The organism is Rufibacter ruber (assembly GCF_001647275.1).
GTDB classification, from domain to species: Bacteria; Bacteroidota; Bacteroidia; order Cytophagales; family Hymenobacteraceae; genus Nibribacter; species Nibribacter ruber_C.
Map to the genome: position 1 here is coordinate 1 of NZ_LRMM01000032.1, position 50174 is coordinate 50174.

47 protein-coding genes and 1 riboswitch are annotated in these 50174 nt (G+C 52.7%); of the genes, 22 read left to right on the plus strand and 25 right to left on the minus strand.

The window, feature by feature from the left end:
- Positions 1-31: 31 nt before the first annotated feature.
- Positions 32-163, plus strand: coding sequence for a hypothetical protein (locus tag A8O25_RS23840; RefSeq protein WP_338152749.1), 132 nt, complete (start codon positions 32-34; stop codon positions 161-163).
- 75 nt (positions 164-238) lie between these two features.
- On the opposite strand, the gene hpf is transcribed toward A8O25_RS23840, so the two are convergent.
- The 4 genes from hpf to A8O25_RS13120 form a co-directional block, all read right to left on the minus strand.
- Positions 239-538, minus strand: a complete 300-nt coding sequence (gene hpf, locus A8O25_RS13105; protein WP_066835586.1) for a ribosome hibernation-promoting factor, HPF/YfiA family — start codon at positions 536-538, stop codon at positions 239-241.
- A gap of 26 nt (positions 539-564) precedes the next feature.
- On the minus strand, positions 565-1443 hold the full coding sequence (locus tag A8O25_RS13110; protein WP_066835588.1) for a tyrosine-type recombinase/integrase: 879 nt from the start codon (positions 1441-1443) through the stop codon (positions 565-567).
- Between the two features lie 74 nt (positions 1444-1517).
- Complete coding sequence (gene rpsU / locus A8O25_RS13115) at positions 1518-1712, minus strand: 30S ribosomal protein S21 (RefSeq protein WP_066835594.1); 195 nt, start codon at positions 1710-1712, stop codon at positions 1518-1520.
- Between the two features lie 86 nt (positions 1713-1798).
- The gene (locus tag A8O25_RS13120; protein ID WP_066835661.1) at positions 1799-2938 is read right to left on the minus strand and encodes an acyl-CoA dehydrogenase; all 1140 of its coding nucleotides are present in this window, start codon (positions 2936-2938) and stop codon (positions 1799-1801) included.
- Positions 2939-3287: 349 nt separating this feature from the next.
- On the opposite strand from A8O25_RS13120, the gene A8O25_RS13125 reads away from it, so the two are divergent.
- The 13 genes from A8O25_RS13125 to uvrB all read left to right on the plus strand — a co-directional run bounded on the left by A8O25_RS13125 (position 3288) and on the right by uvrB (position 17610).
- Positions 3288-4019, plus strand: coding sequence for a polysaccharide biosynthesis/export family protein (locus A8O25_RS13125; protein WP_241499020.1), 732 nt, complete (start codon positions 3288-3290; stop codon positions 4017-4019).
- 24 nt (positions 4020-4043) lie between these two features.
- Complete coding sequence (locus tag A8O25_RS13130) at positions 4044-6473, plus strand: GumC family protein (protein ID WP_161947747.1); 2430 nt, start codon at positions 4044-4046, stop codon at positions 6471-6473.
- Between the two features lie 80 nt (positions 6474-6553).
- Complete coding sequence (locus tag A8O25_RS13135; RefSeq protein WP_241499021.1) at positions 6554-7231, plus strand: tyrosine-protein phosphatase; 678 nt, start codon at positions 6554-6556, stop codon at positions 7229-7231.
- A 23-nt stretch (positions 7232-7254) separates the two neighbouring features.
- Entirely contained in the window at positions 7255-8217 is a 963-nt protein-coding gene (locus A8O25_RS13140) for an NAD-dependent epimerase/dehydratase family protein (protein ID WP_277620016.1), read from the plus strand.
- A 61-nt stretch (positions 8218-8278) separates the two neighbouring features.
- Positions 8279-9679, plus strand: coding sequence for a tetratricopeptide repeat protein (locus A8O25_RS13145; protein WP_066835602.1), 1401 nt, complete (start codon positions 8279-8281; stop codon positions 9677-9679).
- 7 nt (positions 9680-9686) lie between these two features.
- Positions 9687-10469 (plus strand): phosphosulfolactate synthase, encoded by a 783-nt coding sequence (locus tag A8O25_RS13150; RefSeq protein WP_066835666.1) that lies wholly within the window; start codon positions 9687-9689, stop codon positions 10467-10469.
- 25 nt (positions 10470-10494) lie between these two features.
- On the plus strand, positions 10495-11133 hold the full coding sequence (locus tag A8O25_RS13155) for a DedA family protein (protein WP_066835604.1): 639 nt from the start codon (positions 10495-10497) through the stop codon (positions 11131-11133).
- A 36-nt stretch (positions 11134-11169) separates the two neighbouring features.
- Positions 11170-11907, plus strand: coding sequence for a shikimate dehydrogenase family protein (locus A8O25_RS13160; RefSeq protein WP_066835605.1), 738 nt, complete (start codon positions 11170-11172; stop codon positions 11905-11907).
- Between the two features lie 562 nt (positions 11908-12469).
- Positions 12470-13045: an RNA polymerase sigma factor gene (locus A8O25_RS13165; protein ID WP_241499022.1), complete on the plus strand. Its 576-nt coding sequence runs from the start codon at positions 12470-12472 to the stop codon at positions 13043-13045.
- Positions 13026-14639: an outer membrane beta-barrel protein gene (locus A8O25_RS13170; RefSeq protein WP_082893621.1), complete on the plus strand. Its 1614-nt coding sequence runs from the start codon at positions 13026-13028 to the stop codon at positions 14637-14639. The genes A8O25_RS13165 and A8O25_RS13170 overlap by 20 nt, the downstream gene beginning before the upstream one ends.
- A 93-nt stretch (positions 14640-14732) precedes the next feature.
- Complete coding sequence (locus A8O25_RS13175; RefSeq protein ID WP_066835609.1) at positions 14733-14951, plus strand: hypothetical protein; 219 nt, start codon at positions 14733-14735, stop codon at positions 14949-14951.
- A gap of 45 nt (positions 14952-14996) precedes the next feature.
- The gene (locus tag A8O25_RS13180; protein WP_153042739.1) at positions 14997-15353 is read left to right on the plus strand and encodes a hypothetical protein; all 357 of its coding nucleotides are present in this window, start codon (positions 14997-14999) and stop codon (positions 15351-15353) included.
- Between the two features lie 223 nt (positions 15354-15576).
- Complete coding sequence (uvrB, locus tag A8O25_RS13185; protein WP_066835613.1) at positions 15577-17610, plus strand: excinuclease ABC subunit UvrB; 2034 nt, start codon at positions 15577-15579, stop codon at positions 17608-17610.
- A 675-nt stretch (positions 17611-18285) separates the two neighbouring features.
- Here the strand turns inward: uvrB and A8O25_RS13190 are convergent.
- From A8O25_RS13190 to A8O25_RS13200, 4 genes are read right to left on the minus strand one after another with little or no spacing between them, the layout of a single operon-like run.
- Complete coding sequence (locus A8O25_RS13190; protein WP_241499023.1) at positions 18286-20079, minus strand: xanthine dehydrogenase family protein molybdopterin-binding subunit; 1794 nt, start codon at positions 20077-20079, stop codon at positions 18286-18288.
- On the minus strand, positions 19992-20534 hold the full coding sequence (locus A8O25_RS23845) for a hypothetical protein (RefSeq protein ID WP_241499024.1): 543 nt from the start codon (positions 20532-20534) through the stop codon (positions 19992-19994). The genes A8O25_RS13190 and A8O25_RS23845 overlap by 88 nt, the downstream gene beginning before the upstream one ends.
- Before the next feature lie 12 nt (positions 20535-20546).
- Positions 20547-21530, minus strand: a complete 984-nt coding sequence (locus A8O25_RS13195) for an FAD binding domain-containing protein (protein ID WP_066835615.1) — start codon at positions 21528-21530, stop codon at positions 20547-20549.
- Positions 21527-22180: a (2Fe-2S)-binding protein gene (locus tag A8O25_RS13200; protein ID WP_066835617.1), complete on the minus strand. Its 654-nt coding sequence runs from the start codon at positions 22178-22180 to the stop codon at positions 21527-21529. The genes A8O25_RS13195 and A8O25_RS13200 overlap by 4 nt, the downstream gene beginning before the upstream one ends.
- Positions 22181-22417: 237 nt before the next feature.
- On the opposite strand from A8O25_RS13200, the gene A8O25_RS13205 reads away from it, so the two are divergent.
- A complete protein-coding gene (locus A8O25_RS13205) occupies positions 22418-22951 on the plus strand; it encodes a GNAT family N-acetyltransferase (protein WP_066835619.1) in 534 nt (177 codons plus the stop codon).
- 382 nt (positions 22952-23333) lie between these two features.
- On the plus strand, positions 23334-23645 hold the full coding sequence (locus tag A8O25_RS22695; protein ID WP_082893623.1) for a hypothetical protein: 312 nt from the start codon (positions 23334-23336) through the stop codon (positions 23643-23645).
- A gap of 62 nt (positions 23646-23707) precedes the next feature.
- On the opposite strand, the gene A8O25_RS13215 is transcribed toward A8O25_RS22695, so the two are convergent.
- Positions 23708-25915 (minus strand): B12-binding domain-containing radical SAM protein, encoded by a 2208-nt coding sequence (locus A8O25_RS13215; protein WP_066835621.1) that lies wholly within the window; start codon positions 25913-25915, stop codon positions 23708-23710.
- A 464-nt stretch (positions 25916-26379) separates the two neighbouring features.
- Between A8O25_RS13215 and A8O25_RS13225 the strand changes: the two genes are divergently transcribed.
- Together A8O25_RS13225 and A8O25_RS13230 are read left to right on the plus strand one after the other, a co-directional pair.
- A complete protein-coding gene (locus tag A8O25_RS13225; RefSeq protein ID WP_082893624.1) occupies positions 26380-27468 on the plus strand; it encodes a DUF748 domain-containing protein in 1089 nt (362 codons plus the stop codon).
- A 4-nt stretch (positions 27469-27472) separates the two neighbouring features.
- Entirely contained in the window at positions 27473-28162 is a 690-nt protein-coding gene (locus A8O25_RS13230) for a hypothetical protein (protein ID WP_153042740.1), read from the plus strand.
- 123 nt (positions 28163-28285) lie between these two features.
- Here A8O25_RS13230 and A8O25_RS13235 read toward each other — a convergent pair whose 3' ends face one another.
- Positions 28286-30058, minus strand: a complete 1773-nt coding sequence (locus A8O25_RS13235; RefSeq protein ID WP_153042741.1) for a hypothetical protein — start codon at positions 30056-30058, stop codon at positions 28286-28288.
- Between the two features lie 207 nt (positions 30059-30265).
- Here A8O25_RS13235 and A8O25_RS13240 point away from each other — a divergent pair, with 207 nt between their 5' ends.
- Together A8O25_RS13240 and A8O25_RS13245 are read left to right on the plus strand one after the other, a co-directional pair.
- Positions 30266-30556, plus strand: coding sequence for a YciI family protein (locus A8O25_RS13240; RefSeq protein ID WP_066835629.1), 291 nt, complete (start codon positions 30266-30268; stop codon positions 30554-30556).
- A 559-nt stretch (positions 30557-31115) separates the two neighbouring features.
- Positions 31116-33782 carry a cation-translocating P-type ATPase gene (locus tag A8O25_RS13245; RefSeq protein WP_066835631.1) on the plus strand — a complete coding sequence of 889 codons (2667 nt, stop codon included), beginning with the start codon at positions 31116-31118 and terminating at the stop codon, positions 33780-33782.
- Positions 33783-34021: 239 nt separating this feature from the next.
- On the opposite strand, the gene A8O25_RS13250 is transcribed toward A8O25_RS13245, so the two are convergent.
- The 13 genes from A8O25_RS13250 to A8O25_RS23850 form a co-directional block, all read right to left on the minus strand.
- Entirely contained in the window at positions 34022-34549 is a 528-nt protein-coding gene (locus A8O25_RS13250; protein ID WP_066835633.1) for a hypothetical protein, read from the minus strand.
- A 169-nt stretch (positions 34550-34718) separates the two neighbouring features.
- A complete protein-coding gene (locus A8O25_RS13255; RefSeq protein ID WP_066835635.1) occupies positions 34719-35252 on the minus strand; it encodes a hypothetical protein in 534 nt (177 codons plus the stop codon).
- 86 nt (positions 35253-35338) lie between these two features.
- Entirely contained in the window at positions 35339-35827 is a 489-nt protein-coding gene (locus A8O25_RS13260; RefSeq protein ID WP_153042742.1) for a hypothetical protein, read from the minus strand.
- Positions 35828-36168: 341 nt separating this feature from the next.
- Positions 36169-36381, minus strand: a complete 213-nt coding sequence (locus tag A8O25_RS13265; protein ID WP_066835639.1) for a heavy-metal-associated domain-containing protein — start codon at positions 36379-36381, stop codon at positions 36169-36171.
- Positions 36382-36426: 45 nt separating this feature from the next.
- Entirely contained in the window at positions 36427-38664 is a 2238-nt protein-coding gene (locus A8O25_RS13270) for a heavy metal translocating P-type ATPase (RefSeq protein ID WP_066835641.1), read from the minus strand.
- Positions 38665-38824: 160 nt separating this feature from the next.
- Positions 38825-39901: a flavin-containing monooxygenase gene (locus tag A8O25_RS13275; RefSeq protein ID WP_066835643.1), complete on the minus strand. Its 1077-nt coding sequence runs from the start codon at positions 39899-39901 to the stop codon at positions 38825-38827.
- A 574-nt stretch (positions 39902-40475) separates the two neighbouring features.
- On the minus strand, positions 40476-40859 hold the full coding sequence (locus A8O25_RS13280; protein ID WP_066835645.1) for a four-helix bundle copper-binding protein: 384 nt from the start codon (positions 40857-40859) through the stop codon (positions 40476-40478).
- Between the two features lie 114 nt (positions 40860-40973).
- Positions 40974-41912: a cation diffusion facilitator family transporter gene (locus A8O25_RS13285; RefSeq protein ID WP_066835647.1), complete on the minus strand. Its 939-nt coding sequence runs from the start codon at positions 41910-41912 to the stop codon at positions 40974-40976.
- A 220-nt stretch (positions 41913-42132) separates the two neighbouring features.
- Complete coding sequence (locus A8O25_RS13290) at positions 42133-42462, minus strand: four-helix bundle copper-binding protein (RefSeq protein ID WP_066835649.1); 330 nt, start codon at positions 42460-42462, stop codon at positions 42133-42135.
- 322 nt (positions 42463-42784) lie between these two features.
- Positions 42785-43351: an AraC family transcriptional regulator gene (locus A8O25_RS13295; RefSeq protein ID WP_066835651.1), complete on the minus strand. Its 567-nt coding sequence runs from the start codon at positions 43349-43351 to the stop codon at positions 42785-42787.
- A 105-nt stretch (positions 43352-43456) separates the two neighbouring features.
- Positions 43457-43762, minus strand: a complete 306-nt coding sequence (locus tag A8O25_RS13300; protein ID WP_066835653.1) for a hypothetical protein — start codon at positions 43760-43762, stop codon at positions 43457-43459.
- Positions 43746-44387: a thioredoxin family protein gene (locus tag A8O25_RS13305; protein WP_066835672.1), complete on the minus strand. Its 642-nt coding sequence runs from the start codon at positions 44385-44387 to the stop codon at positions 43746-43748. Before A8O25_RS13305 ends, A8O25_RS13300 begins: the two co-directional genes overlap by 17 nt.
- A 175-nt stretch (positions 44388-44562) precedes the next feature.
- Entirely contained in the window at positions 44563-45105 is a 543-nt protein-coding gene (locus A8O25_RS23850) for a hypothetical protein (protein WP_241499025.1), read from the minus strand.
- Positions 45106-45373: 268 nt separating this feature from the next.
- Here A8O25_RS23850 and A8O25_RS13315 point away from each other — a divergent pair, with 268 nt between their 5' ends.
- On the plus strand, positions 45374-45721 hold the full coding sequence (locus A8O25_RS13315) for a hypothetical protein (protein WP_066835655.1): 348 nt from the start codon (positions 45374-45376) through the stop codon (positions 45719-45721).
- A 186-nt stretch (positions 45722-45907) separates the two neighbouring features.
- Here A8O25_RS13315 and A8O25_RS13320 read toward each other — a convergent pair whose 3' ends face one another.
- Positions 45908-46960: a YncE family protein gene (locus A8O25_RS13320; RefSeq protein WP_066835676.1), complete on the minus strand. Its 1053-nt coding sequence runs from the start codon at positions 46958-46960 to the stop codon at positions 45908-45910.
- 38 nt (positions 46961-46998) lie between these two features.
- Positions 46999-48927, minus strand: coding sequence for a TonB-dependent receptor (locus A8O25_RS13325; protein WP_066835657.1), 1929 nt, complete (start codon positions 48925-48927; stop codon positions 46999-47001).
- 108 nt (positions 48928-49035) lie between these two features.
- A riboswitch (cobalamin riboswitch) is annotated at positions 49036-49236 on the minus strand.
- Positions 49237-49400: 164 nt separating this feature from the next.
- Between A8O25_RS13325 and A8O25_RS13330 the strand changes: the two genes are divergently transcribed.
- Positions 49401-50141, plus strand: coding sequence for a DUF4919 domain-containing protein (locus tag A8O25_RS13330; protein ID WP_066835659.1), 741 nt, complete (start codon positions 49401-49403; stop codon positions 50139-50141).
- Positions 50142-50174 lie beyond the last annotated feature (33 nt).

The following is a 50174-nucleotide window of genomic DNA, read 5'->3' on the forward strand; positions in this document are numbered from 1 at the left end:
TGATTTTCTCTGAGCTGCCGCCTACGGCCACATGGGCCGCCAACCGGGTACCAAGAAAGTGCAGTACACGGTGAACGGAAAGTCTGAGGAGCGTGAGTTTGAAACCTTCACCTGGGAAAAACTGGATTACGTAGATAAAATCAAAACTGCCTTCAACCTGTAAGAAGTGCGTTTCTGACCTGTTTTAACGAAAAGAGCCCCAAAACGGGGCTCTTTTTATTTATGGTGTATTCAGTGCTTAGTGGGTGGCAATTTTCTCTTTGTACCTGATAAGCTGCTTCTTCATGTCATCTACCGCTTTGTCTGTGGCGGTTTCAAAAGTGTTGGCCTCCTCTTTGCAGAAGAGGGTGGCACCGGGAACAAACAGTTTGACCTCCACCAGTTTGTTATCTGTCGTTTCTGTGTTCTGTACGCGCAGTACTACTTCGCCGCTTACAATCCGGTCAAAGAACGTGTCAAGTTTGTCAAGCTTCTTTTGCAGAAAGTCTAGCAAGCTTTGGTCGGCAGTGAAGTGCACAGATCTGATTTGTAGTTTCATAGTTTACTTCTTTAGGGTGATACTAGTTAAGCCTTTGGGTGAGCCTTCTCAAAGACGGCTTTGAGTTGCTCAATAGAGTTATGGGTGTACACTTGGGTGGCCGCCAGGCTGGCGTGGCCAAGTAAATCTTTGATGGCCACCAAGTCGGCTCCCCGGTTAAGTAAGTGAGTGGCAAATGAGTGACGTAGCACGTGCGGGCTGTTTTTGGCAGCCGTAGACACCATGCCCATGTACTTTGTCACCACCCGGTATACATACTTTGGATAGAGCGGTTCCCCTTTATCCGTAACGAAGAGGAATGAAGAATTGTTATCTGGAAAAGCAGTTTGACGCAGACTCAGGTAGTTCTCTATTACTGCCGTCAATGAGGTGTTGAGGGGGAGAATTCGCTCTTTGTTGCCCTTGCCCAGTACTTTAAGGGTGCTGGCGGAAAGGGAAAGATCAGAAATCTTGAGGCCAAGTAATTCTGCCAGGCGCATGCCGGTCCCATACAGCAGCTCCAGAATGAGCCGCTCGCGCTGGCCTTTGAAGGTGTTGGGGAAGTCTCCCTGGTCCAATACCTGGGTAAAGGTGTCTTCAGGAATGAATGCCGGGAGTTTTTTGGCCAGTTTAGGAGCCTTGATCCGGAGGGTAGGGTTGTTTTGAGCCAGGCCCCTTTGCACCATAAAGCGGAAATAGGAGCGAAGGGAGGCAATCTTGCGGTGAATAGTACGGCTGTCCAGCTCCTTCTGCACCAGTGATACCACCCATGACCTGATAATGGCGTGGTTGGCCTCTTTGATGTCCTCCAAGTGGTAAGTCTCCTTTAGGTATTCTTGAAACTGCTGAAGGTCAACCTGGTAAGAGGTGATGGTGTGCGGGCTGAACCGCTTTTCGTACTGAAGGTATTTAAAAAATAATTCCATAAACCAGAGGTGCCTACTGGTGCAGGACTTCCCTCTAATTTATGGAATTACCACGTAAGTTCTAAGAATAACGACTAGTAGTTGTCGTTGGCGAACAGTTGTTGCTTATACACAGCTCTTTCTTTCTGCTTTCTCTTTGTTACAGAGGGCTTCTGGAAGAAAGTTCTGGCACGCAACTCTTTCAACACGCCGGTTCTCTCAAATTTCTTCTTAAATCTCTTTAAGGCTTTGTCTACAGACTCGTTATCCTTTACGTTGATGATGATCATATAAATTGATTGATTTTAAAGTCAATTGTTTTTAAGGAGTGCAAAGATATTGACAAATCTTCTGACAGTCAATAGCTAACTCCCAATTATTTTAATACGGCTCTGGAAATAACAAGTTTTTGGATTTCTGAGGTGCCTTCACCAATGGTGCAGAGTTTGGCATCACGGTAGTATTTCTCAGCCGGATAGTCTTTGGTGTACCCGTAGCCGCCAAAGATTTGCACGGCCTCATTGGCTGCCCGCACACTTACCTCAGAGGCATATAATTTAGCCATAGCTGATTCCTTGTTCACATTCTCCCCTCTGTCTTTCATGGCGGCGGCTCTGTAGGTGAGCAATGCCGCTGCTTCTATCTCAGTGGCCATGTCTGCTAATTTGAAGGCAATGCCCTGGAACTGTGAAATAGGCTTGTTGAATTGATGGCGCTCTTTTGAATATGCAAGAGCCGCTTCATAGGCACCTTGGGCAATTCCCAGACTCAGGGCGGCAATTGAGATTCTACCTCCATCCAGCACTTTCATAGATTGGATGAATCCTTCGTCTACTTCGCCCAATATGTTCTCATGCGGTACGCGGCAGTCTTCAAAGATCAACTCAGTTGTCTCTGAAGCACGCATGCCTAATTTGTCTTCTTTTCTTCCGGCACTGAAGCCTTCTGTAGGCTTCTCTATCACAAAGGCTGTCATGCCGTGTGAGTCGCCCACTTCTCCTGTGCGCGCAATCACTACGGCAATGTTGCTAGACTTGCCGTGGGTAATGAAGTTCTTGGCCCCGTTCAGGGTCCAGTGATCCCCGTCTCTTACCGCCACCGTACGCATGTTACCGGCATCTGAGCCGGTATTAGGCTCAGTTAAGCCCCAGGCGCCAATCCACTCAGCCGAAGCCAGCTTAGGGAGCCACTTCTTTTTCTGCTCTTCATTGCCAAACTGCAGAATATGGCCGGTACAGAGCGAATTGTGGGCTGCCATTGACAGGCCAATAGAGCCATCTATTTTAGACAACTCTGCAATAGCGGTTACGTATTCGAGGTAGCCAAACCCAGACCCGCCGTATTCTTGTGGTACTAGTACGCCCATCAATCCCAGATTGCCTAACTCCTTGAACACATGAATTGGAAACTCCTGTGACTCATCCCATTTCATCATGTCCGGTTTGATAGACTTTGCCCCGAAATCTCGGATCATATCAGCAATCATCTGCTGGTTTTCTGTAAGGGTAAGTTGCATGTTGGTAGGTGTTTTGTGGGGTTTAGAGTCTAAAGATACAAGGTTTATGGTTGCCAAGCTAACGTATGTTAGGTTAAATTGTTGCCAATTGGCAAGTAGCGGGCGGCAAAGGCGTTTTGAGGAGAAGCCGGTAAGGTTAAATCTTCCTGCTGGGGGAATTTTGGCGTACCCATTACTTTTAGCTTACTTTGTACTTGGCTTTGTCTGCTTTGGATAACTAGATACCGCATACTTTTACTAAAATATCTTTATAATGTCTCACTTCTCATTGCTAAGGCATTGCATACAATTACTCCTTGTTGCCATCATTGTTTCCCTTGGCTCCTGCAATGTGTACCGGCAGAATATAATGTTTAAAACTGACGGAGATGTAAATTCTGAACTTCTAAAAGCCTCTGTAACTGTGGCTACTCAGAATTATCAGATACAGCCCAATGACATTCTTGATATTAAAATTTATACGAACAAAGGAGAGATATTAGTTGATCCCAATAACTTCCTGCGCATTGAGCTAACCCAAGGGAGCAACGGTGGCTCTAGTAATCAAAATAGGAATCAACAAGTTGAGCAGCCTTCTTATGTGGTACAGCCAAACGGGGAGGTGAAGGTACCTATGATTGGGTATATAAAAGTTTCTGGTTTGACCGTTGCCCAAGCTGATAGCGTGTTCCAGAGCCAGTTTGAAACTTATTATAAGGGGACCTATGTTTATACACAAGTAGTCAGCAGAAGAATAGTAGTGTTAGGTGCTGCTGGGGGGAAGGTTGTGCCTCTTACGAACGAGCGGATGAATCTTGTAGAGGTAATAGCTTTGGCAGGAGGTGTTCCCGATAATGGGAAAGCCCATAACATAAGGCTGATCAGGGATATAACTTCTGATAAGCCTATTGTGCAGGTGATAGATCTTTCTACTATTGCAGGTGTTCAAAGAGCCAGTTTATATGTAAAGCCAAATGACGTGGTGTATATAGAACCGGTTAGGAGAGTCTTTAATGAGTCTCTTAGAGATGCATTAACAGTGTTAGGCGCAGTATCTAATATTCTCACCACTTATTTGGTGATTGAGAATTTAGTAAAATAAAATTTCAATAGAATTTCAATGAGTGTGAAAACAGCCAATGATCTAGATGAGTTAGATCAGCGCTTGGTGTCTGCTGATGCAGAAGTTGAGGAAGATAGTGGTGCAAGCATAGATTTTGTTACTCTTTGGCATGTCATCCGTAGGAGCATTCCCTGGGTCATTCTCTTGGTATTACTTGGATTAGCTGCATCATATATGTTCTTAAGATATACGAAGAATATATATGAGTCTTCGTCTGTTCTTAAGCTGGAAGAGCAGTCTGAAGCAACTGTTCTTGGCCTTGGCGCCACCAGTGCAGATGCTGAGATAGGTAAACTGCAAGGGGAAGTTGATTTAATCAAGTCTGATTTAGTCTATGAAAGATTAAAGCAGAGTATGCCCTTGCAAACCAGCTACTATGTAAAAGCCCGTGTACTTGATGCCGAGCTTTATAATGAAAGCCCTTTTCAGGTATCATACAATGGGGGCAGTTTCAGTCTGTTTGATAAAAAGATCTTTGTTGATTTTTTATCTAAAGCAAAGTTTACTGTTAAGGTGGGAGAGGATGGTAAGGCTTCCACATATCAGGTGGGCAGCCCTGTTTCTATTGATGGGAATAATTTTATATTAACTACCACCTCCTCTTTTGGCGCCAGTTCAATTGGTCAAACGTATTTTTTTATTGTACGAAGCAATAAAGCCTTGAAGAGTTATTTAGATAATAACTTATCAGTTGCTATCATTAATCCAGACGCTAAAACTCTGTCTATCTCTTTCAAAGATAACAATAGGTACAAAGCCAGGGATATTGTAAATAAACTGGACACTGTGTACCTCCAGCAAAAGCTTGCGAGAGGCAATCAAGCCAGCCAACAGACGGTTGATTTCCTAAATGAACAATTGCAAGAGACTCAGGATAATCTAAGGAAAGCCGAGTTTGACATGGAGTACTTTGTCAAGCAAAATAAGTCATATGACGTACGGGCTGGCTTAGAAGAAGCTATGGGCCAGATTCAGCAACTTGAACAGCAAAAGCTTGATCTGAGATTTAAAAGTTCATTGCTTCTAGATCTGCAGCAAAAGATTCAGAAGAACGAGGATCTGAGTCTGGTGATTTCTGGTATGCAATTGCAGCAGCAGCAAGACCCTCAGCTACTTGAGCAGGTAACTACTTTGAATGAGTTGCAAGCCCGTAGGAGAAAAGCCTTGACTACTACGCAAGGGACTACTGCTGCTGATAATCTCCTGGAGTCGCAGATCAGATTTGCCCAGAATAGAATAGCAACCTTGGTGCAGGAAGGTAAAAATTTTATTCAGACCCAAATCAACAACATAGACAAGCAGCAGTCTCTGTTAACGGGTAAGATTTTACAAATGCCTACCCAGGAAACGGAGAGAGCAAGGCTTACTCGTATTCTAGGTATTTATGAGAAGTTCTACCTGCTCTTAATGGATAAGAGAGTAGAATATGGCATTTCAATGGCAGGTACTACCCCAGATTTTCAGATCCTGTCTCCTGCCAGCCTGCCAAGCGAATCTGATCCTGTGTATCCAAATGCCTTTTTAATTTATGCAATTGGGTTAGCTGGCGGCCTTTTTTTAGGAGTGGGATTGATTGCAGCTCGTTATCTCATGCATAATACGGTGACCAATGTGCGTGAGCTGGAAAGAAACACCTCTGCGCCAGTGTTAGGGATTGTACCCTCTTATGACAAAGAGAAAATGCCGGTTTCCAAACTGGTAGTCAATCAGAATCCTAAATCGGCGTTGAGTGAGTCTATCAGGTCTATCCGGACAAACCTGGAGTTTTTGAGTTCAGGAAAGAAGAAGCGCATCATTTCTATCACCTCTACCATTAGTGGGGAAGGGAAGACGTTTGTTGCGTCCAACCTAGGTGGGATTATTGCTATGTCAGGTCAGAAAGTAATACTGCTTGACCTGGATATGCGTAAGCCAAAAGTACATATTGCTCTAGATGGTGATAACATCAAGGGAATGAGTACAATACTTATTGACAAGCACACTATTGCAGACTCAATTCAAAGAACCTCTATTGCGGGTTTAGACTTTATTTCTGCAGGCCCTACTCCTCCCAATCCCTCAGAACTGATCATGTCTCAACGGTTTGATGAGATGCTGCAGGAGTTGCATCAGGAGTATGATGTCATCATTGTAGATAGCCCGCCGGTGGGGCTGGTGACAGACGGGGTGCTGATTATGCGAAAAGCAGATATTCCATTATTCATTGTGCGGGCTAATTATTCTAAGAAGGCCTTCTTAAAGGGAATTGATAAGGTGATTCGTACCAATCAATTGCACAACATGGCAACTATCTTAAATGATACCCAAAGTGTAAACATGTATGGCTACTCGTATGGCTACGGCTACGGGTATGGCTACGGTTACGGGTATGGGTATTATGAAGAAGAGGCAAAACCTACTTTCTCCAGTAAAATAAAATCCTTGTTTAAATAGTCTTCATGTGGGAGGGTCTTAAGCGCTTGTTCGGGGGAACCCCTGAGGTGACATCATCTTATGCCGGGCTAGTTGCAGATATGCATTCGCATTTGTTGCCGGGGCTGGATGATGGTGCCGCCACGCTGGAAGACTCGCTTCAGTTGCTGGAGGTATTGCAGCGGTTGGGGTTCAAAAAACTTTGCATGACTCCCCACATTATGGGGGACTTCTACCGGAACACACCCAGTGGGGTTAGAGAAAAACTTAACCTTCTGAAAGAGGCCACTGCTGCAAGGGGGCTCCCGCTGGAATTAAGCTGCGCTGCGGAGTATTATTTAGATGAGTGGTTTCTGGAAAAGCTGGAAGGGCCGGAAGACCTGCTCTCATTTGGAGGTGACAGAAAATTCCTTCTGATAGAAACATCCTATATTAATGAACCAGCTCAGCTTAGGCAACATGTGTTTGCCATTCAGGCGGCAGGTTATACGCCTGTTTTGGCCCACCCTGAGCGGTACACCTACTTTTACGGGCGGCTTGATGAGTTGCTGTCGCTTCGGGATGTAGGGGTATTGTTTCAAATAAACACCAATTCTATTAGTGGATATTATTCAAAGGGAGCCAGAGAAGTGGCTAAACAGCTGATTCAGCGACAGGCAGTGGAGTTTTTGGGGACCGATACCCACTCTATGAGACATACCCGGGTTTTGGAGCGTACGTTAGCTGAGCCTCTGCTGGCACAAGCGCTTAAGCTTCCTCTTTTGAATTCTACCCTTTAATTCCTCCCTCTTTGAAAAAAGTTTTGCTTACCGGAGGCACAGGTCTGATAGGCCATTTCCTTTTAATGCGGTTACTGCAGGAGGGGCACACTGTGAAAGCGTTGGTCAGGAATACCGTAAGTGAGGTCAGGCACAGTAACCTGGAATGGCTGCAGGGAGACATATTGGACCCTTTGTTGATAAGAGATTTAGTAGCAGAGGTAGATGAGGTGTACCATTGTGCTGGGTTTGTGTCATACGCTCCGCAGGATGTGGGGCTTTTGCAGCAAATAAATGTGGCCGGAACTACAAATGTGGTAGATGCCTGTTTAGAAAACCCTTCTGTCCGGTTGTGTTATGTGAGCTCTATTGCGGCTATTAACAGAAGGAAAGGGGAGAAAGTGATTCAGGAGAAGGCACAGTGGGACCCCGCAGTTGAACGGTCTGCCTATGCCGTCTCTAAGCATTATGGGGAGATGGAGGTATGGCGCGGTGTCTCAGAGGGTTTGAAGGCTGTCATTGTGAACCCCTCTATTGTTTTAGGGCCCCGTGACTGGAGCCGTAGCAGCACGCAGCTTTTTAAATATGTGGCAGAGGAGCGGGCCTTCTACAGCCATGGCTATGGCAACTTTGTAGATGTACGGGATGTAGTAGAAGCAATGGTGCGGTTGATGAACGGGAAACAATGGGGCGAGCGGTTTATCTTGAATGGTCACCAGCTCTCCTATGTGGATTTCTTTCGGCAAGTGGCACAGACCATGAATAAAAAGGCACCTTACCTATTAGTGCCAAACTGGATCACCGAGTTGGTATGGCGGGTAGAAGCAGTGAGGGGGAAATTAACAGGAACTAGACCTCTAATTACAAAAGAAACAGCCCGTATAGCCAAAGAAGAACACTTCTATAGTAATGAAAAAGTAAAAGAAGCAACTGGAATGTCTTTTCGGCCGTTGCAGGAAACCCTGCTTTGGTGTAGTCGGCAGTTAGTTTCTAAAGGTTCTGCTTAAACCTGGAAATTGTGAATGTGAACGCTGGGTAGCACCAGTAAGTGAAGCGAAACTAAATTAAATGAACGATAATTTCAATGAATTCTCTGGCGAAGATTTAGACCTGATTCAGCGGTTTGAAAGCATGCAGGAGAATAATGGGGCTGTGTTCTTTGATCTTTCAGATTTTGAGACGATCATAGACTACTATGCCAATAACTTTAATTACAGCCAGGCCCTCAAGGCCTGTGACGCTGGTATTGCCCAGTATCCGTTCTCATCAGAGTTGCTCATAGATAAAGCCCAGGTGTTAGCTATGTTGGGCGCGTTTGATGAGGCTTTGGCTCTGGTTGAAGAAGTGGCGCTAAGAGAGCCCCAGAACGAAGACATTGCCCTTACCAGAGGAATCATCTTTAACCAGAAGGGTGATTTTGCGTTAGCCATTGACTGTTTCAAAGAGGCTGCTGAAAACTCAGAGGTCAAAGACGACATCTTCTTTAACATTGGTTTGTCTTATCAGAGCTGGGGTAAGTTCAAATCAGCCATGAAGTACTATAAGAAGAGCCTCAGCCTTAACATTGAGAATGAACTGGCGCTACAGGAACTCCTCTATTGTTTAGAAATCACTGGAGATGGTGAGCAGGTGGTTTCCTTCTTTCAGGAGTTTGTAGACGCAGATCCTTACTCGGCCATGGCGTGGTTCAACCTTGGGCTTACCCACAGCCGTCTGGGCAATTATGAAAAGGCCATTGCCGCCTATGAGTATGCCACCCTCATCAAATCTGATTTTGCCGCCGCCTTTGTCAATATGGCCAATAGCTATGTGTACTTAGGCGAGTTCTCAAAAGCCATTGAAGCATTCAAAGCGGCTAATGAGCTTGGTGAGCCCAATGCAGACATTCTCTGTAACATAGGAGAATGTTATGAGAAGCTGTCACAGTGGGATCTGGCCCATAAGTATTATCAAAAAGCTATTGACCTTTCTCCGGAAATGGACGAGGCGTGGTTTGGCATAGGCATTGTGCTGGATCTGCAGGGAAGATGGCTGGAGGCGGTGCATTATTACCGCAAAGCACTCACCTTCTATGCTGAGAACCCTGATTACTGGCTCGCCCTGGCCGCGGCTGAGTACCAGTTGGGGAATATCATCTCCAGTGTAGAAGCCTATGAGCAGGCAAGTATTCTGGCTCCTGAGAATAAAGATATCTGGCTTAACTGGTCTATCATCTTGTATGAACAGGGCAATTATGAAGGCGCTATTGACTTATTGCAGAATGCAGTAGAACTCCAGCCAGACGAGGCCGAACTTCACTACCGGCTGTGCGCGTACAGTTTAGCGGCAGGAAAATATAAACAGGCATACAATTATTTGGAAAATGCCTTAATTTTGAATTTTGAGAAGCATACGCTTTTATTTGAATTCTTTCCTGAACTTGAGTCGCAGAAAGCCCTGGCGCGCCTGATTGACCAATACCGCAAATAGTACCTTCATGAATTACGAACTTACCCAAGTACCCGAACGCACCGCTAAACCTAGAGAAAGTGGTTTTACCATGGCCATGGACAAAGGACTTAGCCTCAGAGAGGCTGAAAACTTTGTAGAAGTGTCTGGGGAGTTTGTAGATATTGTGAAGTTAGGCTGGGCTACCTCTTATGTGACCCCTAACCTGGATAAGAAAATCGCCATTTTTCATGAGGCGGGAATTCCTGTGTACTTTGGAGGCACCCTCTTTGAAGCCTTTATTGTACGGGGGCAGTTTGATGATTACCGTAGGCTTCTAGATAAGTATAACCTTTCTTACGCAGAAGTTTCTGATGGTTCCATTGATATGGACCATGAGCTGAAGTGCAAGTATATTAGAACCTTGGCTGAACAGGTGACAGTGTTGTCTGAGGTAGGTTCTAAAGATGCTGAGAAAATCATCCCGCCTTATAAATGGATCAGCCTGATGCAGGCTGAACTGGACGCTGGTGCCTGGAAGGTAATTGGGGAGTCAAGGGAAGCTGGCAATGTAGGGCTCTTTAGATCAACAGGGGAGGTAAGAAGCGGTCTGGTAGAGGAGATCCTGACAAAGATTCCGTTTGAGAAGATTATCTGGGAAGCCCCTCAGAAAGCACAGCAGGTGTTTTTTATAAAATTGCTGGGTGCCAATGTGAACTTGGGGAATATAGCCCCCAATGAGATCATTCCCTTGGAAACCATACGCTTAGGCCTGAGGGGAGATACCTTCAGCCATTTCTTAGATACCAAGTCGCTGGAGAAACTAGTATAGTCGTTACCCTTATTCTTTTCCCCTCATGGAGCTTCTCCGGCAGTTTTTAGATTTCTTTCTTCATCTTGACCAACACCTGAGCCAGATCATCTCTGAGTATGGCGTCTGGACCTATATTATTCTGTTCCTGATTATCTTCATTGAAACAGGGGTGGTGGTCATGCCTTTTCTGCCGGGAGACTCCCTGCTTTTCGCGGCCGGCGCCTTTGCCGCCACGGGTGTGCTGAATGTCTGGTTGCTGTTGCTGCTGCTGTTTATTGCTGCTTTCCTGGGAGATACACTCAATTACGCCATCGGCAATTATTTTGGCCCCAAAGTGTTCAGGCGAGATTACCGGTTCTTAAAGCGGGAGCACCTGCTCAAGACCCAGGCCTTTTATGACCGGCATGGGGGCAAGACAATCATCTTTGCCCGGTTTATTCCCATCATCAGAACCTTTGCCCCTTTTGTGGCGGGGGTAGGCACCATGAAGTACAGCAAGTTCCTGTCTTATAACGTGATTGGGGGCTTTTTATGGGTGGTGGGCTTCATTGCGGCAGGTTTTGTGTTCGGCAACATTCCGGCGGTTAAGAAAAATTTCACCCTGGTGGTGTTTGGGATTATCCTGGTCTCCGTGATTCCGCCTATCTATGAGTTGGTGAAGCAGAAATTCAGCAAGCGTTAAAAACAGGTAGATAGAATTCTGCCAGTCATTTCTTCTATGGAAAACGAATATGGTTTGGTTGGCTACAAACTCAGCCACTCTTTTTCCCAGAGCTATTTTACAGAGAAGTTCAGGACAGAAGGTATCGTCAACAGCGTGTACCATTTGTTTGAGCTGAACAGCATTCTGGATTTCCCCCGGTTAATTGCCAGCCACCCTAACCTGAGGGGGTTAAACGTTACTATTCCCTACAAAGAAGCTATCATCCCTTTTCTAGACGGGTTAGAAAGTGCGGCCGCTCAGATAGGGGCAGTCAACGTCATTAAGTTTGAAAACGGCAAACTGATAGGGCATAACTCAGACTACCAGGGGTTCATGCAGTCTCTGCAGAACTTCTATCCCTGCTATCCGCACTCCCAGGCGCTGGTGTTGGGCACGGGCGGTGCCGCCAAAGCAGTGCTGGCCGCCCTAGAGTACCTGAACATCTCCTACAGGTTGGTTTCCAGAACCAGCCAGGCAGGCATGTTAACCTATGAAGAGCTTACCCCCGGTGTCATGGCTTCGGTTTCTTTGATCATCAATGCCTCGCCGGTAGGTACGTTCCCCAAGGCAGATGTGGCTCCTGCCATACCGTATGAACTGCTGTCTTCTCACCATTACCTGTATGACCTGGTGTACAACCCCGCTGAAACGCTTTTCCTGAAACTTGGAAAGGAGAGGGGGGCCAAAACCAGCAACGGCTTTGAGATGCTGTGCTTACAGGCAGAAGTAGCCTGGGAAATCTGGAACAGTTAGTTCTGTTTTTCGGGCATGTTTTCAGAAAACAGCGAAAAACAGAACCAAAGATATTGCCCTGGAAGTGCCTGAGTTCATCAGAGAGAAGTACGGGTAATCCGCCAGCAGAGCTAGCCTTGCCTATATAGCTACAGGTGAGGAGGCTGGTTTGTCAAGCCCTTTGGGAGAACAATAGAAAGAGCCGTAGGCTATAATTTTATATGAAGCGAAATTTTTAAACGAAAGGAATACAATATCAAAGCTGTTTAGAGATTTCTGGCTTATCCAGGGCACAGGCATTTGCTGGTGCGGTACGGGAGCACCCTGTTTCTGGGCTGTTTTCTGAAAAGTAGCCCAGAAACGTCGGCCACGGCAAATGCCAGCGCCCTGGATAAGCCCTCCCAGACAGATAAGGGAGAAACTCTGAACAGGTTCATTTTATAAAATACACTTCTGCCGTTCCTATTCATGGACAAGCTGCACTAGAGCGCATCAAGAATTTTTTCAATTCTTTCTGGCCTCATGCAACCTTTGCTCCCGCAAGGGAATCTCAGGAATAGATGAGCATTCAGTAAACCCCCTGTTGAAACTTTTTCAGTCACAGAATCCTACCGAAGCCGACCTTCTTAAAGAGGCCATTGCCGGTAAAAGGGAAGCACAGCGCCTGCTTTACCAACGCTACGCCAGCAAGATGCTGGCTGTGAGCAAGCGCTACGCCCGTACAGATTTTGAGGCTGAAGATATTCTGCAGGATGCCTTTATGAAGGTGTTCACCCATCTGAAAAATTTTAAAGGGGAGTGTCCTGTAGAGTTCTGGATTAAAAGAATTGTGATCAACACCGCCCTTAAGCACCAGCGCAGCAACCGCCACCTAATGGTCACCGACCAGGAGGAGGAATGGGAGGAGGCCTCTGAGCAGGACTGCTTTGATAGTCAATACGGTTATGAAGAATTATTGGAACTAGTACGAGAGTTGCCGCCCCGGTATCAGGCTGTTTTCAACCTGTATGCCATTGAGGGTTTCTCCCACAAAGAGATTGGGGAGATGTTAGAGATCACTGAGAGTACTTCTAAGTCACAATACTCCCGCGCACGTGCCAGCTTACGCCAGGCGCTCCTGCGGTTAACACGCCAGTACCATGAAAAAGTCACCGGCTGAAAGAAAGACAGACAGATCAATGGAGGACATTTTCAGAGAAGGCTTTGAAGGTGTTGAAAGCATGCCGTCCTCCAAAATCTGGGAGAACCTGGACCGGGAGCTTGACAACCAGGAACTGAACCGCTATAGAAAGCAGGTAATCTGGTACAGATCAGTTGCCGCCGCGTGCCTGCTGCTGCTCTGTGCCTCTGGTCTGTTCTTTTGGCGCTACCAACCCGCCGGTTCCAACCAATTGGGAGATGCCGCTTTAGTTGCAACACCTGGAGCTGAAGACCCACTGGGAGCAGTGGCCGTGGAACAAAGGGACTTGTTACATCCCCCACGTCAGGCAGAGGGGCAGGTGGCTTCTGTTTCTGAGCCGTTTTCTGAAAAACAGGCCAAAAACAGAAAAATTCCGCAAGCCCCACCAACCGCTCTCGCACTGACCGGCAAAGGGTTTTCTTCACAAGCAGTTCTGGAAAAAGGTACTGTTAACAAGGCTAACGCAAAAAGGAATACTAGGGAAGCCGTTGTGGTAGCATCTGTTTTTGAGGAAAAACAGGCCCCCATAAGGGGTATTGCAGGCGAGAAAACAGAAATATCAGGGGCAGAAGTGGCCGTGGGGGCGTTGAAAGCGGCCCCTGAACCTACAGGAGCCATGGCCGGTGCACCAGAAAGAAACCCTACAGCCTTGGGGGCAGACTCACTTTCAGTACCCAGAGCCGCCACAATTTTGGCACAGAAGAAGGCAGAGGTGGCAGAGGGCTTGAACCCCACACCTGAACCTGCGGGCAAGAAGGAAGACCAGCAAGGCCCCCGCGGGGGAAGATGGAGCCTGGCCATGGCCTATGTGCCTCAGTACGCCTATACTCCGGCCTCCTTGGGTTCTAATGCTGCCCAGGCAGACGCCCCCCTTAACATGGCTGCCCAGCCCCGGCTCTATGAACAATACCAGGAGGCGGTAGATGAATATAACAAGACCTATACCCCCGGCTACTCTTACAGCGCCATGGTAGGGGCAAGTTATAAACTGAATGATAAATGGCAGGTAGAAGGGGGGCTGTTGTACTCTCAGAACGAAGCCAGCACCCATCATACCCTGCTCATCAGAAGCAATGGCATGCGAGAGAATTCCCTCCAGGCCGGGTTGGTAGTTGCCAAGGCAGAAGCTATCTTCAGCAATGCCACCAGAGAAATGGCAGGCGGGAATGTCATGTCCATCACCCGTACAGACGAGTACAACATCAAGTACAAGTTCCAGCAAGTGGGGGTGCCTGTCAGGCTTGCCTACAGACATGACATTAATAAGCTTTATGCGTTTGCCTCCGGCGGGTTGAACCTGAGTCTGATGATCAGGAACAGTATCACCCCAGACAATGAGATGGTGGAGGCCGTGCAGTACAAGTTTCAGGATGAGGAGTCACCGTTCAGGGCATGGCAGTGGGCCGTGGCTACCTCAGTGGGCTTGGGGTATGACCTCAACAGAATGATGAGTGTGGTGGCTGGGCCGGAACTGACCTACTCTATCACCCCCATTTTGAAAGGAGATCAGCAAAGCACAGACAACTACAAAATAGGAGTAAGTGTTGGCGCCAGATGGCGTATCTCCAGATAATAGAAATAACCAGGCATTATACACACCGCATAGGGGTTTCCCTTAAGTTGTTTGTCTTATAAAAAGATAGCCAGATTTTATTACGTTTTTGCAATGAATACTACTTACACTCTCTCAAAAGTGGTGAGAACTTGGCTGCTGCTGCTTTCTGTGCCTTTATACATGGGAACAGCTGCTCTTTGGATGAAAGAGGAGATTAAATTTGTGCTGGGGGAGAAGGAGGAAACAACGTTTGCTCTTTCTCAGAAAGAAGAGTTTCCCAAACCTGTGGTCACGAAAGTCTCACAGGCGAAAAGAGTGCTGGTGCCTTAACTGTTCCTTTTTCATAGAATCTGGTAAGTAGAAGAATACGCGTACATGCACAAAATAAAGGGAAGTCTTGCCTGCTTGCTGTTGCTCATAGGGGCAGCCGGGTGCAGTGAAGAGGAAGTGGCAAGTGACTGTTATCCCGCAGTGGTGAAAGATCAGGGTTGCGGAACCGTGTTGGCCATTCTGGATGTAAGGGCTGCTGAGGTGCTGGGGGTAAAACCCAAGGATGATTCTGTGTGGGTCAATACATTCAGTCTGCCGCCGGTGTATCAGGTGCCAGGCAAGAGGTTATTTGTAAGGGTAGCCAACGTGCCCAAGAATGAAACCCCCTCCTGCCCGGGTTTTATTCCCGTTGTGTACCCCCACGTACGACTCCTGAGCTTTCAGGAGGCCCCTTGCCAGTAGACACAGTTGCCTTTTAGCAGGGCCAAAGTGAGAATACGTTCAAACACTAAGATAACCTCTACATACAAACCTATATTGCAAAAAACGCCGCTTTACCCAAAGCGGCGTTTTTTGCTTCATTTGAGAAATATAACCCAAAAACGCTACTTTCTTTAGCAAATGCTAAACTCTATTGCGGCAGTAGGTGTTATAAAACGTTACCTTTGAGTGTAAATCTTCACGTATGAAGTTCCAATTAACATCAGAATTCAAACCCACCGGCGACCAGCCCCGGGCCATTGCCCAACTGGTGGAGGGTGTCAATAACGGCGAGCCCGCCCAGGTACTGCTGGGCGCAACCGGCACCGGTAAAACCTTTACCGTAGCCAATGTGGTGCAGCAGGTGCAGAAGCCCACGCTGGTGCTGTGCCACAACAAAACCCTGGCCGCGCAGCTGTACGGTGAGTTCAAACAGTTCTTTCCCAACAACGCGGTGGAGTACTTCATCTCGTACTATGACTACTACCAGCCCGAGGCCTACATCGCTTCCTCTGATGTCTTCATTGAGAAAGACCTGGCCATCAACGAGGAGATTGAGAAGCTGCGGCTGCACGCCACCTCGGCGCTGTTGTCTGGGAGGCGAGATGTGATAGTGGTGGCCTCGGTGAGCTGTATCTACGGTATCGGTAACCCAGAGGAGTTCGGGAAGAACGTGATTCCGTTGGCGCCGGGCATGAAGGTGAGCCGCAACAACCTGCTCTACCAGTTCGTGTCCATTCTCTACAGCCGCACCGAAGTAGAATTCACCCGCGGTACGTTCCGGGTGAAGGGCGATACCGTGGATATTTTTCCGGCCTACGCCGATTTCGCCTACCGCATTTACTTCTGGGGCGACGAGATTGAGTCTATCCAGCGCATTGATCCGCAGTCTGGCAAAAAAATAGCGGATGAGGAGAGCATTTCCCTGTTCCCGGCCAACCTCTTCGTGACGGGCAAAGACACGCTTAACCAAGCCATCAACGAGATTCAGTTTGACATGGTGGCCCAGCACGAGTATTTCCTGAAAGAAGGTCGTGACGGGGAAGCAAAACGCATCAAGGAGCGTACCGAGTTTGACCTGGAGATGATCAGAGAACTGGGTTACTGCTCCGGTATTGAGAACTACTCGCGCTACTTTGACCGCCGCGAGCCGGGTGCTCGCCCGTTCTGTCTACTGGATTACTTCCCCGATGATTTCCTGATGGTGATTGACGAGAGCCACGCCACCTTGCCGCAGGTGCGCGCCATGTGGGGCGGTGACCGTTCCCGTAAAACCGCGCTGGTAGAATACGGCTTCCGGCTACCCGCCGCCATGGACAACCGTCCGCTCACCTTCAACGAGTTTGAGAGCGTGATGCACCAGGTCATCTTCGTGAGCGCCACGCCCGGCGATTACGAGATCCAGAAATCTGAAGGCGTGGTGGTGGAGCAGATCATCCGCCCAACCGGCCTGCTGGACCCTGAGATTGAGATCAGGCCCAGCCAGAACCAGATTGACGACCTGCTGGATGAGGTGGACAACCGCATCAAACGCGGTGACCGTATTCTGGTGACCACCCTCACCAAACGCATGGCCGAGGAGCTCACCAAGTACATGGAGCGCCTCAACATCAAGGTAAAATACATTCACTCCGAGGTGAAGTCACTGGAGCGGGTGGAGATCCTGCGCGAACTGCGCCTGGGTATTATTGACGTGCTCATTGGCGTAAACCTGCTCCGCGAAGGCCTGGATTTACCCGAGGTTAGCTTAGTCGCCATCTTGGATACCGACAAAGAAGGCTTCCTGCGCGACCAGCGTTCCCTCATCCAGACCATCGGCCGCGCCGCCCGTAACGAGAACGGCAAAGTACTCATGTACGCCGACCGTATCACCGGTTCCATGCAGCGCGCCATTGATGAAACCAACCGCCGGAGAGCCACCCAGATGGAGTACAACCTGGAGCACGGCATTACGCCGCGCACGGTGTACAAATCCAAGGAAGCCATCATGGAACAAACCTCCGTGGCCGACTCCAATAAACGGGAACCTAAGGTGTACGCCGGTCCAGACGAAAGCCTGATGTCGGTGGCCGCTGACCCGGTGGTGCAGTACATGAAGAAGGACGAGCTGGAGAAAGTGATCAAGAAAACCGAGAAGCAGATGGAAGCCGCCGCCAAAGAGCTGGACTTCCTGCAAGCTGCTAAGTTCAGAGATGAACTGGCCGAACTCCGTAAGCTGTTGAAAAGCAAACGTGACTAGTGCCAAGCTCCTATTTTAGGCCTGAAATCAGAAAAGCAGCCTTAAAACGGAGTTGGCGGAGACACTCGCAGGAGCTGCGCACACTACGAGGTCGTTTGAGTCACCGCTTTTGCTGTTTCAAACCTCACAGGTTTTTAAAACCTGTGAGGTTTTTTTGTGTGATAAGCAGAACCCACCCAGAAAATGGTTTATTCATGCCGCTAAGATTTACCAACGGTGCCTGCTCCAAAGACCTCGTAGCGTGCGCAGCTCCTGCGAGCGTCTCCGCCAACAGCCTCTCTGATTAACTCAGAAAGTCAGGGAAGACACCTCCACGCCATAGGAAGAAACTCCGTTTTTGACCTGTTTTCAGAAAAACACCTCCAAAACAGAAAGCCTAACTGGCGCGAGTCTTCAGACTCGTGACAAAGGATGAAGCGAGTCTCCAGACTCGCCGGGAACCACAGGCATTTCTTTCCGTTGCGTTATCTGCCGCTGAAAAGATTGCTCCATGCGCACTTTCGCTGCCAGGCAGCGAGGAGAGTCAGAGACTCCCCGGTATCCGGAGACACGAGTCAGAGACTCGCGCCAGTGGTTAGCAATTGACAATTGCTGTTTTGGAGCCGTTTTTCCAAAAACAGGCCAAAAACGCAAAAGCCCCCTCTCCATGGGAGAGGGGGTTGGGGGTGAGGTCACTTAAATCAACTTATCCGGCGTGATAGGTAACTCACGAATCCGTTTGCCCGTGGCGTTGAAGATGGCGTTGGCAATAGCGGGGGCTACGCCGATGATCGCGATCTCGCCGATGCCTTTGGTGCCGTTCGGGTTGTTGATGAGGTCCGGTTTGTTCACAAACAACGACGAAATATTGGGTGCGTCGGCGTGGACGGGCACGTGGTACTCAGCTAAGTCTTTGGTCACGTACCGCCCGAATCGGTGGTCCATCACGGCGCCTTCGGTGAGGGCCATGCCGATGCCGCCCACTGCGCCGCCTATCATTTGGTTGCCGGCCGTCTTGGCGTTGATGATGGTACCGGCATCGGCGCAGGAAACCATGTTGGTCACTTTGATCTGACCCGTGAGCGGATGCACCTGCACCTCGGCGAAATGCACTGAGTAGGAGTACATGGAGTATTTCTGCCGCAGGCTGGCATCGGGGGTAGATTCCTCGGTAACTTCCAGCTCCGGTAAATTCTGCTGCTTCAGGATATCGGCGAACGAAAGCCGCGCCGAAGGGGAGGCCGTCATGGAAACGTAGCCGTCTTTGAACGTGAGGTTCTCCACGGTGGCGCCTTTGAAGCTGGTATCGGCGTTGCCGGCCACCATGCTGGTCAGCCGCTGCTTGAGTGCTTGGCTCGCGGCATGCACCGCCGAGCCAACTGTAGCCACCGTCGCCGACCCGCCCTGGCTGGGCGAAGGTGGGTACAAAGAACTACCCAACTCAAACACAATCTTCTCAGGCGGCAACCCCAGGTTCTGCGCGGCAATCTGCACCATGGCTGTTCCAGTGCCCGGACCAATATCCGTCGTGGCGCTTTGCATCACCAGCGTGCCGTCTTTGTGCAGGGTAGCTTTCACTTTGGCCCGACCGCGGTTCGCCCCGAAGGTGCCCACGCCCATGCCGTAGCCTACCAGCCATTCGCCGTTTTTCACCATGCCGGGTTTGAGTTGGCGTTTGCTCCAGCCAATCCGTTCGGCCCCCATCTGCATGGCTTCTTTGAGGTATTTGGTGGACCAGGGCAGGTTTTTCTCGGGGTCTTTGTCGGTGTGGTTAATCAAGCGGAATTCCAGCGGGTCCATGCCCAACACAAACGCCATCTCGTCCAGCGCACTTTCCAGGGCGAAAGCCCCGGTGGCCTCGCCGGGACCGCGCATCCAGATGGGCGTGCTCACGTCCAGCGGCAGGATGCGGTAACGGGTGGTCACGTTGGGGCTGGTGTACATCATGCGCGTCTGTTGCAAGGTAGACTCGGTGAACTCCTCGTAGGTAGACGTCTGCCCGATGGCCTCGTGCGTGATGGCGGTGATTTTTCCGTCTTTGGTGGCGCTCATGCCCACCTTCTGCCAGGCGTGCGGCCGGTAGCCCACCATGGTGAACATCTGCTCGCGCGTCAGCATCAGTTTCACGGGGCGGTTTACTTTTTTTGCGGCCATGATGGCGGCGGTCTCGTGCGGCCAGGTGTGCAGCCCGTTCCCGAAGGCCCCGCCCACAAACGTGGCAATCACCTTCACGTTCTCCACCGGGATTTTCCAATCTTTGGCAAAAGCGTTCTGCGTACCCATCACGGCCTGGGTTTTGTCATAGACGGTGAGTTTGTCGGCGGCCTCCCAGTGCGCGATGATGGACTGCAACTCCATGGGGTTGTGGAATTCCGTGGGAATCACATACTCGCTTTCAATCTTCAGCGGCTCGGTTTTATACGCGTCTTCTTTGCCGCGCACGTAATCACCCAGCGGGTGTTTGGGGTTGCGTTTGGCGGCGGTGGGCAAGAACGCTTGGCAGTGTTCTTGTTGAAATCGGTGGCGTGCTTTTCCTCGTTGTACTGCGCTTTCACCAGCTTGGCTGCGTACATGGCGCGCTCCAAGGTGTCGGCTACCACTACGGCAATGGGGTGGTCGTTGAAGTTGATTTGGTTGTCAATGAAGAGCTGGAGCGGCTGCCCCACAGGCTTGGGCTCAGTAGGGTGCGCGGCCTGCGCGTAGCCGGGCACTTTGGGCGCATTCTGGTAATGCAGCACCGCCAGTACGCCCGGCGCATTCTCGGCTCGTTTGGTATCCAGGCTTTTGATGCTGCCTTTGGCGATGGTGCTGCCCACCAACACGGCGTGCGCCATGTTGGGCAACTCGTATTCAGCGGAGTATTTGGCGGCACCCGTTACTTTCAGGCGACCATCTACCCGGTCCATGGGCTTACCAACGGTATCTTGGAAGAAATAATCTTTCATAAGGAAGAAGTGTTAAGCAACGCCCGATGCGTTTTTCAGGGCCTGTACAATGGTGTTAGGGCCTAAAGTGAGTTTGAATTTATTGTGTTCAAAGGCTTTCGCGCCACGCATGGCCAGCTGGGCGGCTTGCCGGAAGGTGGCTTCAGTGGCGGGTTTCCCGGCCAGAAACTGTTCGGCCTCGTTCAGTCGCCACGGTTTGTGCGCCACGCCGCCCATCGCCAACCTAGCCGATTTGATGGTACTGCCGTCCAAGTCCAGCGCTGCCGCCACCGAAACCAGGGCAAAGGCATATGAGTTGCGGTCCCGCACCTTGAGGTAATTGACGTTTTTGGTATAGGGGTTCTCCGGAACATCCACGGCCATAATCAACTCGCCTTGTTGCAGGTTGGTGTGGATTTGGGGCGTGTCGCCGGGCAGGCGGTGGAACTCCGCGAATGGGATTTTTCTATCGCCTTTGGGGCCGGAAACCAGCACGACGGCATCCAGCGCCACTAACGCCACGTTCATGTCTGAGGGGTTCACGGCAATGCATTTGTCACTGTGCCCGAAGATGGCATGCATGCGGTTGTAGCCTTCCAGCGCGCCGCAGCCGGTGCCCGGTTCGCGTTTGTTGCAGGGCATGGCCGTGTCATAGAAATACGGGCAGCGCACGCGTTGCATCATATTCCCGCCCACGGTGGCCATGTTCCGGAGCTGCGCCGAGGCGCCCGCGTTCAAGGCCTGCGCCAACAGCGGATGTTTCTCCAGCACCAGTTTATCCTCGGCCACGGCTCCGTTCAGCGCCAGAGCGCCAATGCGTACGTTTCCGTTTTCCCGCTCTATTTTCCGGAGCGGCAATTTGTTGATATCCACCAGTTTCTCGGGGTTCATGACGCCGCGCTTCATGAGGTCCACCAGGTTGGTGCCTCCGGCAATGAACACCGCCGACTGGTCTTTGGCTACCGTGTCAATGGCCGCCTTGGGTTTGCTGGGCTTTACGTATTGGAACTGAATCATACCCGCTGCCCTCCGTTTTTAACTTCTTTGATGGCGTTCACAATGTTGGGGTAAGCGCCGCACCGGCAGATGTTCCCGCTCATGTACTCACGGATTTCCTCGTCAGAATCGGCGTGGCCTTCCCGTACGCAGGCTACCGCGCTCATAATCTGGCCCGGCGTGCAGTAACCGCACTGGAAACCGTCATGCTTGATGAACGCTTCCTGCATGGGGTGCAGTTTGTCGCCGTTGGCAAGGCCCTCAATGGTGGTCACTTCTTTGCCGTCTACCATGGCCGCCAGCGTTAGGCAAGACAGAACGCGCTGTCCGTCTACGTGCACGGTGCAGGCGCCGCACTGGCCGTAGTCGCAGCCTTTCTTGGTGCCGGTCAGGTGCATCTGTTCGCGCAGCAAGTCCAGCAGCGTGGCCCGCGGCTCTATAGACAGTTTGTGTTTTTTGCCGTTAATGCCTAGCGTCACTTTCACCTGCTCAAACACGGCGGCTACTTTCTCCTCAAACTTCAGTTCGGCGGCTTTGATGGCTGCGCTGGGAGCCAGGGCCAGGGCCGTCAAGAGCGAGGATTGCTTCAGGAACGTGCGTCGGGCATCTGAATGTTGAGGCCCGTTCTCCTCTTCAGGAAGTTTTTTTTCGGGGAATTTATCGGAAGACATATAAATGTGCGGTGGATTTCTGGTTTAACCTACTAGTATACGCAGGTACGTCCTTAGAAAGTGTATAAATAAGGACTGAATCCAGACGAATTTCCACCGCTCAAATACTTGTTACGGGATTCCAGTTTGGGGCTGATTTCAGAAAAACGGCCCCTAAACGCAACGCTGACCTCGGTTTATCCGGAGCGGGATTCTCCTTTGATATTCTGGCCTGTATCTTTGGGTAAAAAACGCCGTATGTCCGCTCACTCCACCAATACCTTCACCTTCCGCCGCGGCACTTCCGCTGATGCATCTTTGCTCGCCGATTTAGGCTGGCGCACCTTTGATGAGACCTTCGCGGCCTACAACAAACCCGAGGACATGGAAGCCTTTCACTTTACCATGTACACCCCGGAACTTCAGGCCGCTGAACTAGCCGACCCGCACACCACGTTCCTGATTGCTGAAGCCGAGGGCGAGGCCGTGGCCTACGTGAAATGGAATACCGCCCCGGCTCCCGCCGAAATCTCCGGAAAAAAGCCGTTCCAGATCAGCCGCCTGTACCTCCTGCAAGCCTGGACCGGCCGAGGGCTAGGCGATACGTTGATGAAAATGAGCTTAAAACGCGCCCAGGAGCACGGACATGACGTGGTATGGCTCACCGTGTGGGAAAGCAACGACCGCGCTATTAGATTCTATCAGAAATACGGGTTCCAGGAAGCCGGAGAGCTGGAGTTTGTGCTGGGTGAAGATGTGCAGCGTGATCTGTACATGCAGCGATGGGTATAAGCTAATGGCGCAGACGCTCGCAGGTCCTCCGGACGCTACGAGGTCTTTGGAGCAAACGCTTTCGGTTCTCGTATAGTGATAGATGCAAAAGACGAAGGATTTAGAGCCTTGTAAGTTCTACCATATTTATACGCGAGGCAATAACAGCGAATCAGTTTTCGTAAATCAAGAAAGCTACTTGTATTTCCTGCAGCTATACCGGAAATATGTAGCCCCGTTTGTGCATACCTACTGCTATTGTCTGTTGCCTAATCATGTGCATTTTCTGATTCAGGTCAAGGAAGCGGAGGCTTCTTAAAGAGAAGCGAGCAAAACCAAGAGTTCATTCCGGTAAGTCATCAAAGGCAATGGGGGACATTTACTTAACGCTTTCACAAAAGCGATGAACATCCGCTATGGGAGAGTAGATAGCCTGTTTCAGAAGCGCTTCAGAAGGAAAGAGGTTACCTCCGAGGCATACTTTACACGCCTGATTTTCTACATTCATTTCAATCCACAGCACCACGGCCTGATTCAGGACTTCAAGGATTGGCCCTATTCGTCCTATCATAGCCTCTTATCTAAGAAGACCACCAATCTTGAGCGAGACACAGTTTTAGAATGGTTTGGCGACAGGGAACACATGGAGAGATTCCATCGAGAAGACGCTGATTTCCGCATCATTACCCCTCTTATCGAAGAAGACGAACTGTAATACCGCCTACTCAAAAGACCTCGTAGCGTCCAGAGGACCTGCGAGCGTCTGTGCCAACCTCCTCATACCACCAATAACCCGCGCTCCCGCAAATCCAGCCACGTATCCGTAATCAGAAACTCCTGGAAGGTGAATTGCTGCCCCTCAGGGTAATCAGATGCTAGGTCTTTTAAAAGATATTTGGTGCCGAGGTCTTCTGACAAACGTGTGAGCCAGGTGTGCAGCCATTGGCCCACTTCGGGCGAGGTGCGGATTTCGTATCCCTCGGTTTTCTCCGTGAAGGTGAGCAGGGCGTTCTGGAAGGTGCGGCCTTTCTTCGTTTTGGTCACTACTTCTAGTTCAGGCGCATTGCCCAGCCACAACACCCGAAGGTTCTGCTTCTCAGAATCAGGTTTACCTATAGCTTCCACGGCTTGCGCAATCATATTTCTTGGGTGCGAGGCCCGTGGAACCTTGAAATCAAACCAGAACGAAAGCGGTTCTTCCAACCCGATGCCGTGCATGTAGTTGTACAGTGCCTTCGCCAAACCCGCGCCATAAAGTTCATGGTCCGCGCCTTGCGGGTCCTCGTGCCAGAGGTCATTATCTGCAAACAAACCGGGCTCCGGGCCAACTTTCACCACGCCGTATTTCTCGGGATTCTTGCCGACGGGGCTGTGGGCGGTCATGGAGAAACGGTGCCAATAGCCAGACTGAATCACGTTCTGGGCAAACAACTGCCGTACCACTTCCAGAGAGTCAATGGTTTCCTGCGCGGTCTGCGTGGGGAAGCCGTACATTAAATACGCGTGCACCATGATACCCGCGGCGGTGAAATCACGGGTCACGCGGGCCACCTGCGCGATGCTCACGCCTTTCTCCATCTTCGCCAGCAAACGGTCTGAGGCCACCTCCAACCCACCCGACACAGCAATACAGCCGCTTGCAGCCAGCAAACGACACAAATCAGCGGAGAAGGTTTTCTCGAAGCGGATGTTGCCCCACCAGGTAATTTTCACGCCTCGGCGGAGCAGTTCAATGGCTAATTCGCGCAAGGCCAGGGGCGGGGCGGCTTCGTCCACGAAGTGGAAACCGGTCTGGCCCGTCTGCGCGATAATCTGTTCAATACGGTCCACCAGCAGCGTGGCGGGCGCGGTCTCGTAGCGGGAAATATAGTCTAGGGTGATGTCACAGAAGGAGCAGCGTTTCCAGTAACATCCGTGGGCCACGGTGAGTTTGTTCCAGCGGCCGTCACTCCAGAGGCGGTGCATGGGGTTGAGCACCTCCACCACGCTCAGGTATTCAAGCAGCTTTAAATCTGTATAATCGGGGGTGCCTACCTCGGTGTGCGGAATATCGGCATCGGCGGAGCCGTTGATGTATTGTACTTCGCCGTTCAGCAACAGGAAGGTGCGTTGCAGTTGCTCCACATTTCGCTGGCCCTGGAAAAACTCTAGCAAGCGCAGCCACGGGCCTTCGCCGTCATCTAAGGTAATAAAATCGATGTATTTGAAAATGCGGGGCTCGCGCAGGCTTCTTAATTCCGTGTTGGGGTAACCGCCGCCCATGAGCGTTTTCACGTGCGGATACTTCTGCTTGATGAACTGCGCCAGCCGTAGCGCGCCGTACAGATTGCCCGGGAACGGCACGGAGAAACCCACCACATCGGGCTGCACTTCCTGCATTCGCTTGTCCAGTAAATCCAGCAAGAGTTGGTCTACCAGATTAGGCGCGATTTGCAGTTCGTTTTCCAGCGGGTCAAAAGACGTGGCGCTCAGGGCCAGTTTATCCGCGTAGCGGCTGAAGCCGAAGTGCGGGCAGACGGTTTCCTTGATTAAATCGGCTAAATCTTCTAAGTACAGCGTGGCTAGGTGCCGGGCGCGGTCGGTGATGCCCATCGTCCCGAAGGCTTCCTCCAAATCGGCTAACTGCAAAAAACGGCTCGCCTCAGGTAGAAACGCGCCCATGGCGATGGGGTGGGCCAGGGTGCTGTCGCGGCCTTGCAGGAACTTTATAACGGGCTCCACCGTGTCCAGGTACGACTTCCGCAGGCGCAGCATGCGTTGGCTGTTGTCTGACAGCTCATACGTGCCGCTGAGAATGGCTTGGAAAACTTGGTTCAGCCCTCGGCGCGAAAACAACCGCAATACCAACTCCAGCCCGAAATCGGCCTGTGTCACGTCAAAGCCCCGGCCGCGCAGAAAACCTTTGATGTAGGCGGTGGCGGGGTAGGGCGTGTTGAGCTGCGTGAGCGGCGGCGTAATGAGCAGGATTTTAGGAGCGGCGTTCAAGGGATTCAATTTTGGGCAAAGGTAGTAAAAGGAGTGCTGAGTCTTAAGTGCTGAGTCTAGCGTCAGAGTTTCCGGTTTGGGGCTACTTTTCGAAAAACAGGCCAAAAACAGAAATTACATTCTCCTGGCGCGAGTCTCCAGACTCGTGACAAAACGTGCGTGGAGTCTCCAGACTCCAATATGCACGCATTTCCGGCTGGTGGTTCCCGGCGAGTCTGGAGACTCGCGCCAGCGAATTGCTTTTTACCATTAACATCAATCAGGGACAATCAGCTATTTCAAATAGACCTCGTAGCGTCCGGAGGACCTGCGAGCGTCTATATCATTTCTGTTTTCGGCCTCATTTTCCAAAAACAGGCCGAAAACAGCGCGGATGCTGTGTCTGGACAAACAAGTGAAAAGTGCTATGAGTTCAGCCCCAGAAGTGAGCAAATTAACAGTACTGGCCTAACTGCGTAAAAAGCTTGCAGAAAAGGAAAGGAATTATGGCTGTTCGGCTCACCAAACCATTGAAAATAGTGCTCGCCCTTGTGGTGCTGCTCCTCGCGTTCCGGATTGCGTTGCCGTACCTGGTGAAAAATTACGTGAACAAAACGCTGGACGAACTGCCCGGCTACACGGGCCACGTGGAGGATATTGACATTGCTCTCATACGCGGGGCGTACCAGATTGACGGGCTGGTGCTGCTGGAGGAGAAAGGCAACCCCAAGTACCCGTTCCTGCAGATCACTGAAACCGATTTGTCTATTGAGTGGAAATCTTTGTTCAAGGGCAAGCTGGTGGGCGAGGTGATTATGACTAACCCCAGGCTGAACATTCTGGCGGGCGGCTCCAAATCAGAAGACCCCACGCTGGACCACTGGACCGAGGTGGTGAAAGACCTCATGCCCATTACCATCAACCGCTTTGAGGTGCACAACGGCCGGCTGGCGTTCCTTGATTTTTCGGCTTCGCCGGATGTGAAACTGCACCTGGAGAATCTTAGATTGACGGCGCTTAACCTGGCCAACGTGGAAGAGGTGGGGAAAAAACTCCCTTCCTCAGTGACGGCCACCGCCTCTTCCATTGGCGGCGGGGCTTTCAAGGGCAAAATGCAGGTGAACGCCCTTAAACGGATCCCAGACTTCGACGGCGATTTTCAGCTCACTGGCGTGAACCTCACCAGCCTCAATGCCTTCATCAAGGCCAACGCCAAATTTGACGTGGAGCGCGGCAAGCTAGACATGTACAGCGAACTCAAGAGCACCAACGGCCAACTGAACGGCTACATCAAACCTTTCTTTGAAGACATCAAAGTCCTGAACTGGAAGAAAGACAAGAAGGAAGGCGGTTTCCTGAGTGCCGTGAAAGAAGCGGTCATAGGTGTCTTCACCGAAGCCGCCGAAAACCAGCCCCGCGACCAGGTAGCCACCAAAATCCCCATCTCCGGCGACATCAGCAACCCCAAAACCAACGGCTGGAAAACCTTCATCAACGTGCTCAAACATGCCTTCATTGACGCCTTCAGCAAAGGGATAGAAAGTAAGTTGCAGGGTTCTGAGGAGGGGAAGTGAGTTTTTGGCGCAGACGCTCGCAGGTCCTCCAGACGCTACGAGGTCTTGGGAGCAGGCGGTATTACAATTTGTAGAAGGAAATATGCAGCAGACGAAGGCACTGGAACCTGGCAAGTTTTATCATCTTTACACGAGGGGTAATAACGGGGAAACGGTGTTTTTCACGCAAGAGAACTACTTTTATTTCCTGCAGTTATACCGCAGATATGTAGCCCCGTTTGTGCATACCTTTTGTTATTGTCTGTTGCCGAACCATGTCCATTTCCTGGTGCAAGTGAAGGAAGAGCAGTATCTGCACAAGCCAAGTGAACTGAACCAAGAGCTGTTGCCGGTAACCGTTCAACGCCAGTTGAGCCACTTACTGAATGCCTTCACCAAAGCCATGAACGCCCGCTATGGTCGTGGCGATAGTTTGTTCCAGAAACGTTTCAGAAGAAAAGAAGTGACCTCAGAAGCCTATTTTACAAGGCTAGTGTTTTACATCCACTTCAATCCGCAGCACCACGGGTTGATTCCTGATTTCAAAGAGTGGCCCTACTCATCCTATCCTAGTCTTTTATCAAAAAGCAAAACCAATCTGGAGCGAAACGAAGTCCTAAGTTGGTTCGGCGGCGCCCACCACTTCAAAACATTCCACCAAGACCTTGCCGATTTCTCCAGCATCCATCCACTCATAGAAGAAGACGAGGTATAACCCCGCAACTGCGCCTGCTCCCAAGACCTCGTAGCGTCCGGAGGACCTGCGAGCGTCTGCGCCAACTTCCGTTTTTGGCTTGTTTTCTGGAAAACAGGTTAAAAACGGAAGCTGCATTTTCATTTAATGCTGATGTTCCATCCCGGAAGCCCCAGACTTCTTACTTCCGCCCATCATCAAACCCGGATTAAGCCGCAGGTAAATCTCCCCGGAAACCGGCGTTTTCCCATACAACGGCTTCAGTAATTTATCTGGCGAAAAGACCGTGGCCTGCACGCCCAGCGTCAAATACGTATTCGCAAAATTCGCCACGCGCTGGCTGGTGCCCAAGGTCAACGCGTGCACGTCAAAGACCTCATGGTGGTCAAACTGGCTGGCCAGGTCCAGTTCGCCAGGTGTTTTCTGCACGTACTCATAGCGGCCGTACACCGCGGTTTTGTTCATCTGCAGGTTAGCTTCGGCAATGGCCGAATGCTCCTGGTGGTGGCCGCCGCCGTTAAAGCCCCAGATCAGCGCCGAGGTGAAGAATCTGTCTCCGCCCCCGGCTAATGCTCGGCTATACAAGGCAGAGGCCGTGGTGCGCGTCACGTCTTCCTCGGGCTCCAAGGACTCCGGGCTCTTCAGCCAACCTCTGGATACTTGCAGTGCCCAATTCTCAGTGGGGTTGTAAGACAGACGGGCGGCGTACGAATCAAAGCGGGCTTTGTCAAAGTCATAGCGGTTTTCATCGGGTTCGCGGCCCGTAAAGTTGGAGCCTTCCAGCTTGAAGTTCTTGTACCGGAAGCCCAGCGTGGCCACCCCAAACGTGATGTGCGTGGCGTCCTGCCAGTGGTGCCCCAGCGGCGACTCGGGGTTGTTGAACGCCGAGATGCGGTGCATGAACACGGGCGGACCAATGACCGGCTCAGCGGGGTAGCCCAGAAAACCGTACACGTCCACGTTTTCATTGACCATGTGCGTGTAGCCCACGCTAATCTCTGAGAACAAATCATGCGGGTGCTGGCGGTCCACCAGTCTTTTGCCGCCGCCATACGTCTCGCCGCTCTGGAACAGGAGCGGGTAACCACGGTCGCCCATGGTCAGTTCGTCCAGACTCAACATCACGCTGAGGCGTAATAAACCACGTTTGCCTACCTCGCGCTGCGCCATGCCCATAAACCAGTTGGGTGCGTCCAGCTGAGAATCGCCGCGGGAGCCTTTGTCAAATATGTCCTGGCGGTTGTAGCGCAGCCAGAGTTGCCCGTGGAACATGAGCATCCAGTCGCCGGCGTGTTTCATGTAGCCGTACATGGGTGTGGCGTCTGGGTGCCAACTGGTGCCGGAGCCGTTTCGGTTCATGGGCAGGTTGCGGGAGAACGCGTGGCTCATGCCGCCCATTCCCATACTGTGGTTCATGCCCGCGTGCTGCGTGGTGTCAGAAGCCATGGCGCCGTGGTTCATGTGCATGCCGGGGTGGTGCTGGTGACCTTTGGCGGTGTCCATGGGCATGGTATGTCCTTCGTGGCTAGAAGCTTTGCTCTGATTCAGGCTGTCTTGTGGCGTCATTTGGTGCCCTTGGTGTTTACCCGCCGAATCGGCGACAGGCATGTGGTGTTGCGAGTGGTCTTGGTGGGTGGCTGGTGGTGTCGCTTTCACCTTAGGGGCAGCATGCGTTTTCGGCGCAGCCGAGGGCTGGTTTTTCCGGTTCGTCTTCGCCGGAGGCGGGGCTGGTTTGTGCTTGATAGGCTGCAGCTTTGAAGGTTTGGGTTTGGCGGGCTCCGCTGAAGTTTTTTTCTTAGGGGCAGGTGCGGCCGTATTCTTCGTCTCTTTCTTAGCCGGCGCGTGGTGCTCATGCTGCGCAAACGCGGTCATAAATCCGAAAGAGAGGAATATGCTTAAGGTGAAAATTCGTTTCATAAAGGCAGTACGTAAAGTGGGTGAAACTCTGCTACAAAGAAAACGCACGCCTGCCGCCGGGGTTTAACAGCATTCTGTAAGACTTGTGTATAATTTTAGTCATCGGCGCCGCCGAAGGAATATCCAGCTGTTTTTTGGCCTGTTTTTCAGAAAAGAGGCCAAAAACAGAAACAACCCGTAGCTTTACCGGCACCAACTACTTACGCTATGTTTCTAATAGAACTCACCTATAAAGTCCCTTTCTCAGAGGTAGAACCGTTTATGGCCGAGCACCTGGCATTTGTGGAGAAAGGCTACGCCAGCGGGCATTTTCTGGCCTCCGGCCGAAAGGTTCCACGTGACGGCGGCCTCATCTTCTGCCAGGCCTCCGGCGGCAAAGCCGAACTGGAAGAACTCCTGCAAGACGACCCGTTTGTGTACCAGGATCTGGTGGAATACCGCATCCTGGAATTTGTCACCTCCCGCGCCGAAGAAGGTTTGAAAGGGCTACTGGCGTAAAAGCCGTTTTTGCCCTGTTTTAGCCAAAACAGGCCAAAAACGCAGTGGCGAAATTCCCTCTCCCTCTGGGAGAGGGCTAGGGTGAAGGCAGCAGTTGGCGCAGACGCTCGCAGGTCCTCCGGACGCTACGAGGTCTTTTGAGAAGGGCTGATTGCTGAAGTACAGAAGAATCTGGCGCGAGTCTCCAGACTCGTGCGAGGGGTGGGTGGAGTCTCCAGACTCCCTTTTTACCTCTTTGCAGATGGCTCCCGGCGAGTCTGGAGACTCGCTTCACAGTTAGTCATGAGACTAAAGTCTCGCGCCAGCGCAGAATATGTAAGCATGAAGAAATATGTGCCGTCCATTATCCCCAAAAATAGGTGCTGACCTCGTAGCGTCCGGAGGACCTGCGAGCGTCTGGGCCAACTGCGTTTCTGGCCTCTTTTCCTAAAAACAGCCCCAAAACAAGTGCCCTTCTACTTTGGTTTTAAAACAATTAGAAAAGCTTCCTTATTTTATCCGTAGAAGCAACATGGCAGGAAAAGCTGCTTACTTTTGAAAGAAACTCAACCACACCTACATGGAATTCTATCAGCGGCCCGCCCAAGAGGTTTTACAGGAATTCAATTCTTCTGCCCAGGGGCTTTCTGGGGAAGAGGCGCAGCAGCGGCTCCAGGCCAACGGCTACAATGAACTGAACGAGGCTGAGCGCGATTCTGTCTTCAAACTCATTCTGGAAACCTTCAAAGACCCCATGGTGATTGTGCTGCTGCTGGCCGCCGCCGTGCAGCTGGTGCTGGGCGAGGTGATGGAGGCCATCATCATCTTTGCCGTGCTGGTGCTCAACGCCATTGTGAGCGTGGTGCAGACCAAAAAGGCCGAAGGCGCCCTGGATGCCCTCCGCCAGATGTCGGCGCCGTCTGCCAAGGTGCTGCGCGGCGGCGTGACCCAGACCATAGCCGCCCGCGAACTGGTCACCGGCGACGTGGTGGTGCTGGAGGCCGGTGACTTTGTTTCGGCCGACGGCCGGTTGCTGGAGAGCGGCTCCCTGCGCGTAGACGAAGGCATGCTCACCGGCGAGTCTGAAGCCGTGGAAAAACATATTGAGGCCATTCCCGAAGACGCCCCCCTGGGCGACCGCAAGAACATGGTCTATAGCGGGGCGCTGGTAGTCTATGGCCGGGGTACGTTTGTGGTCACGGCTACCGCCGAAAAAACCGAGATAGGCAAAATTGCCGGCCTTTTGGCATCGGCGCAAGCCAAGCAAACCCCGCTCCAGCGCAAACTCGCAGATTTTAGCAAGAAGCTGGGCTGGGTGATTCTGGCGCTGTGTGTAGTGATCTTTGGCGTAGAGGCGGCGCGGGTGTGGCTGCAACCAGACGGGCAGGACATGACCAACGCCTTGCTCAAGGCCTTTATGTTTGCCGTGGCCGTGGCGGTGGCGGCCATTCCAGAGGCGCTTTCTTCTATTGTCACCATTGTGCTGGCCGTGGGCACCAACAAAATGGCCCGGCACCACGCCATCATCAGAAAGCTACCGGCGGTAGAAACCCTGGGCTCCACCAGCGTGATCTGCACAGACAAAACCGGCACCCTCACGCAGAACAAAATGACGGTGGTAGACTACTACACCCCAGACAAAACCGCTGACGAGTTCCCGGAGAACCCCGCAGATTGGTCAGCGGGCGAGCAGCGGCTCATTCAGGTGGCCGTGCTCTGCAATGACTCGCAGATCAATGAAGACGGCGCCAAAGTGGGTGACCCCACAGAGGTGGCCCTCATTGCGTTCAGCAACAAACTTGCGCTGAACTACCGGCAGCTGCGGGAGAAATTCGGCCGGGAGGCCGAACTGCCCTTTGACTCAGACCGCAAGCTCATGTCTACGGTGCATACCATTGACGGGGAGCGGCGGCTGCTCACCAAAGGTGGCCCAGACGTGGTGCTTTCCCGCTGCACCCGCATCTTCCTCAACGGCCAGGAACAACCGCTCACCCCAGAGTTGAAAGAGCAGCTGCATGACCAGAATGAAGACTTCTCTGACCGCGCCCTGCGCGTGCTGGCCTTCGCGTATAAATCTGTTCAGGCCGGGGCGGCGGTTTCTTTTGAAGATGAACATGACCTGGTGCTGGTGGGGCTGCTGGCCATGATTGACCCGCCGCGCGAAGCCGTGTACGCCTCTATTGAAGATGCCAGGAAAGCGGGCATCAGAACGGTCATGATCACCGGGGACCACAAGACCACCGCCCAGGCCATTGGCCGTGACATTGGCCTCATGGATGAAAATGACATTGCCGTGACCGGCCGCGAACTGGACGCCATGTCTGAAGAGGAGCTGGACCAGAAGCTGGAAGACATTGCCGTCTACGCCCGGGTTTCGCCCGAAAACAAAATCAGGATTGTGCGCGCCTGGCAGAAGAAAGGCAAAATCACCGCCATGACGGGTGACGGTGTAAACGATGCCCCCGCCCTCAAGCAGGCCGACATTGGCGTGGCCATGGGCAGCGGCACTGATGTGGCCAAAGACGCCGCCGCCATGATTCTCACAGATGACAACTTTGTCTCTATTGTGCGTGCCGTATCAGTGGGCCGTACCGTGTTTGACAACATCAAGAAAGCCATTGCTTATCTCTTCGCCGGGAACCTGGGCGCCATTATTGCCATTCTCTTCGCGCTGGCCCTGGACTGGGTGAACCCGTTCACGCCCATCCAGCTGCTGTTCATCAACCTGCTCAATGACTCTCTGCCCGCCATTGCCCTGGGTATGGAGAAAGCAGAGCCGCACGTGATGCGCCGCAAACCGCGCGATATCAACGAAGGGATTTTTGCCGGCGGTACCCTGAAGTCAGTGCTCATGCGGGGGCTCTTGATTGGCGCCGCCGTGATTTTCTCCCAATGGCTGGGGCTGCAGGAGTCGGCAGAAATCAGTGTGGCCATGGCGTTCACCACCTTGATTCTGGCGCGTACGCTGCAAACGTTTGCGGCCCGTTCAAACACCCAGACCGTGTTTGGCGCGGGGTTCTTCCAGAACAAATACGTGCTGTGGGCGGTGTTGCTGTGCTTCGGGTTGTATGGCCTTACGGTGCTGCCGGCCACCAGGGCCGTGTTCTCCATTCCCGCCAGTTTCGGCTGGGCCGAATGGAAATGGGCGGCCGGTCTGGCCTTGCTGGCCGTCACCCTGATGGAGGTCTGGAAACTGACGCCGTGGGCCGGTGACAAGAGAAAGGGAACGGCGAAAGGAAAGAAGTAATCTGCTGAAAAGAGGAATGGTTTCTGTTTTGGGGCTGTTTTCAGAAAAACAGCCCCAAAACAGGAGAAGCTGTTTTGGGTTTTCTGTTTAGTCTCTGGCGCAAGCGGTTTTACAGATAGTGAGCTTCTGTTTCTGGGCTGTTTTTGTGAAAGTAGGCCCAAAACGGGGCACAGCCGGGTGCTTGCCCCAGCCAAGCGCCTCTGAACATGAAGAACTCTAAACAGCTTCAGCAGTAAGATCTAATACATCTCAATCACCTTGAGCTGCCATTTCTTATTAATCTCGTACTTGCGTTTTTGGCTGAGGGTCATGGCTTTGCCCACGGCAAACGTGGAAAGGGCGGCCCCCATGGTGAATTTGGCATCATCACGGTAGTCTGGCGTGGCGAAGTAATTGATGCCGCCCACCAGCGTGAAAAGTGCGCCCGTGCCTTGCAACAGGTAACTTAGAAAGCCCACTGCTTTTCGGCCGGAGGTGTGGTTCTTCATTTTGATTTCGGCTACCCACTCCAACGGAATGCGCGACTGCTGAAAGTAAAAGGCTCCGTCTTTGATATCTGTGATGGGGCCGGAGTAGAAGTAGGTGTCGTTTTTAACCCGGAAGGTGATCCGGTCACCCTTGTAAAACCGGAAGCGGGGCAATTTGCCGGGCTTGGCCAGGAGCAGGTACGCAAGTCTGGGCGGCGTGGGCGTATCTGCGGTTTGGGCGGGGCAGGAAAGGGTAACCCCCAGGAAAAAGAACAAGCCATACAGGAGAAACTTCGCCATGCCAAAGAGGTGTTTTAGAGGGAAACGTAACCCGGGGCCAATTTATTAAAATCAACCGTCAGGTTTCTGCAACTCCGGGCAAAGCTGCCGCCCGGCCCGCCACGGGGTACTTTTCTGTTTTCGGCCTGTTTTGGCCAAAACAGGCGAAAACAGGAATCCAGCACGGGTGTTAATACATCTCCACCACCTTGAGCTGCCACTTCTTCTCCAGGTTGTAGGTGCGTTTGGTGAGGGCCTTCAAACCCACGCCGGCGGCATACATGGTTAGGGCGGCCCCCATGGTGTGCAGGCCGTCTACGCGGTCATCTGACTGCGCAATGAAGTTGATGGCGCCCACCAGCGTAAAGATGGAACCGGCGCTCTTGAGTACCACACTGCTGTAGTTGAGCACTTTTTTGCCGCCGGTGTGGTTGCGCATTCTGATTTGGGCCACCCGCTCCAGCGGAATTCTGGTGTTCTGGAAATAAAAGGTGCTGTCTTTGATAGCGGTGATGGAACCAGAGTAGAAGCGGCTGTCATGCTTTACCCTGAACATGATCTGGTCGCCCACATAAAACCGGTACCGTTTCAGTTTGCCGGTTTTGTTCAGGAGCAGGTAAGTCAGGTTGGCCGGTTTGGTTTTAACAGAGTCTACGGCCTGCGCCTGACCGCTCAAGACAACCCCGAAGAAAAAGAACAAGCCGTACAGTAAGGATTTTGCCATGCCAGGGAGTGAGGTTTAAAGGGAGAACGGTGCTTGGGAGAAGATATTGGCGTATCCTGTCTCATCATAAGTAGGACACGCTATGTCTAACGGAGCTTGTTTTCATAAATTATCATTGGGTAAGAATCTTTGGCAGCGCTGTTTGCATAATACGCCAGTATTTCTTTCCCCTGCGCCTTAAGAGCAGGGCGGAAGACGGCATAGGCGTATTTCTCGTGGGCAGAGATCTCCTCATCAAAGGTGAGCCTGATGGTGTCGCCTACCATTTTATAGCTCCCTGATTTTTCATCCATCCCAAAACAGGCAGATGATTTTACAAACCGTTCCCCTGCTTTCAAGCGAAGCGTAGAGGTGCAATTAGCAACTCCTTCATATTGGGCCACCAGCAGGTCAGGCGCCTCAAATTTAGTGAAGTCAATAATTCCCGAGGGAAAAAGTAAAAGGCTCACCAGAACAACCAACAGAACGGCCGTTTTCTTTACCCGGTGCGCGTTTTTGGACTTCTCTCTGCCAAGAAGGATCCCTTGGATTAGTAAGATGACGGCAAGAACGGGTACTCCTAGAAATAGGAGCATGCTTAACCCAAAGTTCCAGAGCTGCGGCAGCTTCTGCCAAAAGTACATAGTATGGCCCAAGACAAAATAGAAAAGTGAGAGAATGACCAATTTGCTTTTCAAGGGCTTTGCTGCAGTTGAGGCTATGAAGAGCATGTTTACATTTGTCGTTTGCGCTGCAAACGGGTGTCAAAAGAACCTGACTTCGCCTTTTTTCCCCCGTTTTCGCTTGCAAATCAAAATGTAAACAAACTCAAAGGATGAAGAACAGACAAAATATGCAAAGTAGCAAGTAGCGGCAGAAACAGAAATGGCCACCGGTTATCAGGTGGCCATTCTTTTAATCTAACGGAGTTGGTAGTCTACTCTTGCACCGGAGTAGCGTTGTAGCCGGCTTTGTTCACGGCGGCCATTACTTCCTCTTCAGAGATATTCCCCTGCACGGTCAGGATTTTATCTGGGTTGTTGGTGTCTACCGCCCAGTTCTCAACGCCAGGGGTAGTATCTAAGGTGGGGGTTACGGCGCTGATACAGCCACCGCACTTGATATTGGTCTTAAATTTTAATGTAGACATAAGGGTACGTATGAATTAGGAATGAATTTGAACACAAAGATCTATTTACAATTTTAACGTGCGCAGGCGTAAACTGTTGGTGACTACAGACACAGAACTCAGCGCCATGGCGGCTCCGGCCAGCATGGGGTCCAGCAGCAAGCCCCAGATGGGGTAGAGCAGCCCGGCGGCCACGGGTATGCCAATCACGTTGTAAATGAACGCCCAGAACAGGTTCTGGTGAATGGTGCGCACGGTGGCTTTGCTCAGTTTAATGGCCTTGGCAATGGCGCGCAGGTCTGAGTGCATGAGCGTGATTTTGGCCACATCCATGGCAATATCCGTCCCCCGGCCCATGGCAATGCCCACGTCTGCCAGGGCCAGCGCCTGCGAGTCATTGATGCCGTCGCCCACCATGCCTACCACGTGGCCCTGGCGCTGGAGTTCCTGAATGAAATTGGCTTTGTCCTGGGGCATCACTTCGGCTTGGTAATGGGACAGGCCCACCTGTTGCGCCACGGCGGCGGCGGTTTGGGCGTTGTCTCCCGTAAGCATGTACACGTGCAGGCCCAGCTGCTGCATCTCTTGAATGGCTTGCGCCGAAGTTTCTTTAATAGCATCAGCGATGGCGATGAGCGCCACCACCTGTCCCTGCGTGCCGGCGTAGACCACGGTTTTGGCCTCGGCTTTGCGTTTAGCGGCTGTTTTTTCCAAATCGGGGCTAAACTGGAGGCCGTTTTCCTGCATCAGCTTCTCGTTGCCCAGCCAGAAGGTTTGGCCCTGGTATTGCGCCTGCACGCCGCGGCCGGTCACGCTGGTGAACTGCTCCAGTACCGCCGGTTGCACGCCCTGCTCGGTGAGGTGTTTGGAAACGGCCTCGGCCAGCGGGTGCTCACTCTGGTTTTCCAGCGCCAGCAGAACAGCAGCCAAGCCCTTTGTTTCTTCCTCTGGAACCGCCCAGTGCAGCTCCGTTACCTCGGGCCGACCTTTGGTGATGGTGCCAGTTTTATCCAGCACCACGGCGGTGAGTTTGTGGGCGGTTTCCAGAGATTCGGCGTCTTTGATCAGAATTCCGTTTTCGGCGCCGCGGCCCACGCCCACCATAATGGCGGTAGGGGTGGCCAGACCCAGGGCGCAGGGGCAGGCAATAATGAGTACGGTAATGAGCGCCAGCAGCGCGTGGGTTACGTTGTTATCGCCGCCCAGGAAGTACCACGCCGCGAAGCTCAGCAGCGAAATACCAATCACCACCGGCACGAAGATGCCCGCTATCTTATCGGTGAGTTTCTGTACGGGCGCTTTGGAGCCCTGCGCCTGCTGCACCATCTTAATAATCTGGGCCAACAGCGTTTCTGCGCCAACTTTCTCGGCGGCAATCTGCAGACTGCCTTTCTGGTTGATGGTGCCCGTAAACACCTTATCGCCGCTGTTTTTCTCCACGGCCATGGGTTCGCCGCTGATCATGCTTTCGTCTAAAAATGAAGAGCCGCTGACCACCCGTCCGTCCACGGGAATTTTCTCGCCCGGCCGGATTAACAGCACATCGCCTACCAGTACTTGTTCAATGGGCAGCTCTATCTCCTGGCCGTTACGGAGGGCTTTCACGCTTTTCGGCTGCAGGCCCATGAGCTTTTTGATGGCGCCGCTGGTGCGGGATTTGGCGCGTTCCTCCAGCAGTTTGCCCAAAAGAATGAACGCGATGATAACCGTGGCCGCTTCATAATAGACGTGCGGCTCCAGCCCGCGGGAGAGGAAAAACTCTGGATAGAACGTGTTGAAGGCGCTGAACAGAAACGCGATGCCGGTGCTCAGGGCCACCAGCGTGTCCATGTTGGCCTTGCCGTGGCGGGCTTGTTTGAACGCGTTTACATAAAAATTGCGGCCAAACCAGAACACCACCGGCAGGGTAAGCGCCAACATGATCCAGTTGCCGTATGGCATATGGTGGAAAAACATGCCAATCACCGCCACGGGCAGAGACAGCGCCGCCGCCCAAAGGGTTTTGGTTTTGAGGCGGGTGTACGCTTCCTGCTCGCGGGCCTCCTGCGCCTCCTGCGTGGCCTCCTCCTGCTGGATGAGCAGGTCATAGCCCACGCTCTGGAGGGCTTTCTGCAGTTGGGAGAGGTCAGTGCCCGGGGTGTATTCCACCAGGGCCGTTTTGTTGGCGAAGTTCACCGCCGCGCTCTGCACCCCCGGCTGGGCCTGCAGCATAGACTCTACGCTCACAGCACAGGCCGCGCAGGTCATGCCCTCTACCGGAAAACTGTTCTTTATGGCGGGTTTCTCTTTAGTCAAGGTGGCCATATATCTATTGGTTGAGGTTCTGATTCAAGTTCTGATACAAAGGTACGGGCCGCAAGCGCGCGCGGCGTTACAGCTTTGTAAACCGTTGTTACATAATTTTAATGCGTTGCGTTTTAGGCCTGTTTTTCTGAAAACAGGCCTAAAACGGCACAACCTGCTTTCACAGCAACTTCCGGGCAATGAACTGCGCGTCTCTGGCCGCCCCCAAAAGCAGGGCAGAACTTCTGCTGCGCTGCCAGGAGAGCCCCAGGTAAAACAGCCCCGGTACCGGACTGAGGCCTTGCTCATGCAACGGATTGCCGTCTGCGGTGATGGCCCCTGCTATCTGGAGCCAGCGGTAGTCCGGTTGAAAGCCGGTGGCCCAGATAATGCTGCTGAACTGGGTACTGGTTCCGTCGTTGAAAAAGACCTGCTGCCCGTGAAACCCTGTGATCTCAGGCCTGAGCGGAATCACTTTTTCCCTGAGCAGTTGCTCCAGCTCGCGCCCGTAGATGACGTCTGCTTTCCGGAGGAGCTTTTTGCCCACGCGCGAGGTGGGGGAGGCGTAGAGGGCACCCGTGACGGTGGCCCACCAGAAGACGCTTCGGCCCAGCATTCTGAGCGAAGAGAACCGGGGTTTCCTCTTCACAGATAGGTGCACCGCATGGTCTTTGGCCAGTTCCACGGCAATTTGCGCCCCTGAGTTACCGGCTCCCACCACCAACACGTTCCCCGGGGGCAATTGGCCTGGGTTCCTGTACCGGGAACTGTGCAGCTGCACCACCTCTGGGGCGGGAGCTGTGGCGTACGTGGGTATGAACGGGGTTTGAAACGGGCCGGTGGCCACCACCACTTGTTGGGCCAGGTAGTGGGCAGACGGGGTCTGGAGGTAGAACAGCCCCTCTTTTTTGGTCAGCGAAACTACCGGCTGCCCTAGTTCTACCGGAAGCCGGAACTGCTGGGCATACTGCTGCAGGTACCGGGCTATCTCGTCTTTGGTAGGGTAGTGCTTTCTGGGCAACAGCAGCGGGAACCCCGGCAAATGGCAGTACGGTGCGGGCGTAAACAGTTGCAGGGAGTCATACCGCTCCCGCCAACTCTGCCCAACCTGCGGGGCCGCCTCCAGCATAAGAAAGTCTCTGCGCTGGAGGTGCAGGTAATAGCCCATGGCTAAGCCGGCCTGCCCGGCACCAATGACAATGACTTCATACACGTGGGGCTGCGCCACCGGCAGAACTGTGGTTGATTGCGTTTTCATGCTTCTGAATAGATACGCAAAACTAGATTTCGGCACAGCCGAAGGCATTACAGAATTTTATAGAAGTGGTGCAGGATTTTGTCTTGTAGGGACCCGGCGCCGCCTTGTCTCCATGCATCTCTGGTAAACCGGCCTCCACGCGTATCTGATGACTACATTTCCCCGCCTGCTGGTTACCCTTGTGGAACATCTGTCTTACCAGACGTTGACCGGGAGCAGCTGCTTTTGAGCACGTGTCAATTTGCCTTTTACGCTGCAGACCGTCCCAGAATACCCTGCGCAGGTACTTTTGCCACGAAAATGATAGTGGATACATGCTCCTGCAAGGGCAACCAAAGGGATACAGACTTTACAGATGCCTTGAACGGTTGACTTTCTGATGCCCCGTGAATAGGCCTGGGCTTTGGCGCTTACTCAGGCAAGCCAGAGGTCAGCATCAGTTGGAACACAGCTGTCTGGCATTAGCTAAGCCTCTGTTCTATTAGAAAAAAACGCTCCCCCACCAGCCGGAGCCAACGGGGGAGCGTGAGATTCTGTTTTTGGCCTGTTTTCTGAAAAACAGCAAAAACAGAAATTACAGGTCTATGTCTGAGGTGTTGGCGGCAGAGAGAATATCTGCCACGGGGTCAGACTTAGGAATGAGCTCCTGGCAAACCTCTATGCACCGGCGGCAGGCGGCGGCGCAGGCCTGGCAGTGGTCATGGGCGTGGCGTTCGCACTCAATGGCGCAGGCCTCGCAGATTTCTACGCACTGCCTTAGCACCAGCCGCGCATGCTCTGACCCTTTAGACAGGAACGAGGCTGACAGGCGGCAGTAATCGGCGCAGTCTAAGTCCAGGTGAATACAACGCGCCATCTTCTTTACTTCGTCTTCCTGCAGGCAGGCGGTGGCACAGTGGTCGCAGGCCGCGATGCAGGCCAATAACGCATCAATGGCCGGTTTATATTCGGTACGCATAGGCTTGGGTTTTGGTCTTCTTGTCTATACGCGAGCGGCAAAGATAGGGGTTAGCTGTTTTTTGCTGTTTTCATGAAAACAGGCCAAAAACAGCGGCGGGGGGGGGGTAATTTTTTAGTGATACACCCCCGCGTGCTCGCAGGCATGGCCGTCTGGCCCGCGCTCTACCTGCAGGGTCACGTGCTGGATGCCGTGGTGATGGGCTATCTCCTCCCGAATCTCCATGAGCTGGCTGTCCTGATATGTGTCTTCTACCACCAGGTGGGCGGTGAGGGAGTTTTCTGTGCTGCTCATGGCCCATACGTGCAGGTCATGCACCTGGGCAACGCCGGGAACGCCCTGCAAATACTCCCTGATTGCCGGTAAATCAATCCCGTGCGGAACGGCGTCTAAGGTGAGGCGCAAAGATTCTACCAGTAATCCCCAGGTACTCCAGACAATCACCACCACAATGACCAGGCTCATGGCGGCATCTACCCAGAACCAGCCCGTGTAGTGCATGACCAGCCCGGCCACCACCACGCCCAGGCTCACCAGGGCGTCAGCGGCCATGTGCAGGTACGCTCCCTTTACGTTGATGTCATGCTCTTTATCTCTGAAGAAGAGCAGGGCAGTGCCGGTATTGATGAGTATGCCCACAATGGCCACCAGGGTAATGGCGGTGCCGTTCAGGGCGGGGGCGGTGCCCAGGCGCTCAATGGCTTCCCAGCCAATGGCGCCCACCGCCACCAGGAGCAGCATGGCGTTGAGCAGGGAGACCAGGGTAGTGCTTTTGCCATAGCCGTAGGTGAAACGCTCTGTAGGTTTGCGCTGAGCCATTCTCAGGGCGAAAAAAGCCAGCAGCAGGCTCAGCACATCTGTAAAATTGTGGCCGGCATCTGTGAGCAGCGCCAATGAGTTGTACCACCAGCCAGCGCCGGCTTCTACCACCACATAGGCTATGTTCAAGCCAATGCCCAGCAGAAAAGCTTTGTTCAGCTTGCCGGAGGCTGGCAGGCCATGGGCATGGCCGCCGTGGGAGTGGGTATGGTTGTGTGTGTGTGAATGTGCCATGGGTCAAAGACAGTGTGTCTGCTCCTGATGCTTTTGTTCTCTTGTATGCAGCGACCACGTGGGGTACTTTGTTTTCGGCCGCAGGACAAAGGAAGAAAACAGCAGGAAATAGGAAGTTACAGTTTTCTGCTGATGAGTTATAAGATTTTGCCAGCGATTCGCCTAAAAAGAAACAGCCGGGAATTTCCGGCTGTTTTTGTTCTTTCTGCAGATGCAGCTGTTAAGCTGCAAGTGAACGGCAGGCTTCGGCGCAGCGGTAGCAGGCCTCTGCGCATTGCTTGCAGTGTTCTGCGTCATGTTGGGCACATTCATCCCCGCATTTCTGGCAGATCTCAATACATTCTTTCAACAAATGTTTGCCGTGCTCTGACCCTCTGGCCAGGAAAGCGGCTGTGAGGCGGCAGATGTCGGCGCAGTCCCGGTCAAGGGAGATGCAACCGGCCATCATTTTTACGTTGTCTTCCTGTAAACAGGAAGAGGCGCAATGCTCACAGGCTAATATACATTCTTGTAAGGCGTCTAACACAGGTCGGATTCGTGAATCAATCATAGTTTTTTAGTTAGTGGTTAAAAATCTATTTTAATTCACACTCTATTGGCCCTTGCCGCCCCAATAGAAAAACAGGCAGCGGCACAGGGTACCTTTATAGATACGCCCTGCCGCCGCCGCTGTTCTTATAAAATTATGTGATGGGGTGTATATAATTTTAGGGCAGGTGTAAGATTGTCTTTTGGGCTGCAAACGGGCCTTAAAAGAACCTGACCTGGCGGTTGCCCTGCCCCATAGCGCTGATCTGCTGCTCTAAAACGCTAGAGAAGCACCTTTAGGTCCCCTTTTCGCCTCACAATCAACATGTAAACAGGCTCTAAGGCTAGGCCAGGTGGTCTAGCGGCAGCCGCTCAATAGTGGGGTCTTTCTTGAAATCTGTCACAGAGACGCCGGTCACTTTCTTGAATTGGTTGGAAAGGTGCTGTACGCTGCTGTACTGCAGTTTGAAGGCAATTTCACTTAACGTGAGTTCGCCGTAGGAAAGGAGTTCTTTTACCCGCTCAATCTTTAACCGGATGAGGTATTTCTCAATGGTGGTGCCGGTGTGCTGGGAGAAGACCTTGCTCAGGTGCTGGTAAGACATGCCCAGTTTCTCTGACAGGTACACAGAGGTGGTGATGGGCTGGTACTCCTCTTCCAGGTGGCGCTGGTACGCCAGCAGGGTGGTTTTGATTTGGTCGGTGAGCTGTTCTTCCTTCTCCTGCAGCAGCTCAAAGCCGTGTTCCTGCAGCGCCGCCCGCAGGTGCTCTACTTGCACGGGCCCGCCTGTCACTACCGCCTCTCCCAGCTTTATGTCTTGCACGGCATAGCCCTGCTGGGTCAGCACGTCTGTCACGGTGGCAATGCAACGGGGGCAAACCATGTTTTTAATGTGCAGGTGCTGTTCCATAGGGTGTTTTAAAGGTGCGTAGCTTAGAAATAGGGAGCTGGTGTTCTTCTCTTTAACGTTCTACCTTACCAGGAGCGTTACATGGGCTTAAAAATAGTAAAAAGTCTATACTTCTTTAGGCCGGTTCTTCGGCACGTTCCGTTTGGGCGAGGCGGCCGGGGCGTTTCTGGGCTTCTTTTTTGAAAACCGGGCAAAAAGCCAGTTCACGCTGGGCACCACCAGGAAGGCCGTGCCTGAGATGACCAGGAAGAAGCCGATAAAGGCGTTGAACAGCCTGAGCAGAAAGTCATCTGTGAGCCCGAAGGTATAGAGCAGCACCGTCATGGCCAGCACCAGGCTGCTGAGGCCGGCAATGAGCAGGTCACGGCGCCAGTCACGCTGGAAAGGGTGCTGTTTAGCTACTTTGGCCATGGGAGAGCTGGCTGTTTCTAATCCAGTGCGGGAGCAGGTGCAGCAGTTCTGCCTGCAGCGACTTGCCGTTGTCCTCTTCTGAGTACTGCAGGGATTTTTGAATGAACTCTGGCAACGGCAATTCTTTCTGCTTCAGCTCCAGCACATACTCCTGCAGTACCTGCGGCCTTGGCCCCCAGGTGCCCAGCGGCTGCAGGGTGTCTGCGTGCAGGGCAATGAGTTTGGGAATGCTTTTGCCGCCGTTGGTGAGGTAAGCCTCCATCACGGCGGGCTGCTCTGTGCGCAGTATGGTGCGCAGGGAAATATGCTCTGCCTGTTCAGCAATGGCGGCCAGCACGGGCACATGAATGGCCGCGTCACCGCACCAGCCCTCTGTGAGCACCAGCCAAATCTGCGGCGTGGTAATGCTCTGCACCAGTTCCACCAGATCTGGCTGAAGCGGGGTCTGGTAGGTGCGCTCCATAATGGCCAGGCAGTTTTGGGTGAGTTGCGCCAGAAAGGCAGACTGCTCCAGCCCCGTGGTTTTCTCCTGGGCCACCGCGTGCCGCACTAAATCCATATAGCCCGCAAAAGAGAGGCTCTGCGCCACCACTTCTGGGGTAATCACGTTTGGTTGTGCTTCCATAGAAATTCTAAACTGTAGCTGGTAAAGCGGCGGCAAAGATACGGCAAAGCCCATGGTTAACCTACACCTGTCTGCTTTTCCCCTTTGTACGGAAAGAAAAAGACCCGAGGTGTTTCCCGGGTCTTTTTCTGAAACCAGGCCTGAAACGGCTGGTTTCTACAGTATTCTGCTACGGTTACTCTTTCTCGTTGCCCAGGCCGTCGGCACTTTCCTTATGGCCTTTGAGGGTGCTGGCGTTGGGCTGGTTGTTTCTGAATTCCTTGTCAGTGCTGTCTGCGCCGCGGGTGTCTGACCAGTTGGCGTTAGAGCCTTGGGGGCTGTCCTGCTCCAGGTCAGCTTTAGCACGTTTGGCGCCGCCGCCGTGTCCCTCCTGGTGGCTCACGTTTTCGCCGCGGGTGTTATCAGCTCCGCCGGGCACGGGGCCGTCCTGAAAATTAGGGGCGTTGTGGCCTTTGCCGGGGTTGTGGTTGTGCACGTTGTTGGGTCTCCCGCTCACACCCGCGCCGGTATCCATGCGCTGGTTGTTCTGTGATTTCTGGTTCTGGCTGCCCTGGGTGTTGGGGTTGCTCCTGGTTTCGGGCGAGCCGTCATAGGGCGGGTTGTTATTATGGCGGTTGCTGTTGTTGAGGTGGTCGTTCTGGCTTTGTGCCTCTTGCCAGCTACGGTCCTGTTCTGGTCTGTTTTGTTTTGGGCTGTCTTCGCCTTTGCCTTTGGTCATAACGCGGTCTCCTTATCTATATGTGAAACATGTACAGGTATTTGCTTCGGCTGCGCCGATGTCTCTTACCTGTACGAGCCTGGTTATTTTTAGATTACCGGGGGCAGGGTATCCTTGCCTGAGTGCAGCAGGTTTGTTAGAAAATGAACACCCGGGGGCGGGTTAACTCAAAACCGAAGATGCGCGTACTACTACCCGTACAAGCACCGGAAGGGCAGCGGCCGCCTGCGCGGAATGGGCCTTTCTTCTAACCTACAGACCAAGAACTATGAAAAAGCTATTGATTTCCCTAAAAAACGTTTCCCTGGCCCTGTTGCTGGGAGGCGCCCTTTTAGTAGGCACCAGCGCGTGCAGCACCGGCACCGGTGACGGCCAGACCAACGTGGAGGAAAGTGATTTCAAAGACAAAAGCCCCACTGAGCACAACCAGCCGGGCCAGTCAGACAACACCCAGGACAACAACGGCCGGCCTGCCTCGGGCGCTATGGCCAGTGACTCTGCCTATGAGGAGGTGTATGACAGGCAGATGAAGAAAACCGAACAGAAGAAAGATGGCGGCACCACCGGCAACCAGGCCTTTGGGGGAGCCGCAGAAACGAACAAAGACGATCACTAGGAACTGCAATACAACAGGAAAGCCTGCCCCCGCAAAGGGGCAGGCTTTCCTGTTTTTGGCCTGTTTTTGAAAAAGTAAGCCTAAAACAGGTTTGAAATTTTCCTTTCCTGCGGCAGAGGGCCACGGCTAGAATCTGCGTTCCCGCTTTTCTCGCCATTGCTGCGCTGCTCCGGGCTCTACAAAAGCTTATCTGAAGGTGAAGCCGTTGGGCAGGATTCTTACCTGGAAAGAATCAATGACGGTGCCTGAGGGCTGGTACCTTATTGCCCAGCCGTTGGTGCTGTAGCCACCCACTCCCAGATAGAGGGTTTCATTGGTAGGGTCAACTCCCAGACCGTAGGCATTGCGCCGAATGAGGGGAGCCGTGGGGGCCGCCGTGGCGTTGGTGGCCATAGAGTACACCGCCCCATTGTAGGTGAAGTAAAGCTTGTTTTTAGCACCGTTGGTGGTGAGGTAGCCTGCGCTGCTTGTGCCCTGGGGGAAATTATAGGTAGTAAGGGCGTGGTTGTTGGCGGGGTCAATTTTCACCAGCGCACCGGGGGCTGACCAGCCTCCTCTGAGCACCCAGATCTTGTTGTTGTTGTCCAGTGCCAGATGCGTAGGTGATTCACCCACGTTGATCTCTGTCTCTACCGCATCAGTAGCGGTGTTGATGACTGAGACGGTATTCCCTGAGCTGTTGGCTACGTACAGTTTGCCGTTGTGCAGAAGCAAGCCTTCTGGCAGTAAGCCTACGTTAATGGTTTTGGTAACCGTGTTTTTAGTGAGGTCTAACACAGACACGCGGCCGGTACCGGTGTAGCCGTAGAGGCTGTAGCCCACATACTCAGTGACGTAGGCTTTGGAAGAGTTCAGCGCTGCCATGTACCGCGGAATCTTAAGGCCGTTGATCACCCCTACAGATTTGAACGAGTAAGCGTTGACCACCTCAATCTTTTCACTGGCGTTCAGGGCAACGTAAGCGTTGTCTCCAATAAACATGATAGATTGTGCGGCATCACCCAGCGGGCGGTCATTGATTTGTTTGAAAAGCTCCGGAATAAAGGTTTTGGCGTCTGGGGAGAGAAAACTTATCTCTGCCGTGGGAGTGCCAAACTGGCCTTCATTGGTGATAAAAACACCGTGCTCATAAGCGCCTTTGAGGGCGGTGTCTTCATCACTGTCACAGGAGGTGGCAAAGATGGTGCTGCTACCAAGCAGAACGTACAGGAGGTGCTTTTTAAAAGATGAAACTTTCATAGGGTGTATAAGTGTGAAAAATAGGGTAGAAATAAAGGTTAAGGATGTTTGGCCCATTGCAGGGACAGGGAAATTCTGATGTTTCTGGGAGGCATGGCGCGGTAGGCCATGGTTTGGTAGACGGTGTTGGTCACATTGTGAACTTGCGCCATCAGTTGGGCCTCAAACGCGTGCCAGGAAAAAGTGCGCCCTGCACCGGCGTTGACCAGCGTGTAAGAAGGCAGCCAGTTGTTGTTGTCATTGTCTGAGTACCTGAGGCTGGTGAAGGTGGCGTCTGTGGTGAGCCACCAGCCGCGGTAGCGCAGGTCTACCCAGCCGGCCAGCTTATGCCTGGGTACATAAAATAACTGCCGGTCTTGCAGCTTGGCCTGGGCGTTTGGCAGTGTCTGCTCAGAAATGGTATGGGCATACGCGGCACCGCCTTGCAGGATCCAGTCTGTAGTTAACCGGTACTGCCACCTGCTGTCCAGCTCAAGCCCATGGCCGTTCACTCTGCTCAGGTTGACGGGCTCAGAATATCCGCCGTTGGCGGAAGGCTGCCATTGAATCCAGTCTTTTACGTTAAGCAGGTAGGCCGTGGCCTCAGTGGAGCCGGTGAGTTTTTTACTTTTATATTGATGCTGAAGGCCTTCTTCATACCCCCAGCCGCTTTCGGGTTGAAGAGTGGGGTTGCCGCCGGGCCGCCAGAAACGGTCATTGAGGGTGGGCATCCGGTAACTTCTGGAAAGGTTGGCCTTGAAGACCAGGCTATGCGCGTCTGTTTCCAGCAGTTGGAGGTTGGCTCCCAGCGTAGGGGTAGGTGGCGGATTGAACCCCTGTACCCATGCCTGCCGAACGTTCAGGCTCAACTGCAGCAGGGGCAGCAGATCATAACGCAGCCAGCCGTAGGCAGAATACCGCCGCTCGTCTACGTTACCGCCGTAGCCGCCCACGTTGGCTTTGAACAATTGGCCTTCACCGCCTAACTGCAGGAGAAGGGTAGGGAGCAGCTGCCGCTCATGCTCTATCTGGCTTTGGTAGGTGTTCACGGTAGAGAGCGAGAAGGTGCCGTCATCTTTATAGTCTAACCTGTCTTTAAACCAGGCGCCGCGCACGGTGGTGGTGCCGCGGGCAACCTGCCCCTGCCATTCGGCCATGAGCCGCAGGTTCTCATCTTCCTGTTCTGCGTGCGTGTTGGCGCTGCCCATAGACGGCTGAATCTGCCGGTGGGTCTTCACGTACCAGCCCCGTACAGAAAGCCGCTGCTCCTGGCTTAGTTTGAAATGCAGTTCCTGCGCAAGGCTGTTCTGGTGAAAGGCGGCGTTCTGCTGGCGCTCTGTTGGTGCCCCAAAGGCGGTGGTGTTTTTAAACTTGAAATTGTTGTCTGATGCCGTTCTGGTGAAGGAGGAAACACTGGTGAGGCGCCCGTTGGAAAAGGAGCCCGTAGCGGCAGTTCTTCTATGCCCAAAACTGCCCGCTTCCTGCTGCACGCGCACCAGCTGGTGGGGCTTGAAGGAGGCCGGGTTTTCCAGGATCACAGCTCCGCCAACGGCGCCGCTGCCGTGCAGGGCACCGCTGGGCCCATGCTGCAGGCTCACCTGGGTATTGGCCGCCGGTGGCAACAGCGCAAAGTCAGTGAGCCCCAGCGTGGGCAGCGCAATATTAAAGCCGTTCCAGAGAACCGCGGTATGGCTGGCGGTAGTGCCCCTGAAGGCCACGGTGGCGGTCATGCCGTTGCCGTAGCTTTTCAGGTACAGCGGGCTGCGCTGCTGGAGCACGTCTGCCAGGGTAATACCGGGTTGCCGCTGCAGCAGCAGCGAATCAACGGGTTGTACCCGGGCACCGGCGGCGTAGCGGGTGTTCCTTTTGCCGGCCACTGTCACTTCCTGCAGCTGCACGGCGTTGCGCAGCTGGGCGTGGGCGCGCTGGGTGAAGAGCACCTGGGCCAGTCCCAAAACAAATCCAAAAAAGAAAACGCGTTGCGTCATGTCCTCGGCCAGTTAACAGCAGAGGAGACTACAAGGGGAGAAATAAACGAAAACGCCGACCCGCGGCGGGGCCACCATCCTTGCTGCTTTTTTTCCCGAAAGCCTCCAAGTATACAAGATGATCTGGCAGGTCTCCTGACTCTCTTCTTCGGCCCGGCCTTCCCATCTGGCAGTGCAGACAGTGGCGTGTGGTGGGCAGAAACAGTTGAAGATCACAGTTGCGGGTACAGCTCAGGTTTCTCACCTGATTCCCTTTTAAGCACACACCGGCAGACGACCGGGGGGTGCACCAAAATCGGGGGCAAAGGTACGGGAAGTTTTGCAATCTGGTGCAGGTGCGCCGGGTAAATTCTGTTTCTGGCTTGTTTTCAGGGAAATAGGCCCAAAACGTACGCAGAATATTTCCGTACAAACAGGGGAACAAGGAGACGAGGCCACGCGGGGTTATTGTCTTGATTTAACTAACCTCAGCTATGAAACGTCTATTCTTTTTTGCGTTACTGCTGGGCCTGGGCCTTTCCGGCGCCTTTGCCCAAACCATTTCCAACGTAGACCTCACCAAAGTGTACAGCGGCATAGCCGACGAGGCTTCGCCGTTTTTCTACCCGCCCTTGCTGGAGCGCTACAAAGCCCATGACTCCAGCCTCACCGTCTTTGACTACCATTACCTGTATTACGGCTACACCAAACAGGACGGCTACAACCCCTACGCCCGGGGCGAAGGCGAAAAAGTAGCCATGCAGATGGTAGACGAAGGCAAACTGGAGGAGGCGCGGCTGGTGCTGCTGACTGAGTTTGAGGAGAACCCCTTCAACATGAATGTGATCTTCCGGCTGGGCAGCCTCGCCGACATGCAGCAGAAACCAGCCGAGGCCCGCCAGTGGCTTCTGAAGTTTGACGGCCTGCTGCGCACCATTCTGCAGAGCGGCGACGGCCAGTCTGAGGAGACGGCCCTGGTGGTGATTGCCCCGCAGGATGAATACCCCATCATGGGGGTTCTGGGCCTGGAGACCACCGGGCAGGGGCTGGTCAAAAACAAATATGACGTGCAGAAGCTCAAGACTCCCAATGAGATGGAGAGCGAGAAGCTGTACTTCAACATAGAAATGCCGTTTGGGCACATGGCCCGCACGTTCACCCAGAAAATTGTAAAAGCCGAGTCCAGACCTAAACCTGTGAAGGCGAAGAAGATGAGGGGCACAGCCGGTAATTAATCCTGTTTTTGGCCTGTTTCCAGAAAAACAGGC

Coding starts and splice junctions, on each gene's coding strand:
- A8O25_RS13245 (WP_066835631.1), top strand. CDS start 31,116: ATGGAATTCTATCAGCGGCCCGCCCAAGAGGTTTTACAGGAATTCAAT.
- A8O25_RS13240 (WP_066835629.1), top strand. CDS start 30,266: ATGTTTCTAATAGAACTCACCTATAAAGTCCCTTTCTCAGAGGTAGAA.
- A8O25_RS22695 (WP_082893623.1), top strand. CDS start 23,334: ATGAACATCCGCTATGGGAGAGTAGATAGCCTGTTTCAGAAGCGCTTC.
- A8O25_RS13145 (WP_066835602.1), top strand. CDS start 8,279: ATGAACGATAATTTCAATGAATTCTCTGGCGAAGATTTAGACCTGATT.
- A8O25_RS13295 (WP_066835651.1), bottom strand. CDS start 43,351: ATGGAACAGCACCTGCACATTAAAAACATGGTTTGCCCCCGTTGCATT.
- A8O25_RS13205 (WP_066835619.1), top strand. CDS start 22,418: ATGTCCGCTCACTCCACCAATACCTTCACCTTCCGCCGCGGCACTTCC.
- A8O25_RS13195 (WP_066835615.1), bottom strand. CDS start 21,530: ATGATTCAGTTCCAATACGTAAAGCCCAGCAAACCCAAGGCGGCCATT.
- A8O25_RS13315 (WP_066835655.1), top strand. CDS start 45,374: ATGAAAAAGCTATTGATTTCCCTAAAAAACGTTTCCCTGGCCCTGTTG.
- A8O25_RS13305 (WP_066835672.1), bottom strand. CDS start 44,387: ATGGAAGCACAACCAAACGTGATTACCCCAGAAGTGGTGGCGCAGAGC.
- A8O25_RS23845 (WP_241499024.1), bottom strand. CDS start 20,534: ATGAAAGATTATTTCTTCCAAGATACCGTTGGTAAGCCCATGGACCGG.
- hpf (WP_066835586.1), bottom strand. CDS start 538: ATGAAACTACAAATCAGATCTGTGCACTTCACTGCCGACCAAAGCTTG.
- A8O25_RS13285 (WP_066835647.1), bottom strand. CDS start 41,912: ATGGCACATTCACACACACACAACCATACCCACTCCCACGGCGGCCAT.
- A8O25_RS13120 (WP_066835661.1), bottom strand. CDS start 2,938: ATGCAACTTACCCTTACAGAAAACCAGCAGATGATTGCTGATATGATC.
- A8O25_RS13170 (WP_082893621.1), top strand. CDS start 13,026: ATGAAAAAGTCACCGGCTGAAAGAAAGACAGACAGATCAATGGAGGAC.
- A8O25_RS13270 (WP_066835641.1), bottom strand. CDS start 38,664: ATGGCCACCTTGACTAAAGAGAAACCCGCCATAAAGAACAGTTTTCCG.
- A8O25_RS13265 (WP_066835639.1), bottom strand. CDS start 36,381: ATGTCTACATTAAAATTTAAGACCAATATCAAGTGCGGTGGCTGTATC.
- A8O25_RS13150 (WP_066835666.1), top strand. CDS start 9,687: ATGAATTACGAACTTACCCAAGTACCCGAACGCACCGCTAAACCTAGA.
- A8O25_RS13110 (WP_066835588.1), bottom strand. CDS start 1,443: ATGGAATTATTTTTTAAATACCTTCAGTACGAAAAGCGGTTCAGCCCG.
- A8O25_RS13160 (WP_066835605.1), top strand. CDS start 11,170: ATGGAAAACGAATATGGTTTGGTTGGCTACAAACTCAGCCACTCTTTT.
- A8O25_RS13135 (WP_241499021.1), top strand. CDS start 6,554: ATGCATTCGCATTTGTTGCCGGGGCTGGATGATGGTGCCGCCACGCTG.
- A8O25_RS13235 (WP_153042741.1), bottom strand. CDS start 30,058: ATGAAACGAATTTTCACCTTAAGCATATTCCTCTCTTTCGGATTTATG.
- A8O25_RS23850 (WP_241499025.1), bottom strand. CDS start 45,105: ATGACCAAAGGCAAAGGCGAAGACAGCCCAAAACAAAACAGACCAGAA.
- A8O25_RS13200 (WP_066835617.1), bottom strand. CDS start 22,180: ATGTCTTCCGATAAATTCCCCGAAAAAAAACTTCCTGAAGAGGAGAAC.
- A8O25_RS13290 (WP_066835649.1), bottom strand. CDS start 42,462: ATGATTGATTCACGAATCCGACCTGTGTTAGACGCCTTACAAGAATGT.
- A8O25_RS23840 (WP_338152749.1), top strand. CDS start 32: ATGGGCCGCCAACCGGGTACCAAGAAAGTGCAGTACACGGTGAACGGA.
- A8O25_RS13320 (WP_066835676.1), bottom strand. CDS start 46,960: ATGAAAGTTTCATCTTTTAAAAAGCACCTCCTGTACGTTCTGCTTGGT.
- A8O25_RS13280 (WP_066835645.1), bottom strand. CDS start 40,859: ATGCGTACCGAATATAAACCGGCCATTGATGCGTTATTGGCCTGCATC.
- A8O25_RS13275 (WP_066835643.1), bottom strand. CDS start 39,901: ATGAAAACGCAATCAACCACAGTTCTGCCGGTGGCGCAGCCCCACGTG.
- A8O25_RS13255 (WP_066835635.1), bottom strand. CDS start 35,252: ATGGCAAAATCCTTACTGTACGGCTTGTTCTTTTTCTTCGGGGTTGTC.
- A8O25_RS13155 (WP_066835604.1), top strand. CDS start 10,495: ATGGAGCTTCTCCGGCAGTTTTTAGATTTCTTTCTTCATCTTGACCAA.
- A8O25_RS13180 (WP_153042739.1), top strand. CDS start 14,997: ATGCACAAAATAAAGGGAAGTCTTGCCTGCTTGCTGTTGCTCATAGGG.
- A8O25_RS13250 (WP_066835633.1), bottom strand. CDS start 34,549: ATGGCGAAGTTTCTCCTGTATGGCTTGTTCTTTTTCCTGGGGGTTACC.
- A8O25_RS13330 (WP_066835659.1), top strand. CDS start 49,401: ATGAAACGTCTATTCTTTTTTGCGTTACTGCTGGGCCTGGGCCTTTCC.
- rpsU (WP_066835594.1), bottom strand. CDS start 1,712: ATGATCATCATCAACGTAAAGGATAACGAGTCTGTAGACAAAGCCTTA.
- A8O25_RS13175 (WP_066835609.1), top strand. CDS start 14,733: ATGAATACTACTTACACTCTCTCAAAAGTGGTGAGAACTTGGCTGCTG.
- A8O25_RS13260 (WP_153042742.1), bottom strand. CDS start 35,827: ATGCTCCTATTTCTAGGAGTACCCGTTCTTGCCGTCATCTTACTAATC.
- uvrB (WP_066835613.1), top strand. CDS start 15,577: ATGAAGTTCCAATTAACATCAGAATTCAAACCCACCGGCGACCAGCCC.
- A8O25_RS13300 (WP_066835653.1), bottom strand. CDS start 43,762: ATGGCCAAAGTAGCTAAACAGCACCCTTTCCAGCGTGACTGGCGCCGT.
- A8O25_RS13325 (WP_066835657.1), bottom strand. CDS start 48,927: ATGACGCAACGCGTTTTCTTTTTTGGATTTGTTTTGGGACTGGCCCAG.
- A8O25_RS13125 (WP_241499020.1), top strand. CDS start 3,288: ATGTTTAAAACTGACGGAGATGTAAATTCTGAACTTCTAAAAGCCTCT.